At 72.2% G+C, this 56892-nt stretch carries 49 protein-coding genes and 4 pseudogenes (2 of these 53 cut by a window edge); 31 read left to right on the top strand and 22 right to left on the bottom strand.

Annotated features, from left to right (window positions below; genetic code table 11):
• A protein-coding gene (gene purB / locus VTA80_RS09520; protein ID WP_407345227.1) for an adenylosuccinate lyase crosses the window boundary here: on the top strand, nucleotides 1–1246 show its 3' portion. Its footprint begins 239 nt before the window's first position; 1246 of the gene's 1485 nt are visible here — the last part of the coding sequence; the start codon falls outside the window, past its left edge; the stop codon is at nucleotides 1244–1246.
• Nucleotides 1247–1364: 118 nt separating this feature from the next.
• The gene (locus tag VTA80_RS09515) at nucleotides 1365–2210 is read left to right on the top strand and encodes a hypothetical protein (RefSeq protein ID WP_407345225.1); all 846 of its coding nucleotides are present in this window, start codon (nucleotides 1365–1367) and stop codon (nucleotides 2208–2210) included.
• A 24-nt stretch (nucleotides 2211–2234) separates the two neighbouring features.
• On the opposite strand, the gene VTA80_RS09510 is transcribed toward VTA80_RS09515, so the two are convergent.
• Nucleotides 2235–3494, bottom strand: coding sequence for a glutamyl-tRNA reductase (locus VTA80_RS09510; protein ID WP_407345744.1), 1260 nt, complete (start codon nucleotides 3492–3494; stop codon nucleotides 2235–2237).
• A gap of 69 nt (nucleotides 3495–3563) precedes the next feature.
• Between VTA80_RS09510 and hemE the strand changes: the two genes are divergently transcribed.
• The 6 genes and pseudogenes from hemE (at nucleotide 3564) to hemL (ending at nucleotide 10870) form a co-directional block, all read left to right on the top strand.
• Nucleotides 3564–4634 carry a uroporphyrinogen decarboxylase gene (gene hemE, locus VTA80_RS09505; protein WP_407345743.1) on the top strand — a complete coding sequence of 357 codons (1071 nt, stop codon included), beginning with the start codon at nucleotides 3564–3566 and terminating at the stop codon, nucleotides 4632–4634.
• 1 nt (nucleotide 4635) lies between these two features.
• The gene (locus VTA80_RS09500; protein ID WP_407345223.1) at nucleotides 4636–6192 is read left to right on the top strand and encodes a protoporphyrinogen/coproporphyrinogen oxidase; all 1557 of its coding nucleotides are present in this window, start codon (nucleotides 4636–4638) and stop codon (nucleotides 6190–6192) included.
• Between the two features lie 183 nt (nucleotides 6193–6375).
• Nucleotides 6376–7377 (top strand): hydroxymethylbilane synthase, encoded by a 1002-nt coding sequence (gene hemC / locus VTA80_RS09495; RefSeq protein ID WP_407345221.1) that lies wholly within the window; start codon nucleotides 6376–6378, stop codon nucleotides 7375–7377.
• Nucleotides 7374–8198 (top strand): annotated as a pseudogene (locus VTA80_RS09490) (uroporphyrinogen-III synthase); the annotation flags it as partial. The gene hemC and the pseudogene VTA80_RS09490, both read left to right, overlap by 4 nt.
• A 306-nt stretch (nucleotides 8199–8504) precedes the next feature.
• Nucleotides 8505–9524: a porphobilinogen synthase gene (gene hemB / locus VTA80_RS09485; protein WP_407345742.1), complete on the top strand. Its 1020-nt coding sequence runs from the start codon at nucleotides 8505–8507 to the stop codon at nucleotides 9522–9524.
• Nucleotides 9521–10870 carry a glutamate-1-semialdehyde 2,1-aminomutase gene (gene hemL, locus VTA80_RS09480; RefSeq protein ID WP_407345219.1) on the top strand — a complete coding sequence of 450 codons (1350 nt, stop codon included), beginning with the start codon at nucleotides 9521–9523 and terminating at the stop codon, nucleotides 10868–10870. Before hemB ends, hemL begins: the two co-directional genes overlap by 4 nt.
• Nucleotides 10871–10974: 104 nt before the next feature.
• Here the strand turns inward: hemL and VTA80_RS09475 are convergent, their stop codons facing one another.
• The gene (locus tag VTA80_RS09475; RefSeq protein ID WP_407345217.1) at nucleotides 10975–12453 is read right to left on the bottom strand and encodes a DUF222 domain-containing protein; all 1479 of its coding nucleotides are present in this window, start codon (nucleotides 12451–12453) and stop codon (nucleotides 10975–10977) included.
• 826 nt (nucleotides 12454–13279) lie between these two features.
• Between VTA80_RS09475 and VTA80_RS09470 the strand changes: the two genes are divergently transcribed.
• The 4 genes from VTA80_RS09470 (at nucleotide 13280) to VTA80_RS09455 (ending at nucleotide 18660) form a co-directional block, all read left to right on the top strand.
• On the top strand, nucleotides 13280–14893 hold the full coding sequence (locus VTA80_RS09470) for a sodium:solute symporter family protein (RefSeq protein WP_407345741.1): 1614 nt from the start codon (nucleotides 13280–13282) through the stop codon (nucleotides 14891–14893).
• A 15-nt stretch (nucleotides 14894–14908) separates the two neighbouring features.
• On the top strand, nucleotides 14909–15196 hold the full coding sequence (locus VTA80_RS09465) for a hypothetical protein (protein ID WP_407345215.1): 288 nt from the start codon (nucleotides 14909–14911) through the stop codon (nucleotides 15194–15196).
• Nucleotides 15197–15230: 34 nt separating this feature from the next.
• Complete coding sequence (locus VTA80_RS09460; protein ID WP_407345214.1) at nucleotides 15231–16049, top strand: CPBP family intramembrane glutamic endopeptidase; 819 nt, start codon at nucleotides 15231–15233, stop codon at nucleotides 16047–16049.
• A 61-nt stretch (nucleotides 16050–16110) separates the two neighbouring features.
• Entirely contained in the window at nucleotides 16111–18660 is a 2550-nt protein-coding gene (locus VTA80_RS09455) for a flippase-like domain-containing protein (RefSeq protein ID WP_407345212.1), read from the top strand.
• Nucleotides 18661–18666: 6 nt separating this feature from the next.
• On the opposite strand, the gene VTA80_RS09450 is transcribed toward VTA80_RS09455, so the two are convergent.
• Nucleotides 18667–19098 (bottom strand): hypothetical protein, encoded by a 432-nt coding sequence (locus tag VTA80_RS09450; RefSeq protein WP_407345210.1) that lies wholly within the window; start codon nucleotides 19096–19098, stop codon nucleotides 18667–18669.
• A gap of 143 nt (nucleotides 19099–19241) precedes the next feature.
• Between VTA80_RS09450 and VTA80_RS09445 the strand changes: the two genes are divergently transcribed.
• Nucleotides 19242–19763, top strand: coding sequence for a sigma-70 family RNA polymerase sigma factor (locus tag VTA80_RS09445; protein ID WP_407345208.1), 522 nt, complete (start codon nucleotides 19242–19244; stop codon nucleotides 19761–19763).
• Nucleotides 19760–20494, top strand: coding sequence for an anti-sigma factor family protein (locus VTA80_RS09440; RefSeq protein ID WP_407345206.1), 735 nt, complete (start codon nucleotides 19760–19762; stop codon nucleotides 20492–20494). The genes VTA80_RS09445 and VTA80_RS09440 overlap by 4 nt, the downstream gene beginning before the upstream one ends.
• A 63-nt stretch (nucleotides 20495–20557) precedes the next feature.
• Here the strand turns inward: VTA80_RS09440 and VTA80_RS09435 are convergent, their stop codons facing one another.
• Nucleotides 20558–21055 carry a Rieske (2Fe-2S) protein gene (locus VTA80_RS09435; protein ID WP_407345204.1) on the bottom strand — a complete coding sequence of 166 codons (498 nt, stop codon included), beginning with the start codon at nucleotides 21053–21055 and terminating at the stop codon, nucleotides 20558–20560.
• Between the two features lie 203 nt (nucleotides 21056–21258).
• Here VTA80_RS09435 and VTA80_RS09430 point away from each other — a divergent pair, with 203 nt between their 5' ends.
• The 4 genes and pseudogenes from VTA80_RS09430 (at nucleotide 21259) to VTA80_RS09415 (ending at nucleotide 23504) form a co-directional block, all read left to right on the top strand.
• Nucleotides 21259–21816 (top strand): GNAT family N-acetyltransferase, encoded by a 558-nt coding sequence (locus VTA80_RS09430; protein WP_407345202.1) that lies wholly within the window; start codon nucleotides 21259–21261, stop codon nucleotides 21814–21816.
• A 63-nt stretch (nucleotides 21817–21879) separates the two neighbouring features.
• Nucleotides 21880–22157, top strand: a pseudogene (locus VTA80_RS09425) (DUF427 domain-containing protein).
• Nucleotides 22158–22228: 71 nt separating this feature from the next.
• Nucleotides 22229–22534: pseudogene (locus tag VTA80_RS09420) on the top strand (fasciclin domain-containing protein); the annotation flags it as partial.
• Nucleotides 22535–22742: 208 nt separating this feature from the next.
• Nucleotides 22743–23504: a lytic transglycosylase domain-containing protein gene (locus tag VTA80_RS09415; protein WP_407345200.1), complete on the top strand. Its 762-nt coding sequence runs from the start codon at nucleotides 22743–22745 to the stop codon at nucleotides 23502–23504.
• 36 nt (nucleotides 23505–23540) lie between these two features.
• Here VTA80_RS09415 and VTA80_RS09410 read toward each other — a convergent pair whose 3' ends face one another.
• The 3 genes from VTA80_RS09410 to VTA80_RS09400 form a co-directional block, all read right to left on the bottom strand.
• Nucleotides 23541–24326 (bottom strand): anti-sigma factor domain-containing protein, encoded by a 786-nt coding sequence (locus tag VTA80_RS09410; RefSeq protein ID WP_407345199.1) that lies wholly within the window; start codon nucleotides 24324–24326, stop codon nucleotides 23541–23543.
• The gene (gene sigK, locus VTA80_RS09405; protein ID WP_407345197.1) at nucleotides 24323–24916 is read right to left on the bottom strand and encodes an ECF RNA polymerase sigma factor SigK; all 594 of its coding nucleotides are present in this window, start codon (nucleotides 24914–24916) and stop codon (nucleotides 24323–24325) included. The genes VTA80_RS09410 and sigK overlap by 4 nt, the downstream gene beginning before the upstream one ends.
• A gap of 190 nt (nucleotides 24917–25106) precedes the next feature.
• The gene (locus VTA80_RS09400; protein WP_407345195.1) at nucleotides 25107–26705 is read right to left on the bottom strand and encodes a phytoene desaturase family protein; all 1599 of its coding nucleotides are present in this window, start codon (nucleotides 26703–26705) and stop codon (nucleotides 25107–25109) included.
• Between the two features lie 105 nt (nucleotides 26706–26810).
• On the opposite strand from VTA80_RS09400, the gene VTA80_RS09395 reads away from it, so the two are divergent.
• Entirely contained in the window at nucleotides 26811–28235 is a 1425-nt protein-coding gene (locus VTA80_RS09395; protein ID WP_407345193.1) for a DHA2 family efflux MFS transporter permease subunit, read from the top strand.
• Between the two features lie 160 nt (nucleotides 28236–28395).
• Complete coding sequence (locus tag VTA80_RS09390) at nucleotides 28396–29502, top strand: FAD-dependent oxidoreductase (protein WP_407345192.1); 1107 nt, start codon at nucleotides 28396–28398, stop codon at nucleotides 29500–29502.
• A 4-nt stretch (nucleotides 29503–29506) separates the two neighbouring features.
• On the opposite strand, the gene VTA80_RS09385 is transcribed toward VTA80_RS09390, so the two are convergent.
• Nucleotides 29507–30094, bottom strand: coding sequence for a 1-acyl-sn-glycerol-3-phosphate acyltransferase (locus tag VTA80_RS09385; RefSeq protein WP_407345190.1), 588 nt, complete (start codon nucleotides 30092–30094; stop codon nucleotides 29507–29509).
• Nucleotides 30091–31467, bottom strand: coding sequence for a replicative DNA helicase (gene dnaB / locus VTA80_RS09380; protein ID WP_407345188.1), 1377 nt, complete (start codon nucleotides 31465–31467; stop codon nucleotides 30091–30093). Before dnaB ends, VTA80_RS09385 begins: the two co-directional genes overlap by 4 nt.
• Before the next feature lie 291 nt (nucleotides 31468–31758).
• Here dnaB and VTA80_RS09375 point away from each other — a divergent pair, with 291 nt between their 5' ends.
• Nucleotides 31759–33102, top strand: a complete 1344-nt coding sequence (locus VTA80_RS09375) for an MATE family efflux transporter (RefSeq protein ID WP_407345186.1) — start codon at nucleotides 31759–31761, stop codon at nucleotides 33100–33102.
• Between the two features lie 275 nt (nucleotides 33103–33377).
• On the opposite strand, the pseudogene rplI reads toward VTA80_RS09375, so the two are convergent.
• The 5 genes and pseudogenes from rplI to VTA80_RS09350 all read right to left on the bottom strand — a co-directional run bounded on the left by rplI (nucleotide 33378) and on the right by VTA80_RS09350 (nucleotide 37650).
• Nucleotides 33378–33829 (bottom strand): annotated as a pseudogene (gene rplI, locus VTA80_RS09370) (50S ribosomal protein L9).
• A 16-nt stretch (nucleotides 33830–33845) separates the two neighbouring features.
• Entirely contained in the window at nucleotides 33846–34082 is a 237-nt protein-coding gene (gene rpsR, locus VTA80_RS09365; RefSeq protein WP_130102542.1) for a 30S ribosomal protein S18, read from the bottom strand.
• Nucleotides 34083–34192: 110 nt separating this feature from the next.
• Nucleotides 34193–34753, bottom strand: coding sequence for a single-stranded DNA-binding protein (locus VTA80_RS09360; RefSeq protein WP_407345184.1), 561 nt, complete (start codon nucleotides 34751–34753; stop codon nucleotides 34193–34195).
• Nucleotides 34754–34802: 49 nt separating this feature from the next.
• Nucleotides 34803–35090, bottom strand: a complete 288-nt coding sequence (gene rpsF, locus VTA80_RS09355) for a 30S ribosomal protein S6 (protein WP_407345182.1) — start codon at nucleotides 35088–35090, stop codon at nucleotides 34803–34805.
• A 184-nt stretch (nucleotides 35091–35274) separates the two neighbouring features.
• Nucleotides 35275–37650: a transglycosylase domain-containing protein gene (locus VTA80_RS09350; protein WP_407345180.1), complete on the bottom strand. Its 2376-nt coding sequence runs from the start codon at nucleotides 37648–37650 to the stop codon at nucleotides 35275–35277.
• 230 nt (nucleotides 37651–37880) lie between these two features.
• Between VTA80_RS09350 and VTA80_RS09345 the strand changes: the two genes are divergently transcribed.
• Both VTA80_RS09345 and VTA80_RS09340 read left to right on the top strand, forming a co-directional pair.
• Entirely contained in the window at nucleotides 37881–38525 is a 645-nt protein-coding gene (locus tag VTA80_RS09345) for a PadR family transcriptional regulator (RefSeq protein ID WP_407345178.1), read from the top strand.
• Nucleotides 38522–39601 carry an inositol-3-phosphate synthase gene (locus VTA80_RS09340; protein ID WP_407345176.1) on the top strand — a complete coding sequence of 360 codons (1080 nt, stop codon included), beginning with the start codon at nucleotides 38522–38524 and terminating at the stop codon, nucleotides 39599–39601. The genes VTA80_RS09345 and VTA80_RS09340 overlap by 4 nt, the downstream gene beginning before the upstream one ends.
• A gap of 100 nt (nucleotides 39602–39701) precedes the next feature.
• On the opposite strand, the gene moaC is transcribed toward VTA80_RS09340, so the two are convergent.
• Nucleotides 39702–40214 (bottom strand): cyclic pyranopterin monophosphate synthase MoaC, encoded by a 513-nt coding sequence (moaC, locus tag VTA80_RS09335; protein WP_407345174.1) that lies wholly within the window; start codon nucleotides 40212–40214, stop codon nucleotides 39702–39704.
• 111 nt (nucleotides 40215–40325) lie between these two features.
• On the opposite strand from moaC, the gene VTA80_RS09330 reads away from it, so the two are divergent.
• Nucleotides 40326–41609 (top strand): MFS transporter, encoded by a 1284-nt coding sequence (locus VTA80_RS09330; protein ID WP_407345173.1) that lies wholly within the window; start codon nucleotides 40326–40328, stop codon nucleotides 41607–41609.
• 77 nt (nucleotides 41610–41686) lie between these two features.
• Here VTA80_RS09330 and VTA80_RS09325 read toward each other — a convergent pair whose 3' ends face one another.
• Nucleotides 41687–43195, bottom strand: a complete 1509-nt coding sequence (locus VTA80_RS09325) for a CCA tRNA nucleotidyltransferase (RefSeq protein WP_407345171.1) — start codon at nucleotides 43193–43195, stop codon at nucleotides 41687–41689.
• Nucleotides 43196–43362: 167 nt separating this feature from the next.
• On the opposite strand from VTA80_RS09325, the gene VTA80_RS09320 reads away from it, so the two are divergent.
• From VTA80_RS09320 to VTA80_RS09290, 7 genes are all read left to right on the top strand, one after another.
• Entirely contained in the window at nucleotides 43363–43911 is a 549-nt protein-coding gene (locus tag VTA80_RS09320; protein ID WP_407345169.1) for an NUDIX hydrolase, read from the top strand.
• Nucleotides 43908–46130 carry a DUF6049 family protein gene (locus VTA80_RS09315; RefSeq protein ID WP_407345167.1) on the top strand — a complete coding sequence of 741 codons (2223 nt, stop codon included), beginning with the start codon at nucleotides 43908–43910 and terminating at the stop codon, nucleotides 46128–46130. Before VTA80_RS09320 ends, VTA80_RS09315 begins: the two co-directional genes overlap by 4 nt.
• A 197-nt stretch (nucleotides 46131–46327) precedes the next feature.
• Entirely contained in the window at nucleotides 46328–48487 is a 2160-nt protein-coding gene (locus tag VTA80_RS09310; protein WP_407345165.1) for a hypothetical protein, read from the top strand.
• Nucleotides 48488–48575: 88 nt separating this feature from the next.
• Nucleotides 48576–49526 (top strand): thioredoxin-disulfide reductase, encoded by a 951-nt coding sequence (gene trxB, locus VTA80_RS09305; RefSeq protein ID WP_407345163.1) that lies wholly within the window; start codon nucleotides 48576–48578, stop codon nucleotides 49524–49526.
• A gap of 49 nt (nucleotides 49527–49575) precedes the next feature.
• Nucleotides 49576–49908 carry a thioredoxin gene (gene trxA / locus VTA80_RS09300; protein WP_407345161.1) on the top strand — a complete coding sequence of 111 codons (333 nt, stop codon included), beginning with the start codon at nucleotides 49576–49578 and terminating at the stop codon, nucleotides 49906–49908.
• A 161-nt stretch (nucleotides 49909–50069) separates the two neighbouring features.
• A complete protein-coding gene (locus VTA80_RS09295) occupies nucleotides 50070–51470 on the top strand; it encodes a PLP-dependent aminotransferase family protein (protein WP_407345159.1) in 1401 nt (466 codons plus the stop codon).
• 56 nt (nucleotides 51471–51526) lie between these two features.
• Nucleotides 51527–52504: a D-alanine--D-alanine ligase gene (locus VTA80_RS09290; RefSeq protein WP_407345157.1), complete on the top strand. Its 978-nt coding sequence runs from the start codon at nucleotides 51527–51529 to the stop codon at nucleotides 52502–52504.
• 78 nt (nucleotides 52505–52582) lie between these two features.
• On the opposite strand, the gene VTA80_RS09285 is transcribed toward VTA80_RS09290, so the two are convergent.
• From VTA80_RS09285 to yidC, 6 genes are all read right to left on the bottom strand, one after another.
• Nucleotides 52583–53638 (bottom strand): ParB/RepB/Spo0J family partition protein, encoded by a 1056-nt coding sequence (locus tag VTA80_RS09285; RefSeq protein ID WP_407345155.1) that lies wholly within the window; start codon nucleotides 53636–53638, stop codon nucleotides 52583–52585.
• Entirely contained in the window at nucleotides 53635–54603 is a 969-nt protein-coding gene (locus tag VTA80_RS09280) for a ParA family protein (protein WP_407345153.1), read from the bottom strand. Before VTA80_RS09280 ends, VTA80_RS09285 begins: the two co-directional genes overlap by 4 nt.
• A 214-nt stretch (nucleotides 54604–54817) precedes the next feature.
• Nucleotides 54818–55447 (bottom strand): 16S rRNA (guanine(527)-N(7))-methyltransferase RsmG, encoded by a 630-nt coding sequence (gene rsmG, locus VTA80_RS09275; RefSeq protein WP_407345151.1) that lies wholly within the window; start codon nucleotides 55445–55447, stop codon nucleotides 54818–54820.
• Nucleotides 55444–55602, bottom strand: coding sequence for a hypothetical protein (locus tag VTA80_RS09270; protein WP_407345150.1), 159 nt, complete (start codon nucleotides 55600–55602; stop codon nucleotides 55444–55446). Before VTA80_RS09270 ends, rsmG begins: the two co-directional genes overlap by 4 nt.
• A 618-nt stretch (nucleotides 55603–56220) precedes the next feature.
• Nucleotides 56221–56736 carry a protein jag gene (locus VTA80_RS09265; RefSeq protein ID WP_407345148.1) on the bottom strand — a complete coding sequence of 172 codons (516 nt, stop codon included), beginning with the start codon at nucleotides 56734–56736 and terminating at the stop codon, nucleotides 56221–56223.
• 45 nt (nucleotides 56737–56781) lie between these two features.
• Nucleotides 56782–56892 carry the final stretch of a membrane protein insertase YidC gene (yidC, locus tag VTA80_RS09260; RefSeq protein WP_407345146.1) on the bottom strand. Its footprint extends 1167 nt past the window's final position, so the window shows 111 of its 1278 coding nt (coding positions 1168–1278); the start codon falls outside the window, past its right edge; the stop codon is at nucleotides 56782–56784.

The raw sequence follows: 56892 nt of genomic DNA, 5'->3' as shown, positions 1-56892 counted from the left end.
ACCGACCCTGGCGGCGCACGAGCAGGCGTACCTGCGCGACGTCGTCACGACGTTCGGGGCCGAGCAGATCGCCGAGCTCGGCGCGATCGAGCGCGTCACCGTGCACGACGTCAAGGCCGTCGAGTACTTCCTCAAGGCGCGCCTCGCCGCCGCGCCGGCCACGCTCGGCGCCGACACCGTGCTGCCCAGCGTCGGCGAGCTGGTGCACTTCGCCTGCACCAGCGAGGACATCAACAACCTCTCGTACGCGCTGATGGTGCGCGGCGCGGTGCAGGACGTGTGGCTGCCGGCCGCGCGGGCCCTGGTCGCGCAGATCGCCGACCTGGCGCGCGAGCACCGGGACACGGCCATGCTCGCCCGCACGCACGGCCAGCCCGCGACGCCCACCACGCTCGGCAAGGAGCTCGCCGTCCTGGCGCACCGCCTGACCCGCCAGCTGCGCCGGATCGAGGCGGCGGAGTACCTCGGAAAGCTCAACGGCGCGACCGGGACCTACGGCGCGCACGTCGCGGCGGTCCCGGGCGCCGACTGGCAGCAGGTCTCGCGCACGTTCGTCGAGCACCTCGGCCTGACCTGGAACCCGCTGACCACGCAGATCGAGTCGCACGACTGGCAGGCCGAGCTCTACAGCGACCTCGCGCGGTTCAACCGGGTGCTCCACAACCTCGCGACCGACCTGTGGACCTACATCTCGATGGGCGTGTTCATCCAGGTGCCCGTGCCCGGCGCGACCGGGTCCTCGACCATGCCGCACAAGGTCAACCCGATCCGGTTCGAGAACGCCGAGGCCAACCTCGAGCTGTCCTGCGCGCTGCTCGACACCCTCGCGGCGACGCTCGTGACGAGCCGCCTGCAGCGCGACCTCACCGACTCCACCACGCAGCGCAACATCGGCCCGGCGTTCGGCCACTCGCTCCTCGCGATCGACAATCTGCGTCGTGGCCTCGGGGCGCTCCACGTCGACCACGACCTCCTGGCGCGCGACCTCGACGCCAACTGGGAGGTGCTCGGCGAGCCGGTCCAGTCGGCGATGCGGGCCGCGTCCGTCGCCGGGGTGACCGGCATGGAGAACCCGTACGAGCGGCTCAAGGAGCTCACCCGCGGCAAGCGGCTCACGGGGGCGGACATGCGCGAGTTCATCGGCGGCCTCGGCCTGCCCGACGACGTCGCCGCGCGCCTCGCCGGGATGACGCCGGCCTCCTACACCGGCCTCGCGGCCGACCTGGTCGACCACCTCGACGACTGACGGACCACCCGGCGCGCGCTATCACCCCCTCGCCGGAGGCGTTATCGCTGCGGGAGCGGCTCGGGTCTGCGAGGCTCGTACTGATCATCCCTTTAGTCAGTTGAGGTCGTTTCTTTCCATGCTCCTGCAGAAGGTGGTCACGTCCGAGCTGACCCACGGGTACCTGGTGGACGGGCACGACCGGGTCGCCGGCTACGTGGTGCGGGCGGCGGAGGTCGCGCTCGCCACCCGCCCGCCGCAGCTGATCGCCGCGCACGGCCTGGACGGTCCCCGGTTCTCGTTCCGCGCGGACGCGCCCTGGCTCGACGTGCTGCGCTTCGAGTCGTCGCCGCAGTTCCACTACCTCGACGGCGCACGTGACGCCCCGGTCCCGCAGTGGTGGCTGCGCCACTCGCGTCTGACCCCGGGGGCCGAGCTTGTGCGCATGTTCGACGACGGGTCGAGCGCGCTGCTGGCGCGGTACGGCGACGTCGGCACCGGCTGGGACGTGAGCCACACCGCGGCCCCCCGGCCCAGCATCGCGCCCCTGTCCCGGTGCGTCGGCCCCGTGGCGCGGTGGCACGGCAGCTACGTGGAGGCCGACCTCATCGAGGACGGCCGGTCGGTCGTCCTCGCCCTGGACAGTCCGCCGCTCGTGGAGGGCGGATTCGTCCCGACCCCCAACGGCCGCTGGCGACGCGTGGTGCCGCGCGAGGACGTCACGGAGCTGTTCGAGCTGAACGTGGTCGCGCACTGGCAGGGCCTGGCGGTCCGGATGGTGGACCAGTGGATGGACAGCCAGCGCGACATGATCGCGCGGATCTCGGCCCTCACGGACGACGGCCTGCTCGCCCGCGAGCTGGCCATGACCTGCGTCGAGCCCGGGCTCGACGAGGCGATCGTCCCGGTGGCCGAGCTGACCGGGCTGGTCGCGCAGAGCATGCCGCTCGATCCCGAGATCATGGTCGGTCCGCCCGACCGCTGAGCAATGCTCAAACCAGAGCTGAGCTCAGTGCGGGACCCTCGGCGCGGGGATGGCCGCGAGCTCGGTGAGCGCGACGGCGAAGGCGTCGTCGTCCCCGGAAAGAGCGGCCTCGCGCGCTCGCACGGTCGGACCGTGCAGCAGCGCGCGCGTCCGGCGCCGCAGGGCACGGACCGGGCGACCGACGACCTCCGGCTCGGACCCGGCACGGAGCCGCGCCGCCTCGGCCTCGAGCGGCCCCAGCACGCGGCGCCGCTCGGCGACGACCTGCGCGTCCCGCTCGAGCGCCCGGTGCGCGGCCTCGAAGTTCTCGGTCGCGGCGGCCACCAGCCGGCGCGCGCGCTCGACGGGCTCGCCGTACCCGACCGGGGCCTGGTCCCGGACTGTGGCGAGGTCGATCAGGCGCACCCCGGGCAGCGCGCCGACCGCCGGGTCGACGTCGTGCCGCAGGGCCAGGTCCACGACCACGCGGGGGTGACCGCTCGCCGCGAGGGCGCGCGCCACGGTCGCGGCGTCGACCACGCCACCCACGGCACCGCTGCACGCGACGACGAGGTCGGCGGACCTCAGGGCCTCCTCCAGCCCGTCGTCGGGGACGGCCTGGGCATCCCGGTCGCGCGCGAACCCGGGCGCCCGGCCCGACGGCGAGAAGACGTGGAGGTCGCGGCAGCCGCGTCGGTGCAGCGCGGCCACGCTCGCCCCGGCGTACGAACCCGTCCCGATGAGCACGACCCGGGTGCGCCGCCAGGCTGGCAGGTCGGCCTCGGCCAGGTCGAGCGCCACCCCGACCACCGACCGCCCGGCCGCGCCGAGGCCGGTCCGCGCCCCCACGTCCCGCGAGGCGCGCGCGGCGCTCTGGAACAACCGCTCGAGCCCGGACGACGTCGTGCCGGCGACCCGCGCCGACGCCAGCGCCCGACGGACCTGGCCGGAGATCTCGCGCTCGCCCACGACCATGGAGTCGAGGCCCGCGGTGACCGAGAACAGGTGGGCGGGCACCTCTCGGCCCCGCAGCACCCGCAGGTTCGACGCGACGTCGTCGGCCGCGAGGCCGGTCGCGGCGGCGATGACCGACGTCGTCGCGGCGACGACCGCGCGCGGGTCCTGGCCGGGACGCAGCTCCAGGTAGACCTCGAACCGGTTGCAGGTCGCGAGCACGAGGGCGCCGATCGGGCCCGTCGGGGCAGCACCCATCGCCGCGACAGTCTGGCCCACCGAGTGCGCGCCGGCAGAGAGCCGTTCGAGCAGGTCGAGGTCGAGGTCACGGTGACTGGCGATCAATGACATCAGCACCACAGCACACTGATATTAACCAACCTCGACAATGGTGGGCACAATTGGCCTGTGACCCTTCCTGTGACGCTTCCTGCAACGCACCCGCTCCGCGACGGTCGTACTGCTGATTCCGCCGTGATCCGCGCTTTTTCCGGTGACCGCCCGGACCGGCTCCCGGTGTGGTTCATGCGCCAGGCCGGGCGCTCGCTGCCCGAGTACCGCGCCGCGCGCGAGGGCAGCGCGATGCTCGAGGCCTGCCTGAGCCCCGAGCTGTCGAGCGAGCTCACGCTGCAGCCCGTGCGTCGGCACGGCGTCGACGCGGCGATCTTCTTCAGCGACATCGTCATCCCGCTGCGCCTGGCCGGGGTCGACGTCGACATCGTGCCCGGCGTCGGCCCCGTGCTGGGCTCGCCGGTGCGCACGGCCGACGACGTCGCCCGGCTGGCCCAGGCGGGGCCGCTCAGCCCCGAGGCGCTCGCCCCGATCACCGCGGGGGTCGCCCTCGCGGTCGCCGAGCTCGACCGGACGCCGCTGATCGGCTTCGCCGGCGCGCCGTTCACGCTGGCCGCCTACCTCGTCGAGGGCGGGCCCTCGCGCGACCACCTGGCCGCGCGAACGCTCATGCACGCCGACCCGGAGACCTGGACCGCCCTGACGCGGTGGGCCGCCGATGTCACCGGCGCGTTCCTGCGCGCGCAGGTGCTGGCCGGGGCCAGCGCGGTGCAGCTGTTCGACTCGTGGGCGGGGTCGCTGTCGCGCGCGGACTACGCCGCGCACGCCGCCCCGGCCAGCGCCCGGGCGCTGGCGTACGTCGCGGACCTGGACGTGAAGATCGTGCACTTCGGTACGGGCACCGAGCACCTGCTCACCGCGATGCGCGACGTCGGGGCGGACGTCATCGGGGTCGACTACCGCACCCCGCTCGACCAGGCGAACCGCCTGCTGGGCGGGATTGTGCCGCTGCAGGGCAACCTCGACCCCGCGATGCTCGCCGCGCCGTGGCCGGTGCTCGAGGCGCACGTCCGCGACGTCGTCGAACGCGGCACGCAGGCGCCGTCGCACGTGCTCAACCTCGGGCACGGCGTGCCGCCGACGACCGACCCGACCGTACTCACGCGCGTCGTCGACCTGGTCCACGGCTGGAGCAACTGACATGCCCACGACCCCTCCCCTGCTCCCTGATTCCGAGCTGGTCGACGCGATCGTCGTCGGCGGGGGGATCGCGGGGCTCGTGGCGGCGCGCGAGCTCGCGTCGGGCGGGCTGCGGCCGACCGTGCTCGAGGCATGGGCGGCGCCCGGCGGGGCCGTGGGGCGGCACACCGTCGCCGGGATCGAGCTCGACGCCGGGGCCGACTCGTTCGCGACCCGGGACGGGATCGTCGCCGCGCTCGCGACCGAGCTCGGGCTCGGGTCGGCCATCGAGGCGCCCGTGGGCCGGGGCGCCTGGGTGCAGCTGCCGACCGGCGCCGGGACCCTGCCGCGGACCGGCATCCTCGGCATCCCGGCCCACCCGTGGGCCCCGGACGTCCGGAGCACGATCGGCCTGCTCGGCTCCCTGCGGGCGAGCGCCGACCGCTGGCTGCCGGCCTCCTTCGGCACGGTGACCAGCGACGGGACCCCGGCCAGCCTCGGTGCGCTCGTTGCGCGCCGGATGGGCCGACGGGTGCTCGACCGGCTCGTGATGCCCGTGGTCAGCGGCGTGCACGCGGCCGACCCGAGCGAGCTGGACCTGGACACGGTGGCGCCGGGGCTACGCGCGGCGCTCGCCGCCCGCGGGTCGCTCGGCACTGCCGTCGCGTCGATGCGTGCGCTGGTGCCCGCGGGCTCGGCGGTCGCCGGGCTGACCGGCGGGATGCACACGATCATCGACGCGCTGGCCGACGACGTCCGGGCCCGCGGCGGGCAGATCGAGACCTGGACCCAGGTCACCGCCATCGCTCGCGCCGGATCTGACGAGACCGAGCCTGACCACACCGGGCCCGCCGCGACCGAGCCCCCAACGACCGCACCCGAGTGGGTCGTGACCGTGGCCGCCGTCGCCCCGCGCCCCGGGGTGGCCGGCTCGCCCGAGCGGGTGCTGCGCACGCGCCGCCTCGTGCTGGCACTGCCCGGACCGGCGGCGGCGGCACTGCTCACGCCGCACGTCCCGGCGCTGGCACGGACCCGACCGGAGCAGGGAGCCGACGTCGTGCTCGCCACGCTCGTGCTCGACGCCCCCGTGCTCGACGCCGCCCCGCGCGGCACCGGTGTGCTCGTCGCCCCCGGGGTGAGCGGGATCCGGGCGAAGGCGCTCACGCACGCCACCGCGAAGTGGGCGTGGCTCGCGGCGGCGGCCGGGCCGGGCCGGCACGTCGTGCGCCTGTCCTACGGTCAGCCGGCCGGACCGCGCAGCACCGATCCAGCTGCGCCCGACATCGCCGGGCTGTCGCTGGCCGACCTCACGGCGGTCGCGCTGCGTGACGCCTCGACGTTGCTCGGGGTGGGCCTCGATGCGTCGCAGGTGGTGGCCTCGGCCCGCGTGCGCTGGTCGCAGTCCCTGCCCAAGCCGAGCCCCGCGCACCGGGCTGCGGTCGCCGCCGCGCTCGACGGTGCTGCCGTGCTGCCCGGGCTGACCGTGTGCGGGTCGTGGGTCGCGGGGAACGGGCTGGCAGCCGTCGTCGCGCAGGCACGCGTGGCCGGGTCCCACGCGCCGACACCCGTGCGGCGATAGGGCCGAGTTCGACCGGAACGCCTTTCCTGACACATTGTCATCAAAGACCCGGTGAATTGGCTGTGAAGAATCATTGTGACCCGCGAGACACCGCCACCGAATGACCTGACACATTGTCAGATCGCACCGACCCGGGGAGCCAGCATTTCGACATCGTCGCAGCGAACGCGCAGACTGACGCCCATGCCCTCCCTTGCTCGGCCCGCCATCAAGGTCGGCACGCGGGCCAGCGCGCTCGCCCTGACCCAGACCCGCATGGTCGCCCACGAGCTCGCCGCCGCGACCGAGCTCGACGTCGAGCTGGTCCGGATCTCGACCGAGGGCGACCGCCTCACCGGGTCGCTGGTCAACCTGGGCGGGACGGGCGTGTTCGTCACGGCGCTGCGCGACGCGCTGCTCGACGGGCGCTGCGACGTCGCGGTGCACTCGCTCAAGGACCTCCCCACCGCCACGTCCGACGGGCTCGTCATCGCCGCGATCCCGCTGCGCGAGGACCCGCGCGACGCCCTGTGCGCGCGTGACGGGCTCTCCCTCGCGGAGCTGCCGGCCGGCGCCCGAGTCGGCACCGGGTCGCCCCGGCGCGCGGCCCAGCTCCTGCTGGCCCGGCCGGACCTGGACGTCATCGAGATCCGCGGCAACGTCGACACCCGGCTGCACCGGGTCGCCCCGGGCGACCTGGACGCCGTCGTGCTCGCCGCGGCCGGGCTGGCCCGCCTGGGCCGGCTCGACGCCGTCACCGAGCTGCTCGACCCGGCGCTGATGGCCCCCTCCCCCGGCCAGGGGGCCCTCGCCGTCGAGGCCCGCGCCGCCGACGTGGCCGACGTCGACTCGCCCTTCGCGATCGCCCTCGCCGCCCTGGACCACACACCGAGCCGCCTCGCCGTCACCGCCGAGCGGGCGCTGCTCGCCCGGCTCGAGGCCGGCTGCGCGGCGCCGGTCGGCACGCACTCGACCCTCACGGGCGACCACCTGACGCTGGACGCCGTCGTGGCCCGCCCGGATGGCAGCGCGCAGCTGCGCCGCACCCGCACGACCCTGCTGTCCGTCCTCGCCCCCGGTGCGACGCCGGCTGTCGACCCGGCCCGGACGGCGGTCGCCGCCGCCCGGCAGCTCGGGATCGACCTGGCCGACGAGCTGCTGGCGGACGGCGCCGGCGAGCTCGCCGAGCTCGGACCGGCCCGATGAGCATGCCCACCGGGGGTTCGCGGGCCGGGAGTTCGCGGGCCGGGAGTTCGCAGGCCGGCAGGTCGCTGGCCGGGCTGCCGCTGGCCGGGCTGCGCGTCCTCGTGCCCCGGTCGCCCGACCGTGCCGGTCCCCTGCTCGACGCGCTGCGGGCCGCGGGCGCCGATCCCGTCGCCGCGCCCCTCGTCACCATCGCGCGCCCGATCGACCCCATCGAGATGGACGACGCCGTCGCCCGGCTGGCCGCCGGGGGTTTCGACTGGCTCGCGGTGACCAGCGGGTTCACCGTCGACAGCCTCGAGGCCGCCGCGCTGCGCGCCGGGCACACGCTCGCCGACCTGCTCGCTGCCGGCCGCGCCGCACGTCCCGGGAGCACGCAGGTCGCCGCCGTCGGGGATGCGACCGCCGCCGCGCTGGCGCGGGCGCTGATCCGAGCCGACTTCGTACCGGCCGCACTGCAGTCCGCCCGCGGGATGCTCGCTGAGTGGCCGCCCACGACGCCCGGCGCGCACGTGCTCGTACCGCAGAGCGACCTCGCCGAGCCGACTCTCGCCGCCGGCCTGACCGAGCGCGGGTGGCACCCGCACACCGTCGTCGCCTACACGAACCGCCCGGCCCCCGCGCTGCCGCCCGAGGTCATCGGCGATCTCGCCGCCGGGCGGATCGGCGCCGTCGTGCTGACCTCGGGCAGCGTCGCGCGACGCCTCGTCCAGCAGGTCCGGCTGCCGCGGTCCACCGTCGTCTGCTCGATCGGACCCCGCACCGCCGAGGTGGCCGCTGACCTCGGCCTGCCCGTCGGGGTGGTCGCCGACCGTCCCGTGCCCGACGCCGTCATCGCGGCCCTGGTCAGCGCCGTCATGATCGGTACCGGCGCCGCGAGCGGGGCCAACGCCGCCAGCGGGGCCCATGGGCCCGGAGCGCGAACCGAGCCGGACGCCGCTACCCCGGATATCGCGAACCCGGGGATCGCGACCGCGTCGACCGGGCTCGCACCGGCCGAGCCAAGAGCAGCGGTCCTCGATCCCGCGATGCCCGAACGGCCCGCCACCGGACCGCCACCGAACGCGGCACCGGCGCCACGCGACGCCGCCCCCCGCTCGACCCCCTCGACAGATCCTCAGGTGAAACTCGTGAACCCCACCATCCCGGACCAGCGCCACCGCCCCCGCCGGCTGCGCGCGAACGCCGCGGTGCGGCGCATGGTCAGCGAGACGCGCGTGCGCCCCGAGGACCTCGTGCTGCCCCTGTTCATCAAGGAGGGCCTCGCCGCCCCGACGCCGATCGCCTCGATGCCGGGCGTCGTCCAGCACACCCGGGCGAGCCTGCGGGCCGCCGTCGTGCAGGCGGCCGACGCGGGTCTCGCGGGCGTGATGCTCTTCGGCGTCCCGCTCGTACGCGACGCCACCGGGACCGGCGCCACCGACCCGCACGGCATCCTCAACCTCGCGATCGCCGACGCGGTCGCCGCGGCCGAGGGTCGCCTCGTCGTGATGGCCGACCTCTGCCTGGACGAGTTCACCGACCACGGCCACTGCGGCGTGCTGCGGGCCGGCCCGGATGGCGAGGTGGTCGTCGACAACGACGCGACCCTGGACCGGTACGCCGAGATGGCGGTCGTGCAGGCTCGCGCGGGAGCCGACCTCGTCGCCCCCAGCGGGATGATGGACCACCAGGTCGCGCGCGTACGCGACGCGCTCGACGACGCCGGGTTCACCGACGTGCTGGTGCTCGCCTACGCGGCGAAGTACGCCTCCGCGTTCTACGGCCCGTTCCGCGACGCCGTCGAGTCGACGCTCGAGGGCGACCGCCGGACCTACCAGATGGACCCGGCCAACCGCCGCGAGGCAGCCCGCGAGGTCGCCGCGGACCTCGCCGAGGGCGCCGACCTCGTCATGGTCAAGCCCGCACTGGCCTACCTCGACGTGCTGGCCGACGTCGCCGCAACCAGCCCGGTACCCGTCGCGGCCTACCAGGTCTCCGGCGAGTACGCGATGATCGAGGCCGCCGCCGCGAACGGCTGGATCGACCGCCGCCGGGCCATCGAGGAGTCCGTGCTGAGCATCCGCCGCGCGGGCGCCGAGCTGATCCTCACCTACTGGGCCACCGAGCTTGCGCTCTGGCTGACCGAACCGACCGGGAGCACCCGATGACCGAGAAGACCACGACCCTGTCCGACGCCGCCCCCCGCTCGGCCGCGCAGTTCGCGCGCGCCCGGGCCGCTCTGCCCGGCGGAGTGAACTCGCCCGTGCGCGGGTACGGCTCCGTCGGCGGCACGCCGCGGTTCATCGTCTCGGCGCGCGGGCCGTACATCACCGACGCCGACGGGCGTGAGTACGTCGACCTCGTCTGTTCCTGGGGCCCGATGATCCTCGGGCACGCGCACCCGGCCGTCGTCGAGGCCGTCCAGCAGGCCGCCGCACGTGGGCTGTCGTTCGGTGCGCCGACGCCCGGTGAAACCGACCTTGCCGAGGAGATCTTGCGGCGCGTACCCGCCGCGGAGCGGGTCCGCCTGGTGTCGACCGGCACCGAGGCGACCATGACGGCGGTCCGGCTCGCGCGCGGCGTGACCGGTCGCGACCTCATCGTGAAGTTCGCCGGCTGCTACCACGGGCACGTCGACTCGCTGCTCGCGGCGGCGGGTTCGGGCGTCGCAACGCTCGCCCTGCCGGGCTCCGCCGGGGTCACCGCCGCCACTGCGGCCGAGACGATCGTGCTGCCGTACAACGACCTCGCCGCGGTCGAGGCGGCGTTCGCCGAGCGCGGGGACCAGATCGCGGCGATCATCATCGAGGCCTCCCCGGCGAACATGGGCGTGGTCCCGCCGCTGCCGGGGTTCAACGCGGGGCTGTCCCGGATCACCCGCGCGCACGGCGCGCTGCTCATCCAGGACGAGGTGCTCACCGGGTTCCGCGTCGGTCCCGCGGGCTGGTGGGGCCTCGAGGGCGCGGTCGAAGGCTGGGCGCCGGACCTCTTCACGTTCGGCAAGGTCGTCGGCGGCGGGCTGCCCGTCGCCGCGATCGCCGGTCCGGCCGCGCTGATGGAGCGCCTCGCGCCCCTCGGCCCCGTCTACCAGGCGGGCACGCTCTCCGGGAACCCCGTCGCCACCGCCGCGGGCCTGGCCACGCTCCGCGCGGCCGATGCGAGCGTCTACGCCCGCCTGGACGACGTCGCACTGCGGCTCGGCCAGGCGGTCTCGGCCGCACTGGCGGCCGAGGGTGTGGCGCACCGGATCCAGCGCGCCGGGAACCTGTTCAGCGTCTTCTTCGGGTCCGACGCCGCCGCGACCGGCGTGCCCGACTTCGCCGCGGCCCAGGCCCAGGACGTCTTTCGGCACGCGCCGTTCTTCCACGCGATGCTCGCCCAGGGAGTCAACCTGCCGCCGTCGGTCTTCGAAGCGTGGTTCGTCTCCGCCGCGCACGACGACACCGCGGTCGACCGGATCATCTCGGCCCTGCCCGCTGCCGCCCGCGCCGCGGCAGCGGCGCGACCCGCCTGAGCGAGCCGAGCCGCTCCTGCGGCGGTTGATCTCCTGCGGCGGTTGGTCTCCTGGGCCGGCTGAGAAACTGCGCCGGTTTCTCTTAGGTCAGCGGTCGCGTCGGGTCAACGGCGGATCACGGTGCCGTGGCGGTCGGTGAATTGCCAGCCGTGAGGTGTCCAGGTGATCTCGATGCCGTGGTCGTGGGTGTGGTCGTGGTGGTGCCAGCACAACAGCACCCCGGTGGTGGCATCGGTGTCACCGTGGTCACGGAACCATTGGATGGCGTGGTGGCATTCACACATGCGCGGTGGCGCGGTGCAACCGGGGTATTGGCAGTGTTTGTCGCGGGCGATGATCGCGCGACGTAATTGGCCGGTGAAGGTGCGTTTGGATCGGCCGATATTGATGAGCTGTGAGTCCGGGCTGAACATGAACCGGCTGATCTCCGCGTCACACATCAATTTGTCTAGCACCGGACGTGAGACGGGCTGCCCGTCCTCGAACACTGCCGGGCGAAGCACCTGCGGGACCAGCGGTGCGGGGTTGAGCAGCCCGCCGACGGGTGGGGAGCCGATCAGCAGGGCCGGGTCCACCCGGTCGCAGTCGGTGGGGTGCAGGGACGGGTCGAGCAGGTGGGTCACCCCGGCGCGGGTGGTCATGGCGATCAGGGTCGGGTAGTCCACCAGCACGCTGATGTGCGGGCGCACTGACGCGTGCTTGCCGGTCAGGCCCTGGTCCAACGTGAGCCGGGCCAGGTCCGACAACGCCCCCGCCCGACGCTGCGACGCGGTCCGGTCATCCCCGGCGGCCGGCACGGCCTGCAGGGCGACCAGGAGCCCTTGGCCGTGCTCAGTGGTGAGGAAGCCCGACAGGTGGCACCCACCGGTGGTCGCGGAGATGTCGAAGAACTCCCGCTCGGTGGCGCCGGTGTACCCCCGCTCGTCCGCTTCCGGGTCCGCCGCCGCGGCCCAGCGGCGGGCGAGCATGCGCAACGTGTCCGCGCTGACCTGCGCGGTCTGGTTCAGCAGGAACCGTTCCCCCACCGGGGCGTGCGGGTCCGCCAACACCGCCCGGCGCACCTCGCTGGTCGCCGCGGCCGTGGTCAGGATCTCGGCCTGCTCCACGCTCACTCGACCCTCGCCCCCAGTGACCACCGCCGCGGCAGTCAACGGCAGCTCGTCCCGCAACGCGTGGGCCAGGCGAGTCATCCGCTTGGCCTTCGCATAGGTCAGGTGCGCCCGCCGCGCCAACCAGGTCGGGAACGTACGCGCACCGTTGACGTTCCACGGCACCTCGCACTCCACCACCGGCAGCGCGCGGGTGGCGATGGCCTGCAACCGGTCCGACAGCTCAAACACCACGTCGAACAACTCCAACGCCCCCGCCCCGTCCAGATCCCGCGGCGACACCGCGGCCAACGCGTCCACGTGCTCCCGGATCGCCGCTGCCCGCTCCGCCAACGACAACGACGCCAGCGGCGCGGACGAGCGCGGCGGCGCGGGTGTCGGCACGGGCGTAGGTGTGGGCAAGAGCGGCTGGGCGGCCGGCGGTATGGGTGCGGGCGGCTGCGACGAAGCGCGCTCGTCCTCTTCAAAGGTCATCTCACACCCCCGTCTCCGCTCGTCAGGAATACCCCTGCTGCCTCAGAACCGGTGAACCCTCACCATTTCCGATGCAATCCACACTAACCGGGGGCACTGACATTCCCCGTTGCGTCGTCGGGCAGGGGGTGTGGACAGAGAACAGCACACCGAAATCTGTGGATAGGCATTCACCGGGACCGCCTGGGGGTGGTTCATTGATCCTTGATCTTCCGGGCACCGTGAGGCGGTGGTCGTCAGAGGGCATCGAAGTCGTCGTTGGCCCCCGACCCCTCGTCCCACTGCGCCCAGGTGGCCGAGGAGCCGCACCCACCCACCGCGCGCCTCAAGCGCGCTCGGGAGTGCGTCAGCGCGGCCCCCGAGACCCTCAGGTCCGCGACCACCCTCTGCCGGGTCACCTGCTGCACTGCCCCGTCGCGCCCTCTGCTCAGCAGATCTGACGCCCTGACGCATCTGACTATAGGGCCCTCAGAACGCACGGAGGCAGTTCACGAATAGCTTGATAAATGGCCCCGCGCCGGCCAGATGTTACTACAGATCGCGCTCGGTTCCGCCGAGCGGCGACAGTTGAAACTCCCACAATGATTACTAGGCTGCAGCCGCGCAACCGATCTCGTCGCCGAGATTCGCGTGACAACAACTAAACAATGGTCCGGCCAAGATCACTCGTCCAGCCCAGGTGTCTCGTTGTTGACCACCGGCCGCCGGAACGCGTCGGACCGCTCTTCAGTAAGGAAGCTGCCGTGCACAATCCTCTTGGGACGACCCTGTGATCCTCGCGGGGAGCGACTCCCTGCGCCTCGATGCCCACGCCATCGACTACGCGATGGTCGCCATCTATTTCGTCTTCGTCATGCTCATCGGGTACGCCGCCAAGCGGCAGGTCTCGACGAGCATGGACTTCTTCCTGTCCGGCCGGTCGCTGCCCGCCTGGGTGACCGGCCTGGCCTTCATCTCGGCCAACCTCGGTGCCGTCGAGATCATCGGCATGTCGGCCAACGGCGCGCAGTACGGCCTGCCGACGATGCACTACTTCTGGATCGGAGCCGTGCCGGCCATGCTGTTCCTCGGCGTGGTGATGATGCCGTTCTACTACGGCTCCAAGGTGCGCAGCGTCCCGGAGTTCATGCGGCGCCGGTTCGGAACCGGCGCGCACCTGGTCAACGCCCTTAGCTTCGCCGTCGCGCAGGTCCTCATCGCCGGTGTGAACCTCTATCTCCTCGCCACCGTGGTCAATGTGCTGCTCGGGTGGCCGCTGTGGCTCGCCGTACTGGCGGCCGCGGCCATCGTGCTCACCTACATCACGCTCGGCGGGCTCTCGGCCGCGATCTACAACGAGGTCCTGCAGTTCTTCGTGATCGTCGCCGGCCTCCTGCCCCTCACGTTGATCGGCCTGTACAAGGTCGGCGGCTGGCAGGGCCTGACGGCCAAGATCTCCGACCCAGCGCAGATGTCGTCGTGGCCCGGCACCGAGCTCACCGGCTTCGACAACCCCGTGCTGTCGGTGATCGGGATCGTGTTCGGGCTCGGGTTCGTCCTGAGCTTCGGCTACTGGACGACCAACTTCGTCGAGGTCCAGCGCGCGCTCGCCTCGAAGTCGATCTCCGCCGCGCGCTCGACGCCGATCATCGGCGCGTTCCCCAAGATGTTCATCCCGTTCATCGTCGTGGTGCCCGGGATGCTCTGCGCCGTCCTCGTGCCCAAGATGGCCGCGTACAAGCTGGACCCGAGCACACCCGGGGTGACCTACAACGATGCCCTGCTGCTCCTGATGAAGGACGTTCTTCCCAACGGCCTGCTCGGCGTGGCTATCACCGGCCTGCTCGCCGCATTCATGGCGGGGATGGCCGCGAACATCTCGGCCTTCAACACGGTATTCACCTACGACCTGTGGGAGCAGTACGTCAAGAAAGAGCGCTCGGACGAGTACTACCTGCGAATTGGCCGGATCTCCACGGTGGGTGCCACGGTGGCGGCCATCGGCACGGCATTCATCGCCTCTGGCTACAGCAACCTGATGGATTACCTGCAGACCCTGTTCAGCCTGTTCAACGCACCCTTGTTCGCGACGTTCATCCTCGGGATGTTCTGGAAGCGGATGACGGCCACGGCCGGTTGGGTCGGGCTGGTCGCCGGAACGGGCTCGGCGATGGTGGTCTTCGCGCTCAACACGATCGGCGTCATCACCCTGCCGGGGCAGGGCCTGAGCTTTGTCGCCGCTGGCGTCGCGTTCGTGGTCGACATCGTGCTGAGCATCCTGGTGTCGTTGGCCGGGAAGCCGAAGCCGACCGCCGAGCTGGTCGGCCTCGTCTACTCCGAGACCCCGAAGGACATGCTGACCGACGCCGATTCGCAGCGGCTGCCCTGGTACCGCCAGCCCGTGAAGATGGCGGGGATCGGCCTGGCCCTCGTGATCACCCTCAATATCGTCTTCCTCTAAGGAACGGGCACCCACATGAGCTCGACACCGAAGTCCACGAGCCAGCACACGGCCGGCGCGTTCGACATCCGCAACATCATCGGCATCGTCATCGGGATCTATGGCGTGATCCTGCTGGTCATGGGCGCGTTCTTCGCGACGCCGGACCAGCTCGACAAGGCTGGCGGGCTGCACGCGAACCTGATCGCCGGGATCGTCATGGTCGTGGTGTCGGCGGCCTTCTTCACCTGGTCCCGCCAGCGCCCGATCGAGGTCCCGGCCGCGTCGACCCACGCGGCGAGCGATCGCGCCACGACGGACTGACTTCACGGGGGCCCGTCGGGCTTACGTTTTACCCATGTCCGACGAGCCCTCGGTCCTTGCCGCCACGACCGGCGCGGCACCTCCCCCCAGCCCCGCCGCGCTCCGACGGCGTCTGAGCGCGGAGATCTGGATCGTGCTGGGGCTCTCGCTCGGCCGATCCGGCGTCTACGCCCTGGTCAACATCGTCGCGCGCCTGACCGAGGGGACGCCGCTGGCGCAGCAGTCCACGACGCTCAACGCGAGCCAGTCCCCGCGCCCCTGGCTGGACCTCACCTACCAGCTGCTCGGGATCGGGTTCGCGCTGTTCCCGGTCGCGCTCGCGCTCTACCTGCTGTCGGCGAACGGGCGCAGCGCTGTGCGTCGCATCGGTCTGGACGGCGTCCGACCGCTACGCGATCTCGGCATCGGCGTCGGGCTGGCCGCCGTGATCGGCATCCCGGGCCTCGGCCTCTACGCCGCAGGGCGCGCGCTCGGCCTGACGGTCGAGGTGCACGCCTCGGCGCTCAACTCGGTGTGGTGGGCGGTGCCCGTACTCATCCTCGCGGCGCTGCAGAACGCGCTGGTCGAGGAGGTGATCGCCGTCGGCTACCTGATGGAACGGCTGCGGGAACTGCGCTGGTCGCCGGTCGCGATCGTCCTGACCAGCGCGCTGCTGCGCGGCTCGTACCACCTCTACCAGGGCATCGGACCCTTCGTCGGCAACGCCGTGATGGGGGTCGTGTTCGCGGAGTACTACCGCCGGCACCGCCGCGTGATGCCGCTCGTGGTCGCGCACACCCTGCTCGACATCGTCGCGTTCGTCGGGTACGCCCTGGTTCCGGCCGAATGGCGCAGTGCCCTGGGGCTGAGTTGAGCCCGGCGCATACGGGTGGGTTGACCTGCTCACGGGTGGTGTCAGACCTAGACTCGCCCCCATGCCCGTGCCGCTGACGCCTGCCCGCCGTGGGCTGCGGCCTGGGCCAGGCACCGGTTCCGGCTCCGACCATGGCGTGAAGATCGTCGACACGCCGACGGTCCGCGTGCACCACCCCAGCGACCTGCTCGCCCTGGTCCTGTCCACCTTGGGGATCGCCGGCGTGATGCTGCTCGCCGTCTACGCGCACGGCACCACCGCCGGGGTTGCGCAGGACGTGCGGACGTTCAACACCCTGCTCAGCCGGCTGCTCGTGATCCCGGTGGCCGTGCTCGAGGGCCTCGTCACGATCATCGCGCCCGTCGCGGTGCTGACCGAGCTTGCCGCCCGCCGGCTCGGCCGCCAGATCCTCGAGGTCATCGCCGCGGCCATCACCGCCCTGCTTCTGTGCGGCCTCACGCTCGCCGCGATCGCCGCGTTCGGCTCCGAGGACCTCGTACGCGGGCTGTCCGTGTACAGCAGCGGGACCTGGTCCCTGTCGATCCCGGCATCGCTCGCGACGCTCGCGGGGCTGCTCACCACGGCCGGTCCCCGCTCCCGACGACGCACGGTGGCCTGGTCGTGGAACCTGCTGTGGATCTCCCTCGGGATCGTGCTCGTCACCGGCCAGGTCTCGCTGCCCGGCGCGGCCGTGTCGCTGCTGCTCGGACGGATCGCCGGGCTCGGGGTGCGGTACGCGTCCGGAGTTCAGTCCGAGCGCGCCTACGGCTCGGCGCTGGTCGACGGCATCCGCCGCGCAGGGTTCTCGCCGGCCCTGATCGTGCGCGTGCCGGCCGGCACGGAATCGCCGACCGAGCCGGGCACCGAGTCGGGCGCGATCCCCGCGGTCCGCCCGGTCGACCCCGACGATCCGCCCGGTGCCCGCGCGGCGGCCACAGCGATGGCCCGGGACGCCGACAACCGGGTCTACGAGCTGACCACGACCGATGGCGAGCACCTGAGCGTCGTCGCGCTCGACGGCGACCGGCAGGTGATCGGCGCGCTCTCTCGCCTATGGCGGTCGCTGCGCCTGCGGGGCATCGAGGGGCGGTCGTTCGTGTCGCTGCGCCAGGCCGCCGAGCGGGCCGCGTTGCTCGAGTACGCCGCCGGCGCCGCCGGGGTGCGAACTCCCCAGCTGCTCGCGGTGGCCGAGGCCGGCGACTCGATGCTGCTCATCCAGGGCCACCCGGGCGAGGCGGTCCCCCTCCGGGACGTCGCCGCCGACCTGGTGACCGACGACCTGCTGCACGGGATCTGGGACCAGCTGCGCCTGGCGCACGACGCCGGCATCGCCCACCGCGCGCTCACCTCCGACACCGTGCTCGTCGAGCACCTGGTCGGGGAGCCGATCGTGTGGCTCACCGGCTGGGAGTCGGGCGACGTCGCGTCGTCCGAGCTCGCCCGGCGGATGGACCTGACCCAGATGGTCGCGCTGCTGGCTGTGCGGGTGGGCCCCGAGCGCGCGCTGGAGTCGGCGACCGCCGTCCTGCCCGCCGAGGACATCGCCGCGATCGGGCCGCTGCTGCAGACCCTGGCCCTGCCGCGCCGGACCCGCGAGGAGATGCGCGCGCGCCCCGAGGTCCTCGCCGAGCTGCGCTCCGCCCTGGTCCAGCACCTGCCCGAGGCCGACGTCGAGCCGGAGCGGCTCGTGCGATTCGGTGCCCGCAGCGTGCTGACCGTGCTCCTGCCCATCGCGGCCGTGATCGTCGTGATCACGACCGTCAACGTCAGCCAGATCGCGTCCGCGCTGTCCACGAGCGACTGGCGTTGGAGCGTGGTGGCGTTCGCACTCGGCCTGGTGACCTTCTTCGGGGCCGCGCTCGCTCTCGTCGCGTTCTCCCCGGTCAAGATCGGCATCTGGCGCGCGACCCTCGTGCAGGCCGTCGGGGCTTTCGTCGCGCTGGCCGCCCCGGCCGGGATCGGTCCGGCGGCCCTCAACCTGCGCATGCTCACCCGGCGCGGGGTCACCACCTCCCTCGCGGTCGCCACGGTGGCCCTCGTCCAGGTCTCCCAGTTCGTCGTCACCATCGTGCTGCTGCTGATCCTGTCGATCGCCTCGGGCACCAACGACGCCGCGCGCTTCACGCCGAGCCCCGGGACGCTGATCGCGATCGGCGTGGTCACCGGCCTGGCCGCGGCCTCCCTGCTGGTGCCGGCCGTGCGGGCGTGGCTGGTCAAGCACAGCCTGCCCACCGCGCGGCAGACCTGGCCGCGCCTCATCGAGGTCGTGGGCCAGCCTCGCAAGGTCGCACTGGCGATCGGCGGCAACGTCGTGATGACCATGGGCTACGTGCTCGCGTTCGACGCCTGCCTGGCCGCGTTCGGGCAGAACCTCACGCTCGTGCAGGTGGCGCTCATCTATCTCGTCGGCAACGCCGCGGGAGCGGCCGTCCCCACCCCGGGCGGCATCGGCACGGTCGAGCTGGCCCTCATCGCGGGGCTCACCGCGACAGGGATGAACCCCGGCGTCGCGACCTCGGTGGCCATCTTGTTCCGCGTCCTGACCTACTGGCTGCGCATCCCGATCGGCTGGATCGCGATGCGCTTCCTGCAGCGCAAAGGCGAGATGTAGGCCTGGTCAGACCACCCGGACCGCGGGCCGACGACGTTCGACCGCGAGCGCCAACGCCGCGAAAACGATCGCCCCGATCTCCGCGGCGGCCGAGAGCAGCTGCGGTGCTCCGCTCCACGTCTCGTGCACCCCGAAGAACCCGCCCGAGGTCGTCGAGATCACGAAGGCCGCGAGCGTCCCGAGGCCGAAGGCGATCGCGCCGAGCAGCGGCAGCGCGCTGTACCAGGCGAGCACGAGGTAGCCCAGCAGGATCCCGCCGACCGCGTTGACCAGGAACGCCGGGCCGACGACGTCGACGGCTTTCATCCCGTCCGCCCACAGGAAGAGGTGCGCGACGGCGGAGAGCAGCACGCAGGTCGCCACGAGCGCGCGCAGCAGGTGGGACAGGCTCCCGGGCCCGGTCAGGGGCCGGGCGGGCGGGCGGGGCGGTGACGTCATGTCGGTCCTCTCCACGGCGGGAGCGCGCCGTTGGGGCGCGCCAGGCTTCCACCCCACCACGACCGCACCCCGGCGCGGGTTCAATCCGCGTAACCCGTGATGTCGGAGATGAACCTCCGGGGCCCTCCAGCCGTTGTGAGGGTGTGACTCCCGCTCGCGTCGACGACGCGGCGCTCCGTGCCCTGTACGCCGAGCACGGCGCCGCGCTGCTGGGGTATGCCACCCGGCTGTGCGGCGGCGAACGTGGGCGCGCCGAGGACGTGGTCCAGGAGACGCTGCTGCGGGCCTGGCAGCATCCCGAGGCCCTGTCGCCCGAGCGGGGGCCGGCGCGGGCCTGGTTGTTCACGGTCGCCCACCATCTCGCGATCGACGCGCACCGGGCCCGATCGGCGCGGCCGACCGAGGTCAGCGCGGCACCGCTCGACCACCTGCCGACCGCCGACGACGACGTCGAGCGCGCCCTGGACGCGTGGCTCGTCTCGGACGCGCTCGCCACGCTGACCGGGGCCCACCGCGAGGTCCTGCTCGAGACGTTCTACGCGGGCCGTTCGGTCGCGCAGGCCGCAGCCCGGCTGGGCGTGCCCGAGGGCACCGTCAAGTCCCGGGCCTACTACGCGCTGCGCGCGCTCAAGGTCGCGCTCGCCGAACGGGGAGTCGAGACATGAGCAGCCGGTCGTCCGCGGGTCCGCAGCCCGCCGCGCAGCACCCTGAGGCGCGCCTCGCGCTGGGGGCGCTCGTGCTCGGCGCGCTCGACCCGCGCGAACGCGCCGCCGTCGAGGCCCACGTCGCCGGGTGCACCGAGTGCGCGGCCGAGCTCGTCGAGCTCGCCGTGCTGCCCGGTCTGCTCGGCCGGCTCACCCCGGAGCAGGCGGCCGCCGTCGGCCCGGGCCTGCCCGATCCAGCCGAGCCACCGAGCGAGCTGCTCGAGCGCGTCCTGGCGAGCGGCCTGCCCGCGCCGCGCTCGCGCCGGCACCCGGCTCGACCCCGGCGGATCGCCGCCTGGGCGGCGGGCGCGCTGGCGGCTGCGGCCGCGATCGGGTGGCTCATCGCCGGACCGCTGACCGGGACGGGCGACGGATCCCGGGACTCGACCGGTGTCGTCGTCGTGCAGGGCAAGGATCAGGGCACCGCGGTGCACGCCACGGTGACCCTGAGCCCGACGCCGAACGGGACCGAGCTCGCGCTGGCCCTGGACGGCGTCCGGCCCGGTGAGGACTGCCAGCTCGTGGCCTGGACCGACGACGGACGCGCCGAGGTGGCCTCGTCCTGGCGCGCGACCTATCGGGGCGCCGCGGACGTCACCGGAAGCACGAGCCTGCCCCTCGCGGACATCGCCGGGGTGACCGTCAAGACGCCGGACGGACGCAAGTTGATCGTGCTGGACCTGCCGAGCTGACGTGCCCGGCTGAGGAGCTCAACCGGGCACGTCCAGTAAGGGATCCGGTACGGGACCGCAGTGTCAGGCGGGCAGGACGTTGCCGTTCTCGACGCGGACGGCCACCGCGGGCAGCGGGGTCGACGCGGGACCCGAGACGTTCGCGCCGTCGGCCGACGTGAACACCGACCCGTGGCACGGGCAGACGAGCGTGGCCCCGTCGGGCGCGACCGTGCAGCCCCGGTGCGTGCAGATGGCGGACAGGCCGACCACGGTGCCGGCCGTCGGCTGCGACAGGATGATCGCCTTGCCGTCGGCGTCCACAGCCGAGATCGAGCCGCCGACGGGGATGTCGGCGACCTTGGCGAGCACGCCAGCGGCGCCCCCGCCCGCCGCGGGGGTGCTCGCAGCGGACGAGCCGGAGCCGGAGCCGCCGCTGCTGCACGCGGCGAGCACGCCGACCGTGGCCACCCCGAGGGTCGCGGCCCCGACCCCGCGGAGCAGGACGCGCCGGCTGACCCCGGCGGCGGCGTCGGCCGGGCTCGTGGTGGTGGTGTGCTGCTGCTGGTCCAGCTCGGTCATGGTGTGTCTCCCCGCTCGTCGACGCCTGTGGGTGCCGCGCGCAGTGCGCGTGCACGCCCTCGTCACGGACGAGAGGCGGGCGAGGTTCACCGTAAGGCGCACGGGGTTGGCGCCGCCGGTGAATCGACGCGGACAGGTGCGGCCACCTCGCACGGATGCCTCCGGTGGCCGGCGCTCCGGGTGCGGGCGCCTAGGGTCGTGCGGTGACCTCCCTCAACTGGCCCGCGACCCAGCCCACCCTCGAGGCGGACGGCCTCACGCTGCGCCCCTGGCGAGACGACGACGCCGACGCGGTCTACGCCGCCTGCCAGGACCCCGAGATCGTGCGGTGGACGACCATCCCGCACCCGTACGAGCGCGAGCACGCGCAGAGCTACGTCGGCGCCGTGAGCGCCGACGCGTGGGCGCACAAGACGGCAGCCAACTTCGCGGTCGTCGACGCGGACGGGACGCTGGTCGGCTCGTTCGGCCTGGTCCGGATGGCTCCGCTCCAGGCCGTCGCCGAGGTCGGCTACTGGGTCGCGCCCGCGGCCCGACGCCGGGGCGTCGCCCGGCGCGCCGCCGCGGCGGTCACGCGGTGGGCGCTGCATGACATCGGCTTCGCGCGCGTCGAGCTGCTCGCGGCCGAGGGCAACGCCGGCTCACGCGCCGTGGCCGAGAGCATCGGCTTCACCCAGGAGGGGGTCCTGCGCAGCGCCGCGAACGGCCGCGGGGCCGAGCGCGTGGACCTCGTGCTGTACTCCCGGATCGCGACCGACTGAACCGGCACCACTCGTTCGTGGAATCGGTGGGCGAAGTCGCCATCCGTTTGGCATCGTGTGCGGATGCAGGCAACCTGGAACGGCGCCACGATCGCCGAGAGCAACGACACGATCATCATCGAGGGCAACCACTACTTCCCCCGAGCTCGGTGCGGTGGGAGCTGCTGACCCCCACCGACACCCACACCACCTGCCCCTGGAAGGGCGTCGCGAGCTACTGGACCGCTGAGGTCGGCGGCGAACGCAACCCCGACGCGGCCTGGGCCTACCCCGAGCCGAAGGATGCCGCCCGGGAGATCACCGGGTACGTGGCGTTCTGGCGGGGCGTCGTCGTCTCCTAGGGGGCGGCCGTCGTCTCCTCAGGGACGACGTCGTCCAGTGCCCCCCCGTGCCCTCGCCGCCGAGCACCATTGGCGCCGAGCTCACCGTCTTCGCGCCGGTCGACGACGCGTTCGCGACGATCGACGCCGCGACGATCGAGTCCCTCAAGACCGACACCAAGGCGCTCACCGCGATCCTCACCACGCACGTCGTCGCCGGTCAGCTCTCCCCGTCCATGGTCGACGGCGAGCTCACGACCCTGGCCGGCGGGACCATCACGGTCACCGGCTCGGGCGACGCGATGAAGGTCAACGACGCCAACGTTATCTGCGGCGGCGTGCACACGGCCAACGCCACCGTCTACCTGATCGACTCGGTCCTCATGCCGGCGATGTAGCACCGACCGCAACGAAAGGCCCCCGCTCCCTCGCGGAGCGGGGGCATTTTCGGTTGGATCGGTCTGGTCATGAGTCGCGCGAACGCGTCGATGGGTGGGGTGTGCCGGGGATAGCAGCCCTACGGGCGTAGTGAGCGCCTGACAGTGACCGTTCGACTTGTCCGCGAGGTCTCACTCACCAGCCTCGTCCGCCGAGCATGGGACTCTCATGACGATCAGCCGTTCGTTCGACCACCCGGCGATCACCGTCGGGAAAGCCGTTGTCACCGCAGGTCTGGGGATGGCGTTGATGCTCGTCGGGACGACCGGGGTGTTCGCGGACACCCCCGCGTCGACCACCACAGCCGCCGCCCAGAGCGTCCCCACGGTGCCGCGCGTCGCGCGCGCCTCCCGGTCCGCGGTTCGGGCCTCGTTGCCGGTGTCCGTTCCGGTGGACGTCCCCTTTGAGCTCCAGGGCCGCGCTGAGGCGCAGTCGATGGCTGACGCGGTAGCGGCGCAGATCGAAGCGCAACGAGTCGCCACGGAGCAAGCGGCTGCAGCAGCAGCCGCGCAGGTCGCCGCGGAGCAGGCCGCAGCACAGGTCGCCGCTGCTCAGGCCGCCCAGGTGAAGGCCGCCGCGGCGACCGTGAAGACCTCGGCGAAGTCGTCACCGACCCCGGTCGCGCGACCGGCGCCCGCGCCCGCGTCTGTGCGGGACTTCGCGTCGTCGCTCGTGGGCGGTGGTGAGCAGTTCGCCTGCTTGGACCAGCTGTTCCAGAAGGAATCAGGGTGGGACGCCGCGGCGACGAACCGGTCCTCCGGGGCGTTCGGGATCCCGCAAGCTCTGCCGGGCTCGAAGATGGCCTCTGCTGGCGCGGACTGGGCTACGAACCCGAACACCCAGGTGATCTGGGGCGTCGGGTACGTGAGCGGCCGGTACGGCTCGGCGTGCGCCGCGTGGGCCGCCTGGCAGGCAAAGGGTTGGTACTGACCTGACCTGCCCCTGAAGGGGCAACCCTGAGGCGGCTCAGGCCGGGAGGAGCACCACCAGCACGTCGCTGGTCGGGTGCTGGGAGCCGCCGCTCGGCTCGACCGTGATCGCGAGCCCGTCGCCGGGTTCGACGCCGTCGGTGATCGCGCGGACGCGACCGTCGTCGTCGGCCATGATCGCGTCGGGGACCGGGACGCCGTCGCGCATCACCCAGAGCTGGTACGCCTTGCCCGCGCCCGGATCGGCCAGGCCGGTGGCGGTGAACAGCGCCTGCTCGTCGGTCAGGACACCGACCGCGTTGCCCCCTCCGGCCACGCTCGCGCGGACCACCGTCGCGCTCGGGTCGGCCAGGAGGTCGCTGACCGCCAGGGCCTGCTGCTCGACGCGGTGCGTCTGCTGGACCTGCCGCACGGCGACCACGCTCGGGACCGTGGCGGCACCGATCGCGGTCGCCGCGATCGCGAGCCAGACCGTCCGGCGGGGAACGGCACGACGCTGCGGTCGTGCGGGCGCTGCCACGCGTCGGGCCACCGGCGCCTGCGGGGTCCGGGCGATCTGGTCGAGGATCGACGAGCGGAGCTCGGGCGGCGGCGCGGCGGACACGGCGGCGCCGAGCATCGCGGCGGTCGCCGTCAGGCCGACCAGCTCGCTGGCCGCTGCGGGGTCGGTGGCGACCAGCCGCTCGACGGCGCGACGTTCGACGTCGTCCACCGCGTCCAGCGCGTACGCGCCCAGCAGGTCGCGCGGATCGACCGGGCCGTCGGGGGGGCCGTCGGGGGGGCCGGCCAGATCGTCGGAGCCGGTCACGTCGTCGGTGGTCATGCCGATACCCCCAGGCAGTCGCGCAGGCGGATCAGCCCGTCGCGGATGCGGCTCTTGACGGTCGCGAGCGGGGCGGCGAGCTGCTCGGCCACCTCGCGGTAGGTGCGCCCGCCGTAGTACGCGAGCGTGACCGCTTCGTGCTGCGTGGCGGTCAGCCCGCCGAGGCAGTTCCGGACCCGCTCGCGTTCCATGGCGCCCTCCACCTCTTCATGCACGACGTCGAACGCCCGCTCGCCCTGCTCGTCCAGCGCCCGCTGGTCGCGCGTGCGCTGGGACTGCACCGAGCGGACCCGGTCGATGGCTCGGCGGTGCGCGAGCGTGACCGCCCAGGCTCGCGCCGAACCCCGCGTTGGGTCGAACCGGGCGGCGGTGCGCCACACCTCGATCATGACCTCCTGGGTCACCTCGGCGGCGTGGTCCCGGTCGCGCAGGACGGCCAGGCAGGTGCCGAAGACCCCGGGCGACACGGCGTCGTAGACCCCGGCGAAAGCGTCCTGGTCGCCGCCCGCGACTCGGACGAGCAGCGCTTCGGGCGACTGCTCGTCGAGGGCGTCCGCGGCGCCGTCGGCGCCGTTCTCGGTCGTGGTCACGCCGGACAGTGTGCCCCAGGGCGCGCGCTTTCGCGGAGTCGCCGCGTCTCGCGGGCGGGGGTGCGACGCGCGGGTCCGCGCGGAGGCGTGCGGGGTCGGGGTGGTCGGGAGGCAGATCAGGGACATCGGGATCACCCAGGGTCGGGGACGGGGTCCCCTGTAGTTCGGAGCGCCCGCAGGCCCGGATGGGTCAGCGTTCGCGCAGCAGGCGCGCCCACGCGGTGCGGGCCAACCGCCGTCGGGCACCCCCGAAGCGACCCGCCCCGGCAAGCGCCGCGCGGGCCGCGTTCCACCCGGCCGCGCCGTGCACCCCGCCACCCGGGTGCGCGGACGCGCCCGCCAGGTAGAGCCCGGCCAGCGGGGTCTCGGACCGGCCGAAGCCCGGGGTCGGCCGGAAGAACAGCTGCTGGTGCAGCGCCGCCGACCCACCGTTGACCGCCCCGCCGACGAGGTTCGCGTTCGCGGCCTCGAGGTCGGCCGGCGACTGCACGTACCGCGCGAGCGCGCTGTCGCCGAAACCGGGCGCGACGCGCTCGACTGCGGCCTCCATCCGCTCGACGTGCGCCGCGACGTCGTCGTGTGACCACCGGTCCCGGTGCGGGAGGTGCGTGTAGGCCCACGCCGACTCGGTCCCGGCCGGCGACCGGGTCGGATCGGTTGTGGTCATCTGGCCGAACAGGAGGAACGGGTCGGTGGGCACGCGGCCGACGGACAGGTCCGCCGCGAGGTCGACGAACCCGTCGACGTCCACGCCGAGGTGGACCGTGCCCGCCCCGCGCACCTCGGGCGACCGCCACGGCACCGGTCGGTCGAGCGCCCAGTTGACCTTGAGGGTGGCGTGGTCCCACTGGAACCGGGCCAGGTCCCGGCGCAGCCGGGCGGGCAGGAGGTCGAGGCCCACGAGATCGCGGTAGAGGGTCGGCGCCGCGACGTCGGCGAGCACCGCGCGGCGCGCGCGGACCACGTCCCCGCCCTTGATCCGGACCCCGACAGCGCGGCCCCCGCGCACGACGACCGACTCGACCCGGGCCCGCGTGCGCACCGCCCCGCCAGCCGCGGTGAACCGCCCGGCGAGCGCGTACGCGAGCCGGCCCGCGCCGCCACGCGGCACCGGGAACCCGACGTCCTGGGCGAGCATCGCGAGCAGCCAGCCGAACAACCCGCTGCCGGCGGCGTCGGGGGCCAGGTCGCTGTGCATCGCGTTTCCCGTGAGCAGCAGGGCGGCACCCTCGCCGTGGAACTGCTCCGTGGCCAACCGACGCACCGGCAGGACGGCGAGCCGCGCGAGGTCCAGACCGCCGGCCGCCCCCGTCCGGCGCAGCAGTCGTGCCGCGGCCGCCACCGGGGGGAACGGCGCGAAGAGCGCGTCGAGCAGCGGGTCTCGGATCTGGTCCCAGGCCCGGACCAGCTCGAGCCAGGCGTCGCCGTCGCCCGCCGACCAGGCGTCGAGCCCCGCGGCGGTGCGGTTCGGATCGCGACTCAGCAGCGCGGCCCGCCCGTCGTCCAGCGCGTGCGCGAGCACGTCCGGCGCGTGCACCCAGGCGAGCCCGTGCGCGCCCAGGTCGAGGTCGCGCATGACCGGCGAGGCGGCGGCGAGCGGGTAGAACGCGCTGAACAGGTCCGTCGTGAAGCCGGGCGCCGTGACCTCCGCGCTGCGGACCGCGCCGCCGACCTCGGCCTCGGCCTCGAGGAGCAGGACCTCCCAGCCGGCGTCGGCCAGCGCGATGGCGGCGACGAGCCCGTTCGGGCCGGCCCCGATGACGACTGCGTCCACCGTGCGTGTGCTCATCGGCGTCCTCCCCCAGGTCGGGCTCACCGTGGCAGGGGTGCGGTCTGCGGCGCAACCCGCCGGACGAGCAACCATCGCGCCGCGAGGCCCAGGCACAATGGCGGCATGTCGTTCGTTCGCTACGGCACACCCGCCGGACGGTGGGTGCTGCTGGCCACGGTGCTGGGCTCCGGCATGGCCTTCATCGACGGCACGGTCGTGAACATCGCGCTGCCGAGCATCGGCGCGGAGTTCGGCGCGGACGCGGCCGCCCTGCAGTGGACCGTCAACGGCTACCTGCTGCCGCTGGCCGCGTTCATCCTGCTCGGCGGCTCGCTCGGCGACCGCTTCGGCCGGCGCCGCGTGTTCGTCATCGGGGTCGCGTGGTTCGCGACGGCGTCCCTGCTCTGCGGGATCGCGCCGAACGTCGCGGCCCTGATCGCGGCCCGTGCGCTGCAGGGGATCGGCGGCGCGCTGCTCGTCCCGGGCTCGCTCGCGATCCTGCAGTCCTCGTTCCACCCGGACGACCGCTCCCGCGCGATCGGGTCGTGGTCCGGGCTCGCGGGGATCGCTGGCGCGGCCGGACCGTTCATCGGCGGCTGGCTCGTCGACGTGGCCAGCTGGCGGCTCGTGTTCCTCATCAACGTCCCGCTCGCGATCGCGGTGATCGCCGTCGCGGTGCGCCACGTCCCCGAGTCGCGGGACCCGGACGCCGCCCGCCAGATCGACGTCGCGGGCGCGCTGACGGGGGCGATCGGTCTGGCGTTGGTCACCTACGGGTTCACGGCCTGGCCCGAGCGCGGCGCCACCGATCCGCTCGTGCTGGGCACGCTGGCTGTCGGTGCGCTCGCCATGCTCGGCTTCGTCGCGATCGAGGCGCGCTCGCCGCACCCGATGCTCCCCCTGGAGGTCTTCCGGTCCCGGGTGTTCAGCGCCGCCAACGTCGTGACCTTCGTGGTCTACGGCGCGATCGGCGGGCTGTTCTTCTTCCTCGTCATCACGCTGCAGGTCGTGGTCGGCTTCTCCCCGCTCGCGGCGGGCCTGGCCCCGCTGCCGGTCACGCTGCTGATGCTCGTGCTGTCCGCGCGGGCCGGCGGGCTGGCGCAGCGGATCGGCCCGCGGATCCCCATGTCGGTCGGACCCCTGGTGTGCGCCGCGGGCGCGCTGCTGCTGGCCGGCATCGACGCCGGGTCGACGTACGTGGCCGACGTGCTGCCCGGCGTCGTGGTGTTCGGCCTCGGCCTGTCGCTCACGGTCGCGCCCCTGACCGTGACGGTCCTGGCCGCGGTGGCCGATCGGCACGCCGGGGTCGCGAGCGGTGTGAACAACGCCGTCGCGCGCGCCGCCGGGCTCGTCGCGGTCGCCGTCCTGCCCCTGGCCGCGGGCGTCGGCACGAGCCTCATCGACCCCGTGACCCTCGCGCCCGCGAACCGCACGTCGATGCTGCTGTGCGCGGGCCTGCTCGCCGCCGGCGGCCTGCTCGCCCTGGCCACGATCCCGTCGAGCCTCGCGGCGGTGCGCCCGGACGACGCCGTGCCCGACGACGCCTGACGCTCGCCAACCGCGCCGTGCCCGACGACCGCGCCGTGCCCGACGACGACGCCGCCTGACGCGGTCCCGACGTGATGCTCGGCACGCCACCGCGACTGCGGCGAGACCGCGCGCGGGTGTGACGATGGACCCTCACGATCGCGGACGTGGAGGTCGAGCAATGGGCATGCCCACAGTCGTCGTGGTCGGCGGCGGGTACGGCGGGGTGGCGGTCGCGACCGCGCTGGACGACGTGGCCGACGTCGTCCTCGTGGAGCCGAAGGACGCCTTCGTGCACGCCGTGGGCGCGTTGCGCGCGGCCGTCGACGCGTCCTGGGAGGACAGGATCTTCTTCCCCTACGACCGCCTGCTCGCCCGCGGCCGCGTGATCCACGAGCACGCCCTGCTGGTGCACCCGACCCGGGTGCTGTTCGCCGCGGACCGGTCGATCGAGGCGGACTACCTGGTCCTGGCGACCGGGACCGCGTACCCGTTCCCGGCCAAGTTCGTCGAGTCCGACGCCTGGGTCGCCCGGGCGCGCCTGGCCCGGCTGAGAGAGGCGCTCAAGCGGGCCGACCGGGCTCTGCTGGTCGGGGCCGGCCCCGTCGGGCTCGAGCTCGCCGGGGAGCTCCTCGCGGCGTTCCCGTCGCTCGGGATCACCCTCGTCGACCAGGCCGACGACGTCCTGACTACGGGCGACTACTCCCCCGAGCTGCGCGCGTCGATCCGCTCCCAGCTCGAGGAGCGCGGCGTCGTGTTCGAGCTGGGGTCGCCGCTCGGCTCGCTGCCACCCAAGGACGTCGGGGTGCTCGCGCCGTTCTCGGTGCAGACCCTCGCGGGCCGGACCGTCGAGGCCCAGATCTGGTTCCGCTGCTACGGCAACCTGCCCGTCACCGGCTACCTCGGCGCCGAGCTCCGGGCCGCGCGCCGCTGGAACGGCGAGCTCGAGGTCACGCCGCACCTGAGCGTGCAGGGCTTCGACCGGGTGTTCGCGGTCGGTGACATCACGGACGTCCCGGAGACCAAACGCGCCTCCGCCGCGCAGGCGCACGCGGCCGTCGTCGCCACCAACATCCGGGACCTGATCGCGGGGCGCGCGCCGTCGGCCACCTACACGGCCGCGGCCGAGCGCATCGTGCTCCCCCTTGGGCCCCACGGCGGCGCGTCGCAGGTCATCGATGCCGACGGGACGCGGCGCATCCTCGGACCGAGCGAGACGAGCGCCCTCAAGGGCGCCGACCTGTTCAGCGGCCACTTCGCGACGCTGTTCGGCGGCGCGGAGGACTGAGGCCTCATTCCATCCGGGGGCGGGAGTCCTCGTGCGGCAGGCGCGGCTCAGTCCGCAGCTCGGGCTTGAACCCGGCCTTGTCGGCGTAGAACTCCCGGACGCGATCCATGTCGGCGCGCACATCCCCGGTGAGGTGAATCGTCGGGCCGAGCCCGGTCGTCATGGTGGTGCGGTCGACGTAGCCCAGCGTGACGGGCAGCCCGGTGTCGATCGCGATCCGGTAGAAGCCCGACTTCCAGAACTTCACCTTGCTGCGCGTGCCCTCGGGCGTCACGACGAGGTAGAAGTGCTCGCCCGCCTTGACCCGACCGATGATGTCCTCGACCAGGCCGCGGGGGTTGGTCCGGTCGACCGGGATGCCGCCGAGCGCGCGCATGAGCCACGCGAACGGCCCCTGGAAGAGCGTGTGCTTGCCCAGGAACTTCGCCGAGATCCCCGCACGCCACGTGATGGCCAGCATGAGGATGAAGTCCCAGTTGGACGTGTGCGGGGCGCCAATGAGGAGCCCCACCCCCTCGGGGGGCAGCGGTTCGAGCCGCAGCTTCCAGCGGCTCACGCGGAAGTACAGGCCCGCGACCTGGCTGCGGATCATCCGTTGCTCTGCATGTCGACGAAGCGCGACATGTGGCCCTGGAAGGCCACGGTGATGACGTCGGTCGGTCCGTTTCGGTGCTTGGCCACGATCAGGTCGGCCTCTCCTGCTCGGGGGGATTCGCGTTCGTAGGCGTCCTCGCGGTGCAGCAGCATCACGATGTCGGCGTCTTGCTCGATGCTCCCGGACTCACGCAGGTCGCTCATCGCGGGCTTCTTGTCCGTGCGCTGCTCGGCGCCACGGTTCAGCTGGCTGATCGCGATCACGGGTACCTCGAGCTCCTTGGCGAGCAGCTTGAGCGCGCGGGAGAACTCCGAGACCTCCTGCTGGCGCGACTCGACGCGCTTGCCGGAGCTCATCAGCTGCAGGTAGTCGATGATCACGAGCTTGAGGTCGTGCTTCTGCTTGAGCCGGCGACACTTCGCCCGGATCTCCATGAGGGACATGTTGGGCGAGTCATCGATGAACAGCGGCGCCTCGGAGATCCGGCCCATCGTCGCGGCGAGCTTCTGCCACTCCACATCACCCATGGTGCCGTTGCGCATCTTCTGCAGCGGGATGCTGCCTTCCGCGGACAGCAGTCGCATCGTGATCTCGTTGCGGCTCATCTCGAGCGAGAAGATCACCGACGCCATCCCGTGCTTGATGGACGCCGACCGCGCGATGTCCAGACCCATCGTCGACTTACCGATGGCGGGCCGCGCTGCCAGCACGATCATCTGGCCGGGATGCAGGCCGTTGGTCAACCGGTCGAGATCGGCGAACCCGGTCGGCACGCCGACCATGCCGTCCCCGCGGTGACCCGCCGCCTCGATCTCGTCGACCGTGCCGCCGATCACGTCGCCCAGGCGCAGGTAGTCCTCCGACGACCGCTGCTCGGTGACCGCGTACACCTCGGCCTGCGCGTTGTTGACGATCTCGTCGACGTCGCCACCCTCGGTCGCGTACCCGAGCTGCACGATGCGCGTGCCCGCCTCGACGAGCCGGCGCAGCACGGCGCGCTCCCGGACGATCTTGGCGTAGTAGCCCGCGTTCGCCGCGGTCGGCACCATCGAGATGAGCGTGTGCAGGTACGGCGCGCCGCCGATCCGCGTCATCTCGCCGCGCTTGGTCAGCTCGGCCGAGACCGTCACCGCGTCGGCGGGCTCCCCCCGGCCGTACAGGTCGAGGATCGCGTCGTAGACCGCCTCGTGCGCCGGACGGTAGAAGTCGGTGCCGCGCAGCTGCTCGACGACGTCGGCGATCGCGTCCTTCGAGATCATCATCCCGCCGAGCACGCTCTGCTCGGCCGCGATGTCCTGCGGAGGGGTGCGGTCGAAGCTGGGGCGCGAGGGTCCGGTCGAATACCCCTGCTCGAGCTCGTCGATCGACACTGGCCACCCCTAGTTCGTCCTGCTTCGTCGTACACGAGTACTACCAGGGGGGTCGGACATTCGACTCCCGACCCACACTCCGTACGTTCGGGATCTGCGCCTACGCGAGGTTAGGCTCCTGCGGGTCCGACCACAAAGCGTCCTGTGGGCGTGGCTGTGCGCAACTTGTGGACAGTCCCGCGGACGGCTGTGCACAGGTAGTGGACAAGCCTGTGCACAAGTACTACTTCGCCGACCGATACCCGGCGTGAGCGGCCCCGACGCCCTCCCCAGGTTGTGGACAGGAGATCCGTGTTCGCCGATCCAAGGCGTGGACAGGAACTCCGTGCACTGGATGCGCGCATCCTGGCTCTGGCCGTTCCGGCCCTGGGCGCCCTCATCGCCGAACCCCTGTTCGTCCTCGCCGACTCCGCCATCGTGGGTCACCTGGGCACCTCCCAGCTCGCGGGCCTGTCGCTCGCCTCGACCGTCCTGATCACGCTCGTCGGGCTGTGCGTCTTCCTCGCGTACGCCACCACCGCGGCGGTCTCGCGGCGGATCGGGGCCGGTGATCCGCGTGGTGCCCTGACCCTCGGCGTGGACGGGATGTGGCTGGCCGCCGGGCTCGGGGTCGTCCTCGCCGCGGTCGCCTGGCTCGGCGCCCCGTGGGCCGTGACCGCCCTCGGGGCAACCCCGGACGTGGCCACCTATGCCGTGTCGTACCTGCGGTGGTCCGCGCCGGGCCTGCCGGGCATGCTCGTGGTGCTCGCCGCCACGGGCGCCCTGCGTGGCCTGCAGGACACCCGCACACCGCTGTGGGTGGCCGCCGGCGGCGCGGTCGTGAACGCGGCGCTCAACCTCACTCTCGTCTACGGCCTGGGCGTGGGCATCGCCGGCTCGGGCCTCGGCACCGCCCTCGCGCAGCTCGGCATGGCGGCGGTGCTCACGGTCGTCGTCGTGCGGGGGGCCCGGGAGCGGGGCGCCGCGCTGCGTCCGGGCGTCCGGGGGATCTGGGCGGGCGCGCGGGCCGGCGCGCCGCTGTTCGTCCGGACCCTCTCGCTGCGGCTCGCGATCCTCCTGACGGTCTTCGTCGCGGCCGGGCTCGGGCAGGTCGCACTGGCCGGCCATCAGGTCGTCACCTCCATCTGGCACCTCATGGCGTTCGCCCTCGACGCCCTGGCGATCGCCGCCCAGGCCCTCGTCGGGTACTCGCTCGGCGCCGCCGACGTCGCGCAGACCCGCGCCGTGCTGCGCCGCACGTTGACCTGGGGGGTCGGCGCGGGCGGCGTGCTCGGGGTCGTGGTCGCCGCGAGCGGCTGGTGGCTCGCCCCGCTGTTCACCGCCGACCCGGACGTGCGGATCGCAGTCGCGACCTCGCTCGTCGTGGTCGCCGTCTTCCTGCCGATGGCGGGCTGGGTCTTCGTGCTCGACGGCGTCCTGATCGGCGCCGGCGACGGCCGGTACCTGGCCGCGACGGGGATGCTCACGCTCGCCGTGTACGCCCCGGTCGCCCTCACGGTCCGGGCCTGGGCGCCCGACGGCGCGCCGGGCCTCGCCTGGCTCTGGGCCGCCTTCGCCGGCGTCTTCATGTTCTCGCGAGCGCTGACCACAGGCCTGAGAGCCCGCACCACGACGTGGATGGTCACGGGCACCTGACAGCCCGAACCCACCCCCAGCCGTACGCCCATACGCCCCAGATCAGACCCCGCCTCGGCGACCAGCTCCGCGAACCCCGAGAAATGGCTGCGTGTGCTCGTTGAAAGGGACCAATTCTCGGGGTTCGGCGCGCGCGGACGCGCCGGTTAGTGCTCGACGGCGTGTGCGGAAGCGGGCGGACGCAGCAGGACCCGGTCCCCCCGAGGGGACCGGGTCCTGTGGACGTGCTGACCGGCGCTTGCGCGACCGGGGTCTTCGAGTCAGACGGTTACCCGTCAGACCGCGGCGACGACCGTGACAGCGATGGTGGCGGTGACCTCGGGGTGGAGGCGCACCGTGACCGTGTAGTCGCCCAGGGCCTTGATCGGCTGACCGACCTCGACCTTGCGCTTGTCGACCGAGGGGCCACCGGCCGCCTTGACGGCGTCGGCGATCTCGGACGTAGTGACGGCACCGAAGAGGCGCCCGCCGTTTCCGGCCTTGGCGGTCACGTTGACAGTCTTCGACTGCAGCGAGTCCCGAATGGCCTTCGCGTCGTCGAGCGACTCGATCTCACGGGCCTTGCGGGCCTTGCGGATCGACGTGATCTGCTTCTCGGCACCCTTGGTCCAGGCGTGAGCCAGGCCGCGGGGACGAGGAAGTTCCGGGCGTACCCGTCCTTCACGTCGACGACGTCGCCGGGGGCACCGAGACCGGTGACCTCGTGGGTCAGGATGATCTTTGCCATGAGTTCAACCTCCTTCTCAGCGTGCGGACGACGAGTACGGCAGGAGCGCCATCTCGCGGGCGTTCTTGACGGCACGCGCGATCGCGCGCTGTTCCTGGACGGTCACGCCGGTCACCCGACGAGCGCGGATCTTTCCGCGGTCGGAGATGAACTTGCGCAGCAGCGCAGTGTCCTTGTAGTCGATCACGGTGATCTTCGCCGCTTTGAGCGGGTTCAGCTTCTTCTTGGGCTTGCGAACAACGGCCTTGGCCATCGTGGGGCTCCTTGTGTTTGGGAGCCCGGGGCGTTGCCATGCCCGGGATGGGTAGTGAACGGGCTCGGCGCCCGGTAGACCTAGAGAACGAGAGGAACGAGAAGCTCAGGTCAGAACGGCGGTTCGTCCGAGGACGACCCACCTGACGAGGCGCCGCCGGGGCCCGACGTGGCCCACGGGTCGTCCTGCTGGCCGCCGCTGTGTGAGCCGCCGCCGCCGAACCCCCCGCCACCACTGTTGCCGCCGCCGTTGCCGCCGCCGCCATTTCCGCCGCCGCCGAAACCGCCACCGCCGCCGCCACCACTGCGCTGGGCGCGGGTGACCTTGGCGCTGGCGTAGCGAAGCGACGGGCCGATCTCGTCGACCTGCAGCTCGACCACCGTGCGCTTCTCCCCCTCGCGGGTTTCGTAGGAGCGCTGGACCAGCCGACCGGACGCGATGACCCGAGTGCCCTTGGTGAGGGACTCGGCCACGTTCTCAGCAGCCTCACGCCAGATCGAGCAACGCATGAACAGCGTGTCGCCGTCCTTGAACTCGTTGCTCTGGCGGTCGAACTGCCGCGGTGTGGAGGCCACGGTGAAGTTCGCCACGGCCGCACCCGACGGGGTGAAGCGCAGCTCCGGGTCCCCAGTCAGGTTCCCGATCACCGTGATGACGGTCTCACCAGCCATGCCAGCTCCTCGTTGTCGTCTCTTGAGTCAGATTGCGCGAACGATGCCGTCAGGCGTCGGCGCGCATGACCTTGGTACGCAGGACGACCTCGTTCAGGCCGAGCTGGCGGTCAAGCTCCTTGGCGGTATCTGAGGTGGCCGTGAAATCCACGACCGCGTAGATGCCTTCGGACTTCTTCAGGATGTCGTACGCCAACCGGCGACGACCCCAGATGTCGACCTTGTCGACGGTGCCGCCGCTGGTCTTGATGACCGAGAGGTACTTGTCGAGCGATGGTGCGACTGTGCGCTCCTCGACCTCGGGGTCGAGGATGATCATGAGTTCGTACTGACGCATGCGGTTACCCACCTCCTGTGGACTTTGCGGTCACGGTCTCTCCGTGACAGGAGGGCTTTACGTCACTGCACCCGGGCCTGCGTCGATAGGCGACGAGGTCTGGTAGGCACAGCAGCCCACCACGATACCGGTTACCCGCGCCCTCGCAGACCTCCGAGGGCGCGGCTGTGGACAAAGGGTGGTTCTAGGGAGCCGGCGCGGCCGCCGCTGGTGTCGGCGCCGGCGCGACCGTCGGCCCCAGCGAGATGAGGATCGCGACCGTCGAGCCGGGAACCACCGAGGCACCTGCGGCCGGGGACGCGCTGATCACGCGCCCCTTCGGCACCGTGGCATCGACCGCCTCGGTCACCCCGGGCTGGAGGCCGGCGTTGATGATCGCGGCCTCGGCGTCGGCCCGCGCCATCCCGACCAGCCCGGCCGGGACCTTCGCCTCGGTCGGGGCGGCCGACGGCGTCTCGGTCGGCACCGGATCGGCCGTCGGGGTCGACGTCGCCGTCGAGGTCGCCTTCTTCTTGTTCACGTTCGACCGGGCCGGGAACTCCACCACTGCGGAGTACTTCGGCTGCTCGAACACCGGCTTCATGTACGCGGCCCAGAGCTTGGCCGGCCAGGTACCACCGGTGATCTCGCTGACCCCGCCGAACCCGCCGATCGAGTCCTCGCCCTTGCCGTCCGCGGTGGGCTGGTAGAACGCCACCGCGGTCGCGATCTGCGGCGTGAAGCCGATGAACCAGGCCGACTTGACGTCCGACGACGTGCCCGTCTTGCCTGCGATCGGCCGCTTGAGCGGCTTGACCCACTTCTTGCCCGACCCCGTCTCGACGACCTGGGTCATCGCGTAGGTGGCGTCGGCCATGACCTCCGGGGCGAAGACCTGCTCGCGTGTGCCGGCGCCCTGATAGGCGACCGTGCCGTCCTTGAGGTAGGACGCCTCCCGGACGATGAACGGGGTCGAGTGGTACCCCTGCGCCGCGAACGTGGCGTAGGCGTTCGCCATCTCGAGCGGGTGGACCGCGTCGCTGCCCAGCACGTTCGACGGAACATTGACGATGTCGGTCGCGACACCCGCCCGGTGGGCGACCTCGGCCGTCTTCTCCGGACCCACCTGGACGTTGAGCTGGGCGTAGACGGTGTTCACCGACTGGGCCGTCGCCTTGACGAGGTCGATCGTGCCGAAGCTCTCACCGCCGCCCGGACCGAAGTTGCGCACCGTCGGCTTGGCCGCGTCCCACCCGTCGACCTTCATGGGGCTGTGCCCGCTGAAGGTGTCGCTCAGGCTCACGCCGTTCTCGAGCCCCGCGACGAGCGCGAAGGGCTTGAACGTGGACCCGGCCTGGGCCCTGTCCTGCGTCGCGGCGTTCTGCGCCGAGGCGATGTAGTCCGGTCCACCGTAGAGCGCCACGATCGCGCCGTCGGCCGGGTCGATGGACGTGATCCCGACGCGCATGGCCGGATTCGGCGCCTCGCCCGCCAGGGTGCCGTCCCGCAGGCTCGTCACCGCCGCCTCCGCCGAGGCCTGCAGCGGCTGCTCGATCGTCGTGACGACCTTGAGCCCCACCCTGTTGATCTGGTCCTCCGTGAGCGAGGCCTTCTTGACGAGCTCGTTGCGGACCATCGCGAGCAGGTACCCCTGCGGGCCGGCGAAGGTCTGCGAGGTCGTGGGCTCGATCGTCTCGGGGAAGACCTGGGCGGTACGTTCTTCCGCGGTCAGCCAGCCCCCGAGCACCATCCGGTCGAGCACCCGCTCCCAGCGCTGCTGCGCCTTCTCGGGGTTGACCTTCGGGTCCCAGTTCGACGGCGACGGGATGATCCCCGCCAGGAGCGCGCCCTGGGAGACGGTCAGATCCTTGGCCTCGACACCGAAGTAGGCCTTCGAGGCCGCCTGGATCCCGTAGGTGCCGCGGCCGAAGTAGATGGTGTTGAGGTAGTTGCCCAGCACCACGTCCTTGTCCTCGCTCTGGCTGATCTTCACCGCGAGCAGGGCTTCCTTGAACTTGCCGACGTAGTCCGACGTCGTCTTGCCGTTGTAGTAGCGCTCGACGTACTGCTGCGTGATGGTCGAGGCGCCCTGCGTCGCGCCGCCCTTGACGTTGTTCACGAGCGCCCGCGCGATCCCCACGGGATCGACACCAGAGTTCTCGTAGAAGCTGCTGTCCTCCGAGGCGACGACGGCGTGGCCGACGAACGGGGGCAAGGTGGTGGCGTCGATGATCTCCCGCTTCTGCTCCGCGAACGTCCCCATGACGGCGCCCTGGCTGCCGTCGGCGTTGTTCGCGTAGTAGACGGTCGTCGTCTGCGCCTGGGCGAACTCGCTCGCCTTCGGGATGGTCGTCGACGCGTACGCCGCAACGACCAGACCGAGCAGCAGGAACCCCGCGGTGATCACGACTCCGAGCACGAGTCGCCAGGACGGCAGCCAGTGGCGGACGCCCGTCTTGCCCGCGCGGGGGTAGTCGATGAGCCGACCGTTGCGCGAGCCCTTGCCCGACGACGAGGCGGTGCCCCGACCTCGCGCCGGAGACGCTCCCGCTGACCGACCCTGCTGATTCGCGCTTGCCACGTCCTGCCTTCCCGCTGACGATCTGGTCCGCAAATGAGCAGCGGCGACCTGGCGCCGACGTGCCCGTTGCGCGACCAGTATGCGGGAGGTACCCGAGTGAAGGCTGGGAGCTGGTCGGCGCCAGTTGCCGGAAGTGACGATTCGTCATACTCTCTCGATGTATCCATTCGATACATCGAGGCCAACAGGCCAGTGATCGACACTACCCACGAGCAGGGGAGGGACCGCAAGTGCGCGGACGTTCAGACGTTCTCGAGCCGGCCATCCTCGGTCTGCTCGACGAGTCACCGCTGCACGGCTACGAGCTGCGCAAGCGGCTCAACCTGGTCCTCGGCTCGTTCCGAGCCCTGTCCTACGGCTCGCTCTACCCGTGCCTGAAGTCCCTGGTCGTTCGCGGCTGGATCATCGGCACCGACTCCTCCGACGCCCCGCCGCGTGCCCTGTCGGGCAAGCGCGCCCGGATCGTGTACCAGCTCACGGCCGAGGGCAAAGAACACTTCCACGAGATCCTGGCCTCCTCGGGCCCGGCCGCGTGGGAAGACGAGAACTTCGACGTCCGGTTCGCGTTCTTCGCGCAGACCGACGCCGAGACCCGCCTGCGGATTCTCGAGGGTCGGCGCAGCCGGCTCACCGAGCGACTGGAGACGGTCCGCCTGTCGTTCAACCGCGCTCGCGAGCGCATGGACGACTACACCCTCGAGCTGCAGCGTCACGGGCTCGAAGGCGTGGAGCGAGAGGTCCGCTGGCTCGACGACCTCATCGACAACGAGCGTGGCACCCGCCGCGCCAGTCCTACCGACCTCGGTCACCCGACCGAGGTCAATCCCGCCGGCGACGTCCCGCGTCCCGGCACTGAACCGAAGGAGCGAGGATGACCTCCATCCGCGTCGCCATCATCGGCGTCGGCAACTGCGCGTCATCACTGATCCAGGGCGTGCACTTCTACGCGGACGCTGACCCGAGCAGCACCGTGCCCGGACTCATGCACGTGCAGTTCGGTGACTACCACGTCTCCAGCCTGGAGTTCGTCGCCGCATTCGACGTCGATGCCAAGAAGGTCGGCTTCGACCTGTCCGAGGCCATCGGCGCCAGCGAGAACAACACCATCAAGTTCGCCGACGTCCCGCCGCTGGGTGTCACGGTCCAGCGCGGCCACACGCTCGACGGTCTGGGCACGTACTACAAGGACACCATCGAAGAGTCCGACGCAGCTCCGGTCGACATCGTCGCCGCGCTCAAGGAAGCCCGCGTCGACGTCCTGGTCTGCTACCTCCCCGTCGGTTCGGAGAAGGCCGCGAAGTACTACGCCCAGTGCGCGATCGACGCGAAGGTCGCGTTCGTCAACGCCCTGCCCGTCTTCATCGCGTCCGACCCCGAGTGGGCTGCCAAGTTCGAGGCTGCCGGCGTGCCGATCGTCGGTGACGACATCAAGTCCCAGGTCGGCGCGACCATCACGCACCGCGTCCTGGCCCGACTGTTCGAGGACCGCGGCGTCGTGCTGGACCGCACGTACCAGCTGAACGTCGGCGGCAACATGGACTTCAAGAACATGCTGGAGCGCACGCGCCTCGAGTCGAAGAAGATCTCCAAGACGCAGTCGGTCACGTCGAACCTCGACCACGAGCTCGCGCCGCGCAACATCCACATCGGCCCGTCGGACTACGTCCCGTGGCTCGACGACCGCAAGATCGCGTTCGTCCGCCTCGAGGGTCGCGCGTTCGGCGAGGTCCCGTTGAGCCTCGAGTACAAGCTCGAGGTCTGGGACTCGCCCAACTCGGCCGGCATCATCATCGACGCCGTCCGCGCCGCGAAGATCGCCAAGGACCGGGGCATCGGTGGACCGATCCTCTCGGCCGCGACGTACTTCATGAAGTCCCCGCCCGTGCAGATGGAAGACATCAAGGGCCGCGAAGCCCTCGAGGCCTTCATCCGCGGCGACAACGAGCGCTAGTCACCTCTGACTCCCTGCTCCACGCACGACGAAGCCCCCGGCACCCAGGTGCCGGGGGCTTCGTGCTGCCCTCGCCGGCAAGCCGGGGGGACGACGGCGACTACCCGGCCCGGCGCCACGTCCCGCTGCGCCCGCCGGTCTTCTCCTCGACCCGCACGGCGGTGATCGTGGCGCCCCGATCGACGGCCTTGACCATGTCGATGAGCGCGAGGCCGGCCACGGCGACGCAGGTCAGCGCCTCCATCTCGACCCCGGTGCGGTCCGCCGTGCGCACGGTGGCGACGATCGAGACGCCGTCGTCGGTGACCTCGAGGTCAACCGTGACCCCGTGGATCGCGATCGGGTGGCACAGCGGCACCAGGTCCGGCGTGCGCTTGGCCGCCTGGATCCCCGCGATCCGCGCGACGGCGAGCGCGTCCCCCTTCGGCATCCCCTCCCCGCGCAGGAGGGCGATCACCGCCGGGGTCGTGGACACGAAGCCGCTCGCGGTCGCGCTGCGGACCGTGACGGACTTCGCGCTCACGTCGACCATCCGGGCCGCACCCCGTGCGTCGACGTGGGTGAGTCGCGTCCGGTCGGCACCAGTCGCGGCACCAGTCGCGTCGTCGCTCATCGGGTCAGTCCCTGTCTTCGTCCGCACCGTCGCCGGGGTCCCGGCGACGGCCAGAACGCTACCGGTCGATCGCCGTCGGGCACGGTGGTGGTGCCGACTACGCTGACCGGCGTGCAGGTGATCGCTGAACTCAGGCAGCTCCTGCGCCTGCCCGACTTCCGCAAGCTGTTCGCGGTGCGGCTGGTCAGCCAGACCGGGGACGGGATGTTCCAGGTCGGGCTCGCGACCCTGTTCTTCTTCTCCCCCGAGAAAGCCAGCACGGCGACCGATGTGGCCGCGGCGTTCGCGGTCCTGCTGCTGCCGTTCACCGTGGTGGGCCCCTGGGCGGGCGTGCTGCTGGACCGGTGGCGCCGCCGCCAGGTGCTCTTCGGCGGCAACCTGGTCCGCGTCGCGATCACGCTGACGATCGCGGTGCTGCTGCTGAGGAGCGGCGTCGGCCCCCTGGTCTACGTGCTCGCGCTCGTCGACCTGTCGATCAACCGGTTCCTGCTCGCGGCGCTGTCGGCGTCGCTCCCGCGCGTGGTCGAGGGTCCGCTGCTCCTCACCGCCAACTCGCTGACCCCGACGCTCGGGGCCGCGGCAGCCGGGGTGGGCGCCGGCATCGGGTTCGTGCTCGGCCTCATGCTCGAGCCCGGCCGGAGCAAGGACGCGACGGTGCTTGCGGTCGCGGCTCTGGTGTTCGCCACGGCCTCCGCGCTCGCGACCCGGATGGGGCGCGACCTGCTCGGACCCGATCGCCGGGCCGACGCCGCCCAGACCCGCGCCGCCCTGCAGATGCTCGCGCGCGGCCTGGTCGCCGGCGCGCGCCACCTGCGCGAGCGCCGCACGCCCGCGCACGCGCTGGAGGTGATGGCCACGCACCGGTTCCTGTACGGCGTCGTGTTCATCGCGAGCATCCTCATCTCGCGCAACCTGCTCGAGGACCCCACCGACAACGCCGCCGGGCTGCGGACGTTCGGCACGGTGCTCGCGGCGTCCGCGGTCGGGTTCGTGCTGGCGGCGCTGCTCACGCCCGTGCTCAGCCCCCGCACGGGTCCGCACGCGTGGATCGTGGCCTGCCTCGTGCTCGCGGCGGTCAGCCAGCTCCTGCTGACGGTGACCATCTCCCGGTGGGCGCTGCTCGCCGCGGCGGTCGCCCTGGCCCTGGCGGCGCAGGGCGCGAAGATCGCCGTGGACACGATCGTGCAACGGGACACCGACGACGCCTTCCGGGGCCGGGCGTTCGCGCTGTACGACGTCCTGTACAACGCCGCGTTCGTCGGTGCGGCGGCGCTGGCCGCGCTGGTCCTGCCGGACACGGGCTACTCGAAACCGCTGTTCGCGCTCCTGGCCGCCGCCTACCTGACGGCCGCGTTGGTATACCGCGCGGTGTCACCCCGCGGGATCCGGGCCTGAGTTCGCCGCTACGTCCCGAGTTCGCCGGTCCAGACCAGCGAATCCGCGCCAGACCAGCGAACTCACCGTGGTGACGCCTACTGCGCGGCCCACCACGCGCGCAGGGCCGCTTCCGCCTCGTCAGCGGGGAGCGGGCCGCGGTCCAGGCGGAGCTCCATGAGGTACTTGTACGCCTTGCCCACCTCCGGGCCCGGCTCGATCCCGAGGACCGCCATGATCTGGCCTCCGTCGAGCGAGGGGCGCAGCGCGGCGAGCTCCTCGTGCTCGCGCAGGACGGCGATCCGCGCCTCGAGTGCGTCGTACGCCGCCGAGAGCCGGTCGGCCTTGCGTTTGTTGCGGGTCGTGGAGTCCGAGCGGGTCAGGCGGTGCAGCCGCTCGAGCAGCGGGCCGGCGTCCGTGACGTAGCGGCGCACGGCCGAGTCGGTCCAGCCACCCTCGCCGTACCCGTGGAAACGCAGGTGCAGCTCGGTGAGCCGCGAGACGGCCTTGACCGTGTCCTTGTCGAACCGCAACGCCTTGAGCCGACGGGAGATCAGCTTCGCGCCGACGACCTCGTGGTGGTGAAAGCTCACGCCACCGTTCTCCTCGAACCGCCGCGTGGCCGGCTTGCCGACGTCGTGCAGCAACGCCGCCAGCCGCAGCACGAGGTCGGGGCCGGGCACGGCGCCGGTCGGCCCGGTCTCCAGGTCGATCGCCTGCTCGAGCACCGTGAGTGAGTGCTGGTAGACGTCCTTGTGCCGATGGTGCTCGTCGATCTCGAGCCGGAGCGCGGGCAGCTCGGGGAGCATGTGATCGGCGAGGCCGGTGTCCACCAGGACCTCGAGCCCGCGCCGCGGCCCGGACGAGATCATCAGCTTGACGAGCTCGTCGCGCACGCGCTCGGCCGAGACGATCGAGATCCGCTCGGCCATCTCCTCGATCGCCGCGCGCGCCTGCGGATCGAGCGTGAAGCCGAGCTGCGCGACGAATCGCGCGGCCCGCATCATGCGCAACGGGTCGTCGTCGAACGACTGCCGGGCTGCCACCGGAGTGCGCAGCGTTCGGCCCGCGAGGTCACTGAGCCCGTCGAACGGGTCCACGAAGGTCAGTCCCGGCAGGCGCACCGCCATCGCGTTGACCGTGAAGTCACGCCGCGACAGGTCGCCCTCGAGCGTCTTGCCGAAGACGACCTCGGGCTTGCGCGACGACGGGTCGTACTCGTCGGTCCGGTAGGTCGTGACCTCGACGACGACGTCCTCGCCGCCCCGACGGCGGCCGGCCCCGATCGTGCCGAACGCCTTGCCGATGTCCCAGTGCGTGTCGCCCCAGCGCGCGAGCAGCGCCTGGGTCTCGTCCGGGGTGGCCGACGTCGTGAAGTCGAGGTCCGCGCTCACCCGGCCCAGGAACGCGTCGCGCACCGGTCCCCCGACCAGCGCCAGCTCGTGGCCGGCGGCAGCGAAGACCTCGCCGAGCTCGATCGCCGCCGGCGCCAGCTCAGCGAGCCGCTCGAGCGCTGCGCGCTGCAGGTCCAGGAGGGCCGAGGGGGCGGCAGCGGCACCCGGAACAGCAGTCGGTGCGTTCTCGGCAGAGTTCTCGGTCAGGGGCACGGCGTCCTAGCCTGCCAGATCCCCGCGCGGGCGGGCGCGAGCAGCCCCTGGCCGGCCTCGCTAGCACCGTCAGATGTCCGGGCGACGGACGCCGGACGACCCCGCGACGTCAGCCCGATGGAGCAGAGATGCCCGAGGTCAGCGTGTGGGGTAGTTACAGTGGCGGCATGTCCAGCGTCGCGCCGCAACCACGCCCACCGGGCGTGCCGGCGCCTCCGGGCGGCCATGCGCTCCGCATCGACCCCTCGGTGGCGCGCGCGGTGCCGCCCAGCCTGCCGGTCGTCGACGAGACTTCTGCGGGCGGGCTGATCGTCTCGGTCGTGCAGGGAGTTCACCTTGCGGCGGTGATCGCGCGACGCAACCGCGCCGGTCGGCTCGAGTGGTGCCTGCCCAAGGGCCACCTCGAGGGCAACGAGACCCCCGAAGAGGCAGCCGTCCGCGAGATCGCGGAAGAGACCGGCATCCAGGGCGAGATCGTGCGCAGGCTCGGCATCGTCGACTACTGGTTCACGGGCGACGACCGCCGCGTGCACAAGGTGGTCCATCACTTCCTGCTCGATGCGCTCGGCGGGACGCTCACGGTCGACGGCGACCCCGACGGCGAGGCGGAGCTCGCGGAGTGGGTGGCACTGACCGACCTCCCGCACCGGCTCGCCTATCCCAACGAGCGACGGCTCGCGGAGGCGGCGCACGTGGTGCTCGTCAACGGGGCATGAGCGCACCGTCCCGCCGTACGACCCGCCCGCGTCCTCGATCGCTGCGCGGTCGCTTGCTGCATGGTCGCTTCGTCGCCGGTCGCCTGCTGGCCGGCGCGCTCGCCGCGGGGATCTTGTTCACCGGAGCCGCCGTGGGCACGCTCCCCGCCCAGGCCGACGTGCACGCCGCAACCCCGTCCCCGTCGGACTCGGCGTCCCGCGAGCTCCCGGTCGAGGTGAGCGTCACGGCCGTGACGCCCCAGGTGCTCCGCCCCGACGGGCAGCTCCTCGTGCACGCCGTGCTCCACAACCGGTCAGACACGGAGATCGCCGAGCCGCGCGCTGTCCTGAGGGTGCGTCGGTTCCTGATCTCGACGCGCAGCGCGCTGGCCGAGTGGACGGCGTTCGGGCCGACCGACACGGCCGGCAACCCGGTCGCGACCGTCGCTCTCGACGCCCCGCTCGCCCCCGGCGCGCAGGCCGACGTCGAGTTCCTCGTCCCGGCCGGCGACCTCGGGCTCTCCCGCGCGTCCGCCGCCTGGGGACCACGCGGGATCTCGGTCGAGGCGACCGATGGCGGTTCCCGCGTCGGCCTGGCCCGAACGTTCGTGCTGTGGCTTCCCGCCGAGCCCGAGACATCCGTCCGGGTGAGCGTCGCCGTCCCCCTGACCGGTGCCGGCGTCGACGGCGCGGCCGCGTCGAACGCAGCGATCCCGCCCGCGAAGACCCTCGATCGGCTCGCCGACCTGCTCGACGTCACGCGGGACCGGCCCGAGGTCGCCTGGGCGGTCGACCCCGCGCTCCTCTCGTCACTCTCCACCGCCGCCCTCCCCCCGGAGACAGCGACGGACCTCAAGTCGTCGACCGGCTCCACCACCGCCACGCAGGCCGTGGCCCTCGCCGCCGGGCTCAACCGGGCGGCGGCCGGACGAGACGTGTTCACGCTGCCCGCGCTCGACCCGGACCTCGCCGCGCTTGCCCATGCGGACGCCGCCGATCTCGCTGCCGCCGCGACGGCGGCCTCAGCCGCGGCCCCGCTCCCGGTGCTCGACACGCCGCCACGCACCGACCTCGCCTGGCCCGCCGACGACGTCCCCGATCTCCAGACCGTGGCCCTCGCGGCCCAGAACGGCGCGCGCGCGGTCATGGTCGGTGGCGACGGTCTCGCCGCCGGGGACCTCAACTACACCCCGACGGGTCGCGCCACCGTCCCGACCCCCACGCAGGATGTCAGCGCGCTGATCGCCGATCCCCCGCTCACGGACCTCTTCACCAACCCCTCCGGTCCCGCGGAGTCGCCGGCCAACCCCACCACCCCGGCCACCGCTGCCCAGCGCGTGCTCGCCGAGACCGCGATCATCGCCCGCGAACGACCGAACGATCCGCGGCACGTGCTCATCGCTCCCCGGCGCGGTTGGTCACCCGACGTGCTGGTGGCCCGGGCCCAGCTCGCGGCGCTCACCTACGCGCCGTGGGTCGCCCTGACTCCCCTGTCCGCCCTCATCGGCACGGCCGACCCGCTGGTCGAGCGGACCGACCTGCCCGAGCGGTCGAGGAGCGACGTCGAGCTCAGCCCGACAGCGATCAACGCGATGCGGACCGCCCGCGCCGACCTCACGACGTTCGCCGCCGTCGTGGCCACCCCCACGACCCTCACGGCGGGCGCGGATGCGTCGGTGCTCGCCCCGCTCGCGGTGGCCTGGCGCGCGGACGCGAGCGGGCGGGCCGACGTCGTGCAGGGGGTCGTGAGCGACCTCACCGCGCGCGCGAGCGGGGTGACCGTGGTGGCGGGCAGCGGACTCAACCTCATCTCCCAGTCCGGCACCCTCCCGATCGGGCTCAGCAACGCGCTCGACCAGGACGTGACGGTTCAGATCTTGCTCGAGCCCGCGAGCCGCGTGCTCGTGGTCGACGCTCCGGAGACGGTGGTCGTGCCCGCTCGGTCCGAGCTGCAGGCCCGCATCCCGTTCCACGCGGTCGGCAGCGGGGACGTGCGTGTGGCGGTCACGCTGCTCGCGCCCGGCGGGGCTGCGATCACCGAGCCCACGTCGTTCGTCGTGCGGGTGCGGGCCGACTGGGAGAACATCGGCACCGCAGTCGTGGCAGGCCTGCTCGGCCTCGGCTTCCTGTTCGGGATCGTGCGCACGATCCGACGGGGGCAGACCAAGACCCGCGGCGCGAGCCCCGCCGAGCTCGTGGAGATCGCCGAGAACCCCGGCCCACCGAAGGACCCCACGTAACCGGCACGACGCCCGACGACGCGGCCATGACCGGGGTCTGGGTCGGACTCCTCCAGATCGTGCGCGTGCGCGAGCTCGACGAGCTGCGGCGCCCGCTGCTCCGACGCCTTGGCCGCTCCGCGTAGCATGGCCGCACCGGCCCATGGTCGGTACCCAACAACCACGCGGTCGCGCGTGACGAGCGAGGGGGAGGCCCTGTGGACGGCGTCGTCGGACAAGGCACCCTGGTGGCCGGTCGGTACCGGGCGATCCGCCCGACCGCCTCGGACGTCACGGGAGTCACCGCCTGGGACGCGAACGACCAGATCCTCGACCGACCCGTTCGACTGGCGATCCTGACCGAGGGCCACGTGCCGCAGGCGGTCGACGCCGCGCGCCGCGCCGCGCTCGTCGCCGATCCCCGGCTCGTCCGCGTGCTCGACGTCGGCGACCACGAGGGCCTCGCGTACATGATCACCGAGCCCGTCACGGGTCCGTCGCTCGCCCAGCTCGTCTCGCGGGGGCCGCTCCCGGCCGACCAGGCGCGCGCCGTCATCGGTGAGGCGGCCGCGGCCCTCGAGGCCGCCCGACGGCGTGGGGTGCACCACCTCACGCTGCGTCCGTCCGCGCTCCACCTCACGACGGACGACCGCGTCCTGATCACCGGCCTCGCCGTCGACGCCGCCCTCCTGGGCCAGGGTCTCGGCGACGCGCGCTCGACGACGCGTGCCGACACCGTCGGGCTCGTCGCGCTGCTCTACGCCGCCCTGACGGGCCGGTGGCCCGGGTCGGCGAATGACGCCGACCGTGCCGGCGGCGCGAAGCTGCCGGCGGCCCCGCTCCTCGAGGGCCGTCCCGTCGCGCCCTCCGAGCTGGTCGCCGGCATACCCAACGACCTCGACACCCTCTGCGCGGTGACCCTCGGCCCGAACGACGACGGTCCGCACAGCCCCGCGGAGCTCATCCTCGAGCTCGAGCCGTGGGGCAACATCCGCGGCGTCGACCTGCTCGCGGCCGCCAACGAGCCGAGCTGGGATCCGACGTCGACCGCGGTGGCGCCGCTCGCCCCGACGAGCCCGCCGACGCGTGCCTTCCCCCTTCCCGTCGAGGCCCCGACGGCGCCGCCGACCGTGCACCGCCAGTCCGTCCGTTCAGCCTTCGCCGACCAGCCCCCGGGCACCGCCGCACGCCCGTCGACGCCTCCCCCGGCGGCTCCCGCGCGCACGAGCGAGTTCGGCGCCGTGGCCGGTGTCGGTTCGGGTGCTGCGACGGCAGCGAGTGCGGCGGCGGCCGCGGCAGCGCTGGCCGTGGCGGCCCGTGCGGCCGCGACGGACGCCGCAGCAGCCGAGGAGGCAGCGGCAGCGAAGGTCGCCGCTGCCCAGACCGCAGCGCGGCTCGAGGCCGAACGGAAGACGAACGAGGCCGCCGAGGCCAAGGCGAAGGCAGCGGCCGAAGCTAAGGCATCCGCCACTGCGGCGACCACCGCGGTGGCGGCCACTGCGGCCACCGCGGCCACCGCGGCGCCGTTCTCCGCCGCGGCCCCGTCCTTTCCGCCGACGACGTCGATGGCCCCGCGGTCGGCCGCGCCGGCCGGTCAGGTGGCGCTGCCGGTGCCGCCGCGCCCCACGCCAGGACCCTCCGCGACGTTCCCCCCCTCGTTGCCCACGATGGCCGGCCCGGATCACCCGGCACGCGGTTTCGAGGAGCTCATCGCGGCACGCGAGGCCATGTCGACCACGCGGTTCGACCCGACCCGACTCGTGCTGGCCATCGTCGCCGGCGCGGTCATCATCGGACTGTTCCTCGCCTTTAAGGCCCTGACGGCCCCGATCGATGACACCTCACCCCGCAGCGAGCCGCTGCCGACGGTGAGCACCGCGCCCGCCGAGAGCGCCGCGCCGTCCGAAGAGCCATCAGCCGAGCCGAGCCCGAGCGCGGAGCCGGGCAGCCTGCCCGCCATCGCGTCGGGGCAGTCGCTCGACCCGCCGCCGGATGGCGACAACAACGAGCACCCCGAGGCAGCGCCGCTCGCGATCGACGGCGACCCGGCGACCGCCTGGGTGACCCGCACCTACCGGGCACCGAACTTCGGCGTGAAGAAGGGGGTCGGGTACGCCGTGGCGTTGCAGGCCCCGGCGACCGTCAAGACGGTGACCCTCCTGGTCAACGGCTCCGGTGGGCAGGTCGAGCTCCGTGCCACGGATCCCTCGACCCCGACGCAGGGGACCGTTCTTGCCTCGGGGACACTGAGTCCCACGACCGTGCTCACCCTGTCCGCACCCACCGAGACCCAGAACCTCGTGCTGTGGTTCACCGCCCTGCCGCAGACCGCTGACGGCAGCAACCGGCTCGAGCTCGCCGAGGTCAGTGTCTCCTGACGCCCGACCGGAACAGATCCACCAGCGAGACCGTTCTGATGGACGGTGCAGCTATCCGCTCCCACCCTCTCCCCCTGAAGGACTTGCCTTGAGCGACCAGACGTCCACCGAGCGTGACGTGATTCGTGACCTGATCGTCGTGGGGTCGGGTCCGGCCGGGTACACCGCAGCCTTGTACGCGGCGCGCGCGGGGTTCGCCCCGTTGGTGCTCGCGGGCTCGGTGACCGCTGGCGGCGCGTTGATGAACACGACCGACGTGGAGAACTTCCCCGGCTTCCCCGACGGGATCATCGGCCCGGAGCTGATGGAGTCGATGCAGAAGCAGGCCGAGAAGTTCGGCGCGCAGGTCGTCTTCGACGACGCCACCCAGCTGGACCTGACCGGGGACGTCAAGACCGTCACCACGGGCAACGGCGAGACCTACTCCGCGCGCGCCGTGATCCTCGCGACCGGGTCCGCCTACCGCGAGCTGGGCATCGACGACGAGAAGCGCCTGTCCGGGCGCGGGGTGTCGTGGTGCGCGACGTGCGACGGGTTCTTCTTCCGCAACCAGGAGATCCTCGTGGTCGGTGGCGGGGACTCCGCGGTGGAGGAGGCCACGTTCCTGACCCGGTTCGCGTCCAAGGTCACCATGGTGGTGCGCCGCGACGAGCTGCGGGCCTCGAAGATCATGGCCGACCGCGCGCAGGCGGACCCGAAGATCGACTTCGCGTGGAACTCGCAGGTCGTGGCGATCCACGGCGACGCCAAGGTCACCGGTGCCACGTTGCGCGACACCGTCACGGGCGCCGAGCGGGAGATCGCCGTGGGCGGCGTGTTCGTCGCGATCGGGCACGTCCCGCGCACGGAGCTCGTCGTCGGGCAGGTCGACCTCGACGCCGAGGGATACATCGAGGTCCAGGGCCGCAGCACGCTAACCAACCTCCCGGGAGTGTTCGCGTGCGGCGACGCCGTCGACCACACCTACCGCCAGGCCATCACCGCCGCCGGCTCCGGCTGCGCCGCCGCCCTGGACGCCCAGCGCTTCCTCACCGACTGACCCACCCCCACGACCTGTTCGCTACCCCGTCTGCCGAAGGAAGAATCCGATGAGCACCCCTATCCACGTCACTGACGCCACCTACCGCGCCGAGGTCCTCGAGTCGGATCTCCCCGTGATCGTCGACTTCTGGGCACCCTGGTGCGGCCCGTGCCGCCAGGTCGCGCCGATCCTCGACGAGCTTGCCGTGACGTACGACGGCAAGGTCAAGATCGTGAAGCTCAACACGGATGAGAACCCCCAGGTCACGGCGGACTACGGCATCGTGTCGATCCCGACCATGCACTTCGTCAAGGGCGGCGAGATCGTCTCCACGATCATCGGTGCCCGCCCGAAGCCGGCCCTGATCGCCGAGATCGAGAAGGCTCTCACGCAGGTCTGACCACGGCCTGATGTGAAGCACCGGAAGCGCCCGTCCCCTGAAGCAGGGACGGGCGCTTCGTGCGTTCGCATGGGGCTCCACACTCCTTGAGCAGCAGGTGGGGTGCCCATTGCGTGGCAGCCTGCGCCGTCGAGGGTGCCGCGCGTGGGAGACTCGGGGTCATGACTCCCCAGACGTCCGGGGCGGGTGCGTTGCCACCCACCGCAGCTGCCGCTCCGCAGGTCCGGGTCCTGCCCCCACCCCCCGCCGCTGAAACACCCGCGGCTCCGGCCCCCGCGCACGGCACGCGCCTCGATCCCTGGCTGCACGCCTATGCCGATCGCGCGCACGCCATGAAGGCCTCCGAGATCCGGGCGCTCTTCGCAGTGGCCAACCGGCCCGAGGTCGTCTCGCTCGCGGGCGGGATGCCGTACCTCGAAGGACTCCCGCTCGACGCGCTCGGGGAGATGTCCCGGCGCGTGCTCGCCACCCGCGGCACGACCGCGCTCCAGTACGGCTCCGCCCAGGGTGACGAGACGCTGCGCGAGCAGATCCTCGAGGTCATGGCCCTCGAAGGTATCGAGGCGCACTCGGACGACGTGGTCGTCACCACAGGCTCGCAACAAGCCTTGGACCTGGTGACTCGGATCTTCATCAACCCGGGAGACGTCGTCGTCGCCGAGGCGCCCAGCTACGTCGGCGCCCTCGGGGTGTTCCGGGCGCACCAGGCCGACGTCGTCCATGTCCCCCTCGACGCGGCCGGCCTGATCCCGGCGGCGCTCGAGGAGACCCTCGCGGGGCTCGCCCGCGCCGGGCGACACGTGAAGCTGCTGTACACCGTGCCCAACTTCCACAACCCGGCCGGGGTGACCCTCTCGGCGGAGCGCCGCCCGCAGATCCTCGAGATCGCCCGCCGGTACGGCGTCCTGGTCCTCGAGGACAACCCGTACGGTCTGCTGGGCTTCGAGGGCGACCCGATCCCCGCGATGCGGTCGCTCGACTCAGACGGCGTGGTCTACCTCGGGTCGTTCTCCAAGACGTTCGCGCCCGGGTACCGCATCGGCTGGGCCGTCGCCCCGCACGCCGTGCGCGAGAAGCTCGTCCTCGCCAGCGAGTCCGCGATCCTGTGCCCCTCGAACGCGTCCCAGCTGGCCATCTCGGCCTACCTCGCGACGTGCGACTGGCGTGGCCAGATCAAGGCCTTCTGCGAGCTGTACCGCGAGCGTCGCGACGCCATGGTCGGCGCGCTCGCCGAGCACCTGCCCGACGCCACGTGGACCGTGCCCGACGGCGGCTTCTACACCTGGGTGAAGCTCCCGCCCGGGCTTGACTCGAAGGCGATGCTCCCGCGTGCCGTGACGGCCCGGGTCGCCTACGTCCCGGGGACCGCGTTCTACGCCAACGGCGCCGGGAGCGATCACATGCGGCTGTCGTTCTGCTTCCCGACCCCCGAGCGCATCCGCGAGGGCATCCGACGCCTCGCGGGCGTGGTGGCCGGGGAGAGCGAGCTGGTCTCGCTGTTCGGCGTCTCGGGTGCGCGAGCGAACGACGACGTGCAGCAACCCGGCCCGAACCTGGTGTGACCGCCACCCCGGCCCCTACTCCCCCGTCCCGTGTCCCTGCCAGTGAGGAACCTCCTGTGACCGCCGCTACCCCCCTGCCGCGCGCACCGCGTACGGGCACGTCACCGCGCGTCGTCGTCCTCGCCGGCGGGCTGTCGCACGAACGGGACGTGTCGCTGCGGTCGGGGCGGCGTGTCGCAGAAGCCCTGCGGAGCACGGGCCTCGAGGTGGTCGTGCACGACGTTGACGCCGACCTGCTGCCCGCCCTCTCCGACGCCCGTCCGGACCTGGTCTGGCCGTTGCTGCACGGCACCACCGGCGAGGACGGCTCCGTGCGGGACGTGCTGGAGCTCCTCGGACTGCCTTACCTCGGGACGGGGCCGCGCGCGAGCAGGGTCGCGTGGAGCAAGCCGATCGCGAAGACGGTCGTGGCCCGGGCTGGCCTGTCCACCCCTGACTTCGTCACTCTGCCGCAGAGCCTGTTCCGCGAGCTCGGCGCCGGACGGGTCCTCGAGTCCTTGCTGGCGAGGTTCGGCCTCCCCTTGGTCGTCAAGCCGTCGCACGGTGGCTCGGCGCTCGGGGTCACCCTGGTACGCGAAGCCGGTGACCTGCCGCGCGCGATGGTCGACGCCTTCGCGTACTACGACACGGCCCTCGTGGAGCAGGCGATCGAGGGACGCGAGCTCGCCGTGAGCGTCATCGAGGACGCCGACGGCCCGCGTGCGCTGCCGGCCGTGGAGATCGTCACTGACGGCCCGTACGACTACGACGCGCGGTACAACCCCGGGCGCACCGAGTACTTCACCCCGGCGCGGCTGTCCCGCGCCGAGGCCGACGCCGTCAGCGCCGTCGCGGTCGCCGCGCACCTGGCGCTCGGCCTGCGGCACCTGTCACGGACCGACCTCATCCTGGACGCTGCCGGGACGCCCCAGTTCCTCGAGGTCAACGTGGCCCCGGGAATGACCGAGACGTCCCTGCTCCCGCAGGCCGCGCTCGCCGGCGGGTTCGACCTCGCCGACCTCTACCGCGCGCTGGTGACCACGGCCCTCGCCTGATCCCGAAAGAAGATCACACCTTTGTGATCAGCCTTCCGTGAGATCAGGCGTGAGGGACGCGACGGCCCGGCCAGTCCCTCAGTCGCGGAGCAGTCCCGGGTCCGACGGCGACAGGGTCGCGAGGATCCGGTTCAGGTCCTGGACCGACGCGAACTCGACGGTCAGCCGACCCTTGCTCTTGCCGAGCGCGATCTTGACCCGCGTCTCGAACTGGTCGGACAGGCGAGCGGCAAGGCTGTCGAGGGCGTAGTTGCGCTCCCCTGCCCGGGGGCGGCGGACCACGGCCGGGCGCTCCGGGTCGCCACCGAGGGAGACGATCTCCTCGGTTGCCCGGACCGACAGCCCTTCGGCCACGATTCGTTGCGCGAGCTGCTCGATCGCGGCACCGTCCGCGAGCCCGAGCAGTGCGCGAGCGTGACCCGCGGACAGCACGCCGGCCGCGAGCCGACGCTGAACCAGGGGCGGGAGCCGGAGCAGGCGCAGCGTGTTGGAGATCTGCGGCCGGGACCGCGAGATGCGCGCAGCGAGCTCGTCATGGGTGCAGCCGAAGTCGTCGAGGAGCTGACGGTAGGCCGCGGCCTCCTCGAGGGGGTTGAGCTGGCTGCGGTGAAGGTTCTCGAGCAACGCATCCCGGAGCAGGTCGGCGTCGTCCGTCTCCCGGATGATCGAGGGCACCGTGGCGAGCCCCGCCTGCTGGCTCGCGCGCCACCGCCGCTCGCCCATGATCAGCTCATAGGTGGTGCCGTCGTCACCCGGGACCGGGCGCACGACGATCGGCTGGAGCACGCCGATCTCACGGATCGACTCGACGAGCTCCGCCATCGCGTCCTCGTCGAACGCGGTCCGAGGCTGCCGCGCGTTGGGCCGGATGGACTCGACGGAGAGCTCAGCGAAGCGGGCACCGGGAACTGGCAGCAGCTCGGGTCCGTCCGTGGCTGCCGGGGCCTGCTCCGGCGCGGGGAGGACGGCGACCGGCCCGATGCCGGCGCGGTCGATGGACGCCAGCGCCCCTCGAGCGTTCGCGGAGGTCTCGGTGCCGTGCGGGAAGAAGACGTCCACCGGACGATAGGCGTCCGTGCCGGTGGGGATCAGCGCGCCCAGGCCCCGTCCCAGTCCACGTCGCTTCTCGCTCATCTGTGCTCCTCCGTGCTTGCGGTGCCGTCGGGGTGAACCCGAGCGCCGGGATCCCCGGCAGCTGTCTGTGTCACGTGCAGCTCTGCGTCGCGCTGCGTGATCTCCCGCGCGGCCTCGAGGTACGCGAGGGCTCCGCTCGAGCTGGGGTCGTGCGTCATCACGGTCTGGCCGTAGCTCGGCGCCTCGGAGACGCGGACCGAGCGCGGCACGGTCGTCCGCAGGGTCTTCTCAGGGAAGTGCTCCCGCACCTCGGAGACGACCTGCTGCGCCAGGTTGGTCCGACCATCGAACATCGTCAGCAGGATCGTCGAGACGTAGAGGTCGGGGTTCAGGTGCGAGCGGATGAGCTCGATCGTCTTGAGCAGCTGGCTCAGGCCCTCGAGCGCGTAGTACTCGCACTGGATCGGGATCAGCACCTCGCGCGCGACCACGAAGGCATTCACGGTGAGCAGGCCGAGGCTCGGCGGGCAGTCGACGAACACGTAGTCGATCCGGTCCTCGCCGTTCGCGACCCGGTCGGCCAGGTAGGTGTCGAGCGCCTGACGCAGTCGTGTTTCACGTGAAACAAGCGACACGAGCTCGATCTCGGCGCCGGACAGGTCGATGGTCGCGGGCACGCACCACAGCCGCGGGATGTCCGGGCACGGCACGACAGCACCGCTCAGCGGAGCGCCGTCCACGAGCACCTCGTAGATCGACGGGGTACCGGCCCGGTGGTCGACGCCAAGGGCAGTCGACGCGTTGCCCTGCGGGTCGTTGTCGATGACCAGGACGTTGAGTCCAGCCTGGGCGAGCGCCGCGGCGAGGTTCACGGCGGTCGTCGTCTTGCCGACGCCACCCTTCTGGTTCGCCACCGTGAGGATGCGGGTCGAGTGCGGGCGCGGGAAGCGGCGCCCCCGCAGCTCGATCCGCCGTCGGGCGTCCAGGGAGAGCTGGGCCAGCAGGGGCGAGTCTGAATCGCTCATGGCCGGCAGGCTGCTGACCAGCGCAGCGCGCCGTTGATCGTCGGCCTCGTCGGTCACGTAGCTCCCCTGGCGCAATAGCTTCCTCGTCATCTCTGCATCAAGGATCGGCTTGCGAGGGATTCGCGGTCCGCTCCATCCGAGCAGCTCATCGCTCTGTGTCACGCGTTCCCCACTACCTCTCCCTGGCCCGCAGGTGGGACGCGATGCGATGTGCTCACGCCTTGACCTTTTTCGAACCACGCACAGTCTCTCGCACGACACGGACAACGGTCGTGCTCTCCACGCCGTCAATCGTGCGCGCTTCAAGAATTTCTGGGACGCCGGCGCCCAACTTCTTCAGGGCGCTGCGCGCCTTGCTCACCTCGGCCGCCGCCTGGCGCCCCTTGAGTGCCACCAGCACGCCGCCCTGGAGGAGCAGGGGCATCGTCATCCGACCGAGCCGATCCATCGGGGCGACCGCGCGTGCGGTGACCGCGTCGACCAGAAGCTCGCCGTGCAGTTCCTCGGCCCGGCCTCGGCGAATGGTCACGTTCGACAGCTCGAGCTCCATCACGACCTCCTTGAGCCAGTCGATCCGCCGCTCCATCGGGTCGAGCAGGACCACCTCGACCTCGGGAAGCATGACGGCGAGCACCACGCCGGGCAGTCCTGCGCCCGAACCGACGTCGATCAACCGCCCCTGCGTCGGCAGGAAGGGGACCATCGCGGCGGAGTTCAGCAGGTGACGCTCCCACAGTCGGGAGACCTCGTGCGGGCCGATCAGCCCCCGGAGAACCCCTTGGGATGCGAGCAGCTCGGAGAACTGGGCGAGCACGGGGTACGAGTCCCCGAAGTACTCGATCACCCGGGGTCGCCATCCAGGGGATCCGGGAGCACTGGCTCCAGCGGGACGCCGGCGTCCTGCTCGGCCGGGGAACTGTCAGGTGTGGCCTCGGCCGGATCAGCGGTCTGCGCCGCCGTGGCCATCTGCTCTGCGGACCCATCGTCGATGGTCGACATCGGTGCTCCCTCTAGCTGTGTGTCTGTCAGATCTTGCGTTCGTTCGTGGTGCCTGAGCTCGAGCACTGGTGCGCTCCCCTGGCGTGTTCTGCTTCGTCCAGCCCTGAGCCGGACGATTCTGATCCGCCGATCCGGACGCCGCCGACGTTCTACGTGGTGTCGAGCGCCCCGACGATGTCATGACCGGCCAAGACCGCGTCGCACTGTTTCACGTGAAACCGTCGCGGGTCAGCACGCGCGACGACTGGATGCAGCACCGGCCGCCGATTCCGACCCGTTTCACCGGCTCCACGGCTTCTCCAGGATCGATCCTGCGGGCGAAGCGGCTGGCGGAGAATTCTCTCGGAGGTCGCCTTCTCTGGAGGATCGGCCGCCTTCTGGCGCCTCGATTCGCGCAAACCGACCGGTTGGCGCGATTCACGACCCGATCCGATCACCTGTGTGGCCCGCGCAGACGACCTCTGGATCGCCGATCCGGGGCGGTAGCGAGGGAGGTCACACCCTGGCGAGCTGCGCCGGCCGCGATTCACCAGGTGACCACGCGCACGGCCCGAGCCGCCGACACCGGTTCGCCGTGCGGTGTTTCACGTGAAACACCGCACGACTCCCGGTCGGCCGTCAGGCCGGGCGCACCACAACATGCCGCGACGGCTCGACGCCGTCGGAGTCGCTGACCAGACCCGCGGCGGCAACCGCGTCGTGCACGACCTTGCGCTCGAACGGGTTCATCGCCTCGAGAGCGATCGGCTCGCCGCTCGCCCGCACTGCAGCGATCGCGACCTCGGCAACCTTGACGAGCTCGACCCGACGACCGGCGCGGTAGCCCGCGACGTCGAGCATGAGCCGGCTCCGGTCCCCCGTCTTGGCCTGCACCGCGAGCCGCGTCAGCTCCTGGAGAGCATCGAGCACCTCACCCTCGGGTCCGGCGAGCCGGCGCAGCGAACGCTCCGCGCCCTCCTCGCCGAGAATCTCGACGGCAGCGCGCCCATGGTCGACGTCGATCTCGATGTCGCCGTCGAGATCGGCGATGTCGAGCAGCTCCTCGAGGTAGTCGGCCGCGATCTCGCCTTCCTCCTCCAGACGCTTCGTCGACGTCTCGTCGGCCGGGATCTCCCGGTCAGCGGATGTGGTCATCAGGGCTCCTCGTGAACACCAGTGGTGCCGGCGAACCGGCCGCGGTCACTTCTTCGGCTTGGTGGACGCCGCCGGCGGGGCGTCGTCGCCCGGCGTGGTCGCGGCATCGGGCTGCGCGGGACGCGGCGTCCGCTTCTTGGCGGCACCCGACGCCCC

Source organism: Pengzhenrongella phosphoraccumulans, from assembly GCF_045689905.1.
GTDB classification, from domain to species: domain Bacteria; phylum Actinomycetota; class Actinomycetes; order Actinomycetales; family Cellulomonadaceae; genus Pengzhenrongella; species Pengzhenrongella phosphoraccumulans.
Note: the sequence above shows the minus strand (reverse complement) of the source record. Positions and strands in the feature narration are given on the sequence as shown.

Coding starts and splice junctions, on each gene's coding strand:
- VTA80_RS09515 (WP_407345225.1), top strand. CDS start 1,365: ATGCTCCTGCAGAAGGTGGTCACGTCCGAGCTGACCCACGGGTACCTG.
- VTA80_RS09510 (WP_407345744.1), bottom strand. CDS start 3,494: ATGTCATTGATCGCCAGTCACCGTGACCTCGACCTCGACCTGCTCGAA.
- VTA80_RS09500 (WP_407345223.1), top strand. CDS start 4,636: ATGCCCACGACCCCTCCCCTGCTCCCTGATTCCGAGCTGGTCGACGCG.
- hemC (WP_407345221.1), top strand. CDS start 6,376: ATGCCCTCCCTTGCTCGGCCCGCCATCAAGGTCGGCACGCGGGCCAGC.
- hemL (WP_407345219.1), top strand. CDS start 9,521: ATGACCGAGAAGACCACGACCCTGTCCGACGCCGCCCCCCGCTCGGCC.
- VTA80_RS09475 (WP_407345217.1), bottom strand. CDS start 12,453: ATGACCTTTGAAGAGGACGAGCGCGCTTCGTCGCAGCCGCCCGCACCC.
- VTA80_RS09470 (WP_407345741.1), top strand. CDS start 13,280: ATGGTCGCCATCTATTTCGTCTTCGTCATGCTCATCGGGTACGCCGCC.
- VTA80_RS09465 (WP_407345215.1), top strand. CDS start 14,909: ATGAGCTCGACACCGAAGTCCACGAGCCAGCACACGGCCGGCGCGTTC.
- VTA80_RS09460 (WP_407345214.1), top strand. CDS start 15,231: ATGTCCGACGAGCCCTCGGTCCTTGCCGCCACGACCGGCGCGGCACCT.
- VTA80_RS09455 (WP_407345212.1), top strand. CDS start 16,111: ATGCCCGTGCCGCTGACGCCTGCCCGCCGTGGGCTGCGGCCTGGGCCA.
- VTA80_RS09450 (WP_407345210.1), bottom strand. CDS start 19,098: ATGACGTCACCGCCCCGCCCGCCCGCCCGGCCCCTGACCGGGCCCGGG.
- VTA80_RS09440 (WP_407345206.1), top strand. CDS start 19,760: ATGAGCAGCCGGTCGTCCGCGGGTCCGCAGCCCGCCGCGCAGCACCCT.
- VTA80_RS09435 (WP_407345204.1), bottom strand. CDS start 21,055: ATGACCGAGCTGGACCAGCAGCAGCACACCACCACCACGAGCCCGGCC.
- VTA80_RS09415 (WP_407345200.1), top strand. CDS start 22,743: ATGACGATCAGCCGTTCGTTCGACCACCCGGCGATCACCGTCGGGAAA.
- VTA80_RS09410 (WP_407345199.1), bottom strand. CDS start 24,326: ATGACCACCGACGACGTGACCGGCTCCGACGATCTGGCCGGCCCCCCC.
- VTA80_RS09400 (WP_407345195.1), bottom strand. CDS start 26,705: ATGAGCACACGCACGGTGGACGCAGTCGTCATCGGGGCCGGCCCGAAC.
- VTA80_RS09395 (WP_407345193.1), top strand. CDS start 26,811: ATGTCGTTCGTTCGCTACGGCACACCCGCCGGACGGTGGGTGCTGCTG.
- VTA80_RS09390 (WP_407345192.1), top strand. CDS start 28,396: ATGGGCATGCCCACAGTCGTCGTGGTCGGCGGCGGGTACGGCGGGGTG.
- VTA80_RS09385 (WP_407345190.1), bottom strand. CDS start 30,094: ATGATCCGCAGCCAGGTCGCGGGCCTGTACTTCCGCGTGAGCCGCTGG.
- rpsR (WP_130102542.1), bottom strand. CDS start 34,082: ATGGCCAAGGCCGTTGTTCGCAAGCCCAAGAAGAAGCTGAACCCGCTC.
- VTA80_RS09360 (WP_407345184.1), bottom strand. CDS start 34,753: ATGGCTGGTGAGACCGTCATCACGGTGATCGGGAACCTGACTGGGGAC.
- rpsF (WP_407345182.1), bottom strand. CDS start 35,090: ATGCGTCAGTACGAACTCATGATCATCCTCGACCCCGAGGTCGAGGAG.
- VTA80_RS09340 (WP_407345176.1), top strand. CDS start 38,522: ATGACCTCCATCCGCGTCGCCATCATCGGCGTCGGCAACTGCGCGTCA.
- moaC (WP_407345174.1), bottom strand. CDS start 40,214: ATGAGCGACGACGCGACTGGTGCCGCGACTGGTGCCGACCGGACGCGA.
- VTA80_RS09320 (WP_407345169.1), top strand. CDS start 43,363: ATGTCCAGCGTCGCGCCGCAACCACGCCCACCGGGCGTGCCGGCGCCT.
- VTA80_RS09315 (WP_407345167.1), top strand. CDS start 43,908: ATGAGCGCACCGTCCCGCCGTACGACCCGCCCGCGTCCTCGATCGCTG.
- trxA (WP_407345161.1), top strand. CDS start 49,576: ATGAGCACCCCTATCCACGTCACTGACGCCACCTACCGCGCCGAGGTC.
- VTA80_RS09295 (WP_407345159.1), top strand. CDS start 50,070: ATGACTCCCCAGACGTCCGGGGCGGGTGCGTTGCCACCCACCGCAGCT.
- VTA80_RS09285 (WP_407345155.1), bottom strand. CDS start 53,638: ATGAGCGAGAAGCGACGTGGACTGGGACGGGGCCTGGGCGCGCTGATC.
- VTA80_RS09280 (WP_407345153.1), bottom strand. CDS start 54,603: ATGAGCGATTCAGACTCGCCCCTGCTGGCCCAGCTCTCCCTGGACGCC.
- VTA80_RS09270 (WP_407345150.1), bottom strand. CDS start 55,602: ATGTCGACCATCGACGATGGGTCCGCAGAGCAGATGGCCACGGCGGCG.
- VTA80_RS09265 (WP_407345148.1), bottom strand. CDS start 56,736: ATGACCACATCCGCTGACCGGGAGATCCCGGCCGACGAGACGTCGACG.